At 71.9% G+C, this 54607-nt stretch carries 54 protein-coding genes, 1 pseudogene and 1 riboswitch (2 of these 56 running past the window's edge); of the genes and pseudogenes, 30 read left to right on the top strand and 25 right to left on the bottom strand.

Annotated elements, in window-relative coordinates; all coding sequences use genetic code 11:
• The 3 genes in view from AFM16_RS18215 to AFM16_RS18205 are tightly spaced (at most 40 nt apart) and all read left to right on the top strand, a layout consistent with a single transcriptional unit that may run on beyond the window.
• A protein-coding gene (locus AFM16_RS18215; protein WP_167797209.1) for an HEXXH motif domain-containing protein crosses the window boundary here: on the top strand, window positions 1–1225 show its 3' portion. The gene continues 479 nt to the left of window position 1, outside the view; only the last 1225 of its 1704 coding nucleotides appear in the window; the start codon falls outside the window, past its left edge; the stop codon is at window positions 1223–1225.
• Between the two features lie 40 nt (window positions 1226–1265).
• Complete coding sequence (locus AFM16_RS18210) at window positions 1266–1928, top strand: rhomboid-like protein (RefSeq protein ID WP_245177727.1); 663 nt, start codon at window positions 1266–1268, stop codon at window positions 1926–1928.
• A gap of 9 nt (window positions 1929–1937) precedes the next feature.
• Complete coding sequence (locus AFM16_RS18205) at window positions 1938–3341, top strand: NAD(P)/FAD-dependent oxidoreductase (protein ID WP_078633952.1); 1404 nt, start codon at window positions 1938–1940, stop codon at window positions 3339–3341.
• Window positions 3342–3358: 17 nt separating this feature from the next.
• Here AFM16_RS18205 and AFM16_RS18200 read toward each other — a convergent pair whose 3' ends face one another.
• Both AFM16_RS18200 and AFM16_RS18195 read right to left on the bottom strand, forming a co-directional pair.
• A complete protein-coding gene (locus AFM16_RS18200) occupies window positions 3359–4861 on the bottom strand; it encodes an MFS transporter (RefSeq protein ID WP_030785552.1) in 1503 nt (500 codons plus the stop codon).
• 54 nt (window positions 4862–4915) lie between these two features.
• Complete coding sequence (locus tag AFM16_RS18195) at window positions 4916–5890, bottom strand: zinc-binding dehydrogenase (RefSeq protein WP_078633951.1); 975 nt, start codon at window positions 5888–5890, stop codon at window positions 4916–4918.
• A 129-nt stretch (window positions 5891–6019) separates the two neighbouring features.
• Between AFM16_RS18195 and AFM16_RS18190 the strand changes: the two genes are divergently transcribed.
• From AFM16_RS18190 to AFM16_RS18180, 3 genes are all read left to right on the top strand, one after another.
• On the top strand, window positions 6020–6736 hold the full coding sequence (locus AFM16_RS18190; protein WP_078633950.1) for a pentapeptide repeat-containing protein: 717 nt from the start codon (window positions 6020–6022) through the stop codon (window positions 6734–6736).
• Between the two features lie 62 nt (window positions 6737–6798).
• The gene (locus tag AFM16_RS18185; RefSeq protein WP_030785543.1) at window positions 6799–7872 is read left to right on the top strand and encodes an NAD(P)H-dependent amine dehydrogenase family protein; all 1074 of its coding nucleotides are present in this window, start codon (window positions 6799–6801) and stop codon (window positions 7870–7872) included.
• Window positions 7873–7937: 65 nt separating this feature from the next.
• The gene (locus AFM16_RS18180; protein ID WP_078633949.1) at window positions 7938–8417 is read left to right on the top strand and encodes a carboxymuconolactone decarboxylase family protein; all 480 of its coding nucleotides are present in this window, start codon (window positions 7938–7940) and stop codon (window positions 8415–8417) included.
• A 70-nt stretch (window positions 8418–8487) separates the two neighbouring features.
• Here AFM16_RS18180 and AFM16_RS18175 read toward each other — a convergent pair whose 3' ends face one another.
• Complete coding sequence (locus AFM16_RS18175) at window positions 8488–10092, bottom strand: GMC oxidoreductase (protein ID WP_245177726.1); 1605 nt, start codon at window positions 10090–10092, stop codon at window positions 8488–8490.
• A gap of 128 nt (window positions 10093–10220) precedes the next feature.
• Entirely contained in the window at window positions 10221–10721 is a 501-nt protein-coding gene (locus AFM16_RS18170; protein ID WP_030785534.1) for a hypothetical protein, read from the bottom strand.
• A 70-nt stretch (window positions 10722–10791) separates the two neighbouring features.
• Here AFM16_RS18170 and AFM16_RS18165 point away from each other — a divergent pair, with 70 nt between their 5' ends.
• A complete protein-coding gene (locus AFM16_RS18165; protein ID WP_078633947.1) occupies window positions 10792–12246 on the top strand; it encodes a M1 family metallopeptidase in 1455 nt (484 codons plus the stop codon).
• Between the two features lie 3 nt (window positions 12247–12249).
• Here AFM16_RS18165 and AFM16_RS18160 read toward each other — a convergent pair whose 3' ends face one another.
• Together AFM16_RS18160 and AFM16_RS18155 are read right to left on the bottom strand one after the other, a co-directional pair.
• Window positions 12250–13200, bottom strand: coding sequence for a bifunctional GNAT family N-acetyltransferase/NUDIX hydrolase (locus AFM16_RS18160; RefSeq protein WP_078633946.1), 951 nt, complete (start codon window positions 13198–13200; stop codon window positions 12250–12252).
• A gap of 10 nt (window positions 13201–13210) precedes the next feature.
• Entirely contained in the window at window positions 13211–13648 is a 438-nt protein-coding gene (locus AFM16_RS18155) for an ATP-binding protein (RefSeq protein ID WP_078633945.1), read from the bottom strand.
• Between the two features lie 152 nt (window positions 13649–13800).
• Between AFM16_RS18155 and AFM16_RS18150 the strand changes: the two genes are divergently transcribed.
• The 3 genes and pseudogenes from AFM16_RS18150 to AFM16_RS18140 all read left to right on the top strand — a co-directional run bounded on the left by AFM16_RS18150 (window position 13801) and on the right by AFM16_RS18140 (window position 15762).
• Window positions 13801–14655 carry a helix-turn-helix domain-containing protein gene (locus tag AFM16_RS18150; RefSeq protein ID WP_078633944.1) on the top strand — a complete coding sequence of 285 codons (855 nt, stop codon included), beginning with the start codon at window positions 13801–13803 and terminating at the stop codon, window positions 14653–14655.
• A gap of 11 nt (window positions 14656–14666) precedes the next feature.
• Window positions 14667–14858: a DUF397 domain-containing protein gene (locus tag AFM16_RS18145; protein ID WP_078633943.1), complete on the top strand. Its 192-nt coding sequence runs from the start codon at window positions 14667–14669 to the stop codon at window positions 14856–14858.
• A gap of 29 nt (window positions 14859–14887) precedes the next feature.
• Window positions 14888–15762, top strand: a pseudogene (locus AFM16_RS18140) (PhzF family phenazine biosynthesis protein).
• A 16-nt stretch (window positions 15763–15778) separates the two neighbouring features.
• Here the strand turns inward: AFM16_RS18140 and AFM16_RS18135 are convergent.
• The 3 genes from AFM16_RS18135 to AFM16_RS18125 form a co-directional block, all read right to left on the bottom strand.
• Entirely contained in the window at window positions 15779–16342 is a 564-nt protein-coding gene (locus AFM16_RS18135; protein ID WP_078633942.1) for a hypothetical protein, read from the bottom strand.
• A 62-nt stretch (window positions 16343–16404) separates the two neighbouring features.
• Complete coding sequence (locus tag AFM16_RS18130; protein WP_167797208.1) at window positions 16405–18330, bottom strand: trypsin-like serine peptidase; 1926 nt, start codon at window positions 18328–18330, stop codon at window positions 16405–16407.
• Between the two features lie 947 nt (window positions 18331–19277).
• Window positions 19278–19853: a TerD family protein gene (locus AFM16_RS18125; RefSeq protein WP_030785528.1), complete on the bottom strand. Its 576-nt coding sequence runs from the start codon at window positions 19851–19853 to the stop codon at window positions 19278–19280.
• 199 nt (window positions 19854–20052) lie between these two features.
• Between AFM16_RS18125 and arfB the strand changes: the two genes are divergently transcribed.
• Window positions 20053–20490 (top strand): alternative ribosome rescue aminoacyl-tRNA hydrolase ArfB, encoded by a 438-nt coding sequence (gene arfB / locus AFM16_RS18120; RefSeq protein WP_030785527.1) that lies wholly within the window; start codon window positions 20053–20055, stop codon window positions 20488–20490.
• A 198-nt stretch (window positions 20491–20688) separates the two neighbouring features.
• Here the strand turns inward: arfB and AFM16_RS18115 are convergent, their stop codons facing one another.
• Window positions 20689–21207 (bottom strand): flavin reductase family protein, encoded by a 519-nt coding sequence (locus tag AFM16_RS18115; protein WP_030785525.1) that lies wholly within the window; start codon window positions 21205–21207, stop codon window positions 20689–20691.
• Between the two features lie 505 nt (window positions 21208–21712).
• On the opposite strand from AFM16_RS18115, the gene cdgB reads away from it, so the two are divergent.
• Window positions 21713–23380: a diguanylate cyclase CdgB gene (gene cdgB / locus AFM16_RS18110; RefSeq protein ID WP_030785524.1), complete on the top strand. Its 1668-nt coding sequence runs from the start codon at window positions 21713–21715 to the stop codon at window positions 23378–23380.
• Between the two features lie 189 nt (window positions 23381–23569).
• Complete coding sequence (locus tag AFM16_RS18105) at window positions 23570–24508, top strand: carbohydrate-binding protein (protein WP_030785521.1); 939 nt, start codon at window positions 23570–23572, stop codon at window positions 24506–24508.
• A 13-nt stretch (window positions 24509–24521) separates the two neighbouring features.
• On the opposite strand, the gene AFM16_RS18100 is transcribed toward AFM16_RS18105, so the two are convergent.
• From AFM16_RS18100 to AFM16_RS18090, 3 genes are all read right to left on the bottom strand, one after another.
• Window positions 24522–25442: a 1-phosphofructokinase family hexose kinase gene (locus AFM16_RS18100; RefSeq protein ID WP_078633940.1), complete on the bottom strand. Its 921-nt coding sequence runs from the start codon at window positions 25440–25442 to the stop codon at window positions 24522–24524.
• 113 nt (window positions 25443–25555) lie between these two features.
• Complete coding sequence (nagA, locus tag AFM16_RS18095; protein WP_078633939.1) at window positions 25556–26764, bottom strand: N-acetylglucosamine-6-phosphate deacetylase; 1209 nt, start codon at window positions 26762–26764, stop codon at window positions 25556–25558.
• A complete protein-coding gene (locus tag AFM16_RS18090; protein ID WP_256861322.1) occupies window positions 26764–27807 on the bottom strand; it encodes an ROK family protein in 1044 nt (347 codons plus the stop codon). The genes nagA and AFM16_RS18090 overlap by 1 nt, the downstream gene beginning before the upstream one ends.
• A gap of 243 nt (window positions 27808–28050) precedes the next feature.
• On the opposite strand from AFM16_RS18090, the gene AFM16_RS18085 reads away from it, so the two are divergent.
• The 3 genes from AFM16_RS18085 to otsB are packed head-to-tail and all read left to right on the top strand — an operon-like array spanning window position 28051 to window position 30454.
• Window positions 28051–29274: an ABC transporter substrate-binding protein gene (locus AFM16_RS18085; RefSeq protein WP_051780392.1), complete on the top strand. Its 1224-nt coding sequence runs from the start codon at window positions 28051–28053 to the stop codon at window positions 29272–29274.
• A 56-nt stretch (window positions 29275–29330) separates the two neighbouring features.
• Window positions 29331–29561 (top strand): DUF3263 domain-containing protein, encoded by a 231-nt coding sequence (locus AFM16_RS18080; protein WP_030785507.1) that lies wholly within the window; start codon window positions 29331–29333, stop codon window positions 29559–29561.
• A 20-nt stretch (window positions 29562–29581) separates the two neighbouring features.
• The gene (otsB, locus tag AFM16_RS18075) at window positions 29582–30454 is read left to right on the top strand and encodes a trehalose-phosphatase (protein ID WP_078633938.1); all 873 of its coding nucleotides are present in this window, start codon (window positions 29582–29584) and stop codon (window positions 30452–30454) included.
• On the opposite strand, the gene AFM16_RS18070 is transcribed toward otsB, so the two are convergent.
• Both AFM16_RS18070 and AFM16_RS18065 read right to left on the bottom strand, forming a co-directional pair.
• Entirely contained in the window at window positions 30442–31860 is a 1419-nt protein-coding gene (locus AFM16_RS18070) for an alpha,alpha-trehalose-phosphate synthase (UDP-forming) (RefSeq protein ID WP_078633937.1), read from the bottom strand. The genes otsB and AFM16_RS18070 overlap by 13 nt on opposite strands.
• A gap of 177 nt (window positions 31861–32037) precedes the next feature.
• A complete protein-coding gene (locus tag AFM16_RS18065) occupies window positions 32038–32982 on the bottom strand; it encodes a glucosyl-3-phosphoglycerate synthase (protein WP_030785498.1) in 945 nt (314 codons plus the stop codon).
• 169 nt (window positions 32983–33151) lie between these two features.
• Window positions 33152–33297: riboswitch (SAM riboswitch) on the top strand.
• Between the two features lie 18 nt (window positions 33298–33315).
• Between AFM16_RS18065 and thrC the strand changes: the two genes are divergently transcribed.
• The 5 genes from thrC to AFM16_RS18040 all read left to right on the top strand — a co-directional run bounded on the left by thrC (window position 33316) and on the right by AFM16_RS18040 (window position 38240).
• Window positions 33316–34599 (top strand): threonine synthase, encoded by a 1284-nt coding sequence (thrC, locus tag AFM16_RS18060; RefSeq protein ID WP_078633936.1) that lies wholly within the window; start codon window positions 33316–33318, stop codon window positions 34597–34599.
• A complete protein-coding gene (locus tag AFM16_RS18055; RefSeq protein WP_030785492.1) occupies window positions 34596–34871 on the top strand; it encodes a ubiquitin-like small modifier protein 1 in 276 nt (91 codons plus the stop codon). The genes thrC and AFM16_RS18055 overlap by 4 nt, the downstream gene beginning before the upstream one ends.
• Before the next feature lie 463 nt (window positions 34872–35334).
• Window positions 35335–35541 carry a cold-shock protein gene (locus tag AFM16_RS18050; RefSeq protein ID WP_007493268.1) on the top strand — a complete coding sequence of 69 codons (207 nt, stop codon included), beginning with the start codon at window positions 35335–35337 and terminating at the stop codon, window positions 35539–35541.
• A 334-nt stretch (window positions 35542–35875) separates the two neighbouring features.
• Window positions 35876–37498: a chaperonin GroEL gene (gene groL / locus AFM16_RS18045; RefSeq protein ID WP_030785488.1), complete on the top strand. Its 1623-nt coding sequence runs from the start codon at window positions 35876–35878 to the stop codon at window positions 37496–37498.
• Window positions 37499–37718: 220 nt separating this feature from the next.
• Entirely contained in the window at window positions 37719–38240 is a 522-nt protein-coding gene (locus AFM16_RS18040) for a hypothetical protein (RefSeq protein WP_078633935.1), read from the top strand.
• A 126-nt stretch (window positions 38241–38366) separates the two neighbouring features.
• On the opposite strand, the gene AFM16_RS18035 is transcribed toward AFM16_RS18040, so the two are convergent.
• Entirely contained in the window at window positions 38367–39263 is an 897-nt protein-coding gene (locus tag AFM16_RS18035; RefSeq protein ID WP_078633934.1) for a glycerophosphodiester phosphodiesterase, read from the bottom strand.
• Window positions 39264–39556: 293 nt separating this feature from the next.
• Between AFM16_RS18035 and AFM16_RS18030 the strand changes: the two genes are divergently transcribed.
• Window positions 39557–40684, top strand: coding sequence for an NADH:flavin oxidoreductase (locus AFM16_RS18030; RefSeq protein WP_030785478.1), 1128 nt, complete (start codon window positions 39557–39559; stop codon window positions 40682–40684).
• A gap of 15 nt (window positions 40685–40699) precedes the next feature.
• Here AFM16_RS18030 and AFM16_RS18025 read toward each other — a convergent pair whose 3' ends face one another.
• On the bottom strand, window positions 40700–40897 hold the full coding sequence (locus tag AFM16_RS18025; RefSeq protein WP_030785476.1) for a DUF397 domain-containing protein: 198 nt from the start codon (window positions 40895–40897) through the stop codon (window positions 40700–40702).
• A complete protein-coding gene (locus AFM16_RS18020; protein WP_078637006.1) occupies window positions 40881–41720 on the bottom strand; it encodes a helix-turn-helix domain-containing protein in 840 nt (279 codons plus the stop codon). Before AFM16_RS18020 ends, AFM16_RS18025 begins: the two co-directional genes overlap by 17 nt.
• Window positions 41721–41834: 114 nt before the next feature.
• On the opposite strand from AFM16_RS18020, the gene AFM16_RS18015 reads away from it, so the two are divergent.
• Both AFM16_RS18015 and AFM16_RS18010 read left to right on the top strand, forming a co-directional pair.
• Window positions 41835–42068 (top strand): hypothetical protein, encoded by a 234-nt coding sequence (locus tag AFM16_RS18015; protein WP_030785472.1) that lies wholly within the window; start codon window positions 41835–41837, stop codon window positions 42066–42068.
• Entirely contained in the window at window positions 42052–42273 is a 222-nt protein-coding gene (locus AFM16_RS18010) for a hypothetical protein (protein WP_030785469.1), read from the top strand. The genes AFM16_RS18015 and AFM16_RS18010 overlap by 17 nt, the downstream gene beginning before the upstream one ends.
• A gap of 16 nt (window positions 42274–42289) precedes the next feature.
• Here the strand turns inward: AFM16_RS18010 and AFM16_RS18005 are convergent, their stop codons facing one another.
• From AFM16_RS18005 to murQ, 3 genes are all read right to left on the bottom strand, one after another.
• Window positions 42290–42859, bottom strand: a complete 570-nt coding sequence (locus AFM16_RS18005; RefSeq protein WP_030785465.1) for a hypothetical protein — start codon at window positions 42857–42859, stop codon at window positions 42290–42292.
• Window positions 42860–43148: 289 nt separating this feature from the next.
• Window positions 43149–44522, bottom strand: coding sequence for a PTS transporter subunit EIIC (locus AFM16_RS18000; RefSeq protein WP_245177725.1), 1374 nt, complete (start codon window positions 44520–44522; stop codon window positions 43149–43151).
• 16 nt (window positions 44523–44538) lie between these two features.
• Window positions 44539–45483, bottom strand: a complete 945-nt coding sequence (gene murQ / locus AFM16_RS17995; RefSeq protein ID WP_078633933.1) for an N-acetylmuramic acid 6-phosphate etherase — start codon at window positions 45481–45483, stop codon at window positions 44539–44541.
• A 106-nt stretch (window positions 45484–45589) separates the two neighbouring features.
• Between murQ and AFM16_RS17990 the strand changes: the two genes are divergently transcribed.
• Window positions 45590–45985 (top strand): DUF8819 family protein, encoded by a 396-nt coding sequence (locus AFM16_RS17990; RefSeq protein ID WP_030785455.1) that lies wholly within the window; start codon window positions 45590–45592, stop codon window positions 45983–45985.
• On the top strand, window positions 45982–46296 hold the full coding sequence (locus AFM16_RS17985; RefSeq protein ID WP_030785452.1) for a DUF4031 domain-containing protein: 315 nt from the start codon (window positions 45982–45984) through the stop codon (window positions 46294–46296). Before AFM16_RS17990 ends, AFM16_RS17985 begins: the two co-directional genes overlap by 4 nt.
• On the opposite strand, the gene AFM16_RS17980 is transcribed toward AFM16_RS17985, so the two are convergent.
• On the bottom strand, window positions 46257–46901 hold the full coding sequence (locus AFM16_RS17980; protein WP_078633932.1) for an HD domain-containing protein: 645 nt from the start codon (window positions 46899–46901) through the stop codon (window positions 46257–46259). The genes AFM16_RS17985 and AFM16_RS17980 overlap by 40 nt on opposite strands.
• Window positions 46902–46997: 96 nt before the next feature.
• Here AFM16_RS17980 and AFM16_RS17975 point away from each other — a divergent pair, with 96 nt between their 5' ends.
• Window positions 46998–47699 carry a copper homeostasis protein CutC gene (locus tag AFM16_RS17975; RefSeq protein WP_078633931.1) on the top strand — a complete coding sequence of 234 codons (702 nt, stop codon included), beginning with the start codon at window positions 46998–47000 and terminating at the stop codon, window positions 47697–47699.
• A gap of 479 nt (window positions 47700–48178) precedes the next feature.
• On the opposite strand, the gene AFM16_RS17970 is transcribed toward AFM16_RS17975, so the two are convergent.
• Window positions 48179–50266 carry a HelD family protein gene (locus AFM16_RS17970; protein ID WP_078633930.1) on the bottom strand — a complete coding sequence of 696 codons (2088 nt, stop codon included), beginning with the start codon at window positions 50264–50266 and terminating at the stop codon, window positions 48179–48181.
• A gap of 269 nt (window positions 50267–50535) precedes the next feature.
• On the opposite strand from AFM16_RS17970, the gene AFM16_RS17965 reads away from it, so the two are divergent.
• Window positions 50536–50715, top strand: a complete 180-nt coding sequence (locus tag AFM16_RS17965; RefSeq protein ID WP_030785439.1) for a hypothetical protein — start codon at window positions 50536–50538, stop codon at window positions 50713–50715.
• Window positions 50716–50785: 70 nt separating this feature from the next.
• Entirely contained in the window at window positions 50786–51235 is a 450-nt protein-coding gene (locus AFM16_RS17960; protein ID WP_245177724.1) for a hypothetical protein, read from the top strand.
• A gap of 10 nt (window positions 51236–51245) precedes the next feature.
• Here the strand turns inward: AFM16_RS17960 and AFM16_RS17955 are convergent, their stop codons facing one another.
• A complete protein-coding gene (locus tag AFM16_RS17955; RefSeq protein ID WP_030785434.1) occupies window positions 51246–52892 on the bottom strand; it encodes a DNA repair helicase XPB in 1647 nt (548 codons plus the stop codon).
• A gap of 145 nt (window positions 52893–53037) precedes the next feature.
• On the opposite strand from AFM16_RS17955, the gene AFM16_RS17950 reads away from it, so the two are divergent.
• Window positions 53038–53577: a hypothetical protein gene (locus AFM16_RS17950; RefSeq protein ID WP_078637004.1), complete on the top strand. Its 540-nt coding sequence runs from the start codon at window positions 53038–53040 to the stop codon at window positions 53575–53577.
• A 19-nt stretch (window positions 53578–53596) separates the two neighbouring features.
• On the opposite strand, the gene AFM16_RS17945 is transcribed toward AFM16_RS17950, so the two are convergent.
• Window positions 53597–54607 carry the 3' portion of a helicase C-terminal domain-containing protein gene (locus tag AFM16_RS17945; RefSeq protein ID WP_078637002.1) on the bottom strand. The gene runs 1551 nt beyond the window's last position, so only the last 1011 of its 2562 coding nucleotides appear in the window; its start codon lies beyond the right edge, outside the window; it ends in the stop codon at window positions 53597–53599.

Genomic DNA, 54607 nt, shown 5'->3' with positions numbered 1-54607 from the left:
TGTCGCCGAGGTGGCCGGTGACGGCGCCGGGCGGGTCACCGTCGCCGGGCGGGACGTCCCCGGGCCCGGCTGGCACACGCCGACCGCCCTGCGCGCCGACGGCTGCGCGCTGCTCCTCGACGACCTCGACCCCTACCGCGCGCTGCGCGGACCCGCCGCGCCCGAGCCGCTCGGCTCCGCCGACGACTGGCGGGAACTGTTCGCCGGGGCCTGGCGGGTGCTGCGCGAGACCGGTGCGGAGGAGGCGGACGCGCTGGCCCGGGGGCTGTCCGTGGTCGTACCCCGGCCGCGCACCGAACGCTTCCGGCCGCACAGCGCCTCCTCCGGCGACGCCTTCGGGGCCGCGCTGGCCTCGGTCCCGGACGACGCCGAACAGTTCGCCTCGACCCTGGTGCACGAGTTCCAGCACAACAAACTCAGCGCGCTCATGCACCTGTTCACCCTCCACGACGACCCCGGCAGCCGGCTGCACTACGCCCCCTGGCGCGACGACCCGCGGCCGCTCGGGGGGCTGTTGCAGGGCGTGTACGCCTTCCATGGGGTCACCGGGTTCTGGCGGCGGCGCGAACACCCGCTGGGGCGTTTCGAGTTCGCCCTGTGGCGGGCGCAGACGGCGTACGCGCTGAGGGCACTTGCGGGGGACGGCGGTCTGACCGATCTAGGGCGGCGTCTCGTCGCCGAGCTGACCGAGCGGCTCACGCCCTGGCTGTCCGAACCGGTCGATCCCCGCGTCCGGGCCGCGGCCGACCTCGCCGCCCGCGACCACCGGGCGACCTGGCGCGCCTACCATCTGCGCCCCGACCCCCGGACGGCCGACGCCGACGCCGGGTCCCTGGAGCGCGGCACGTCACCGCCCGCCCTCGTGCCCGGCCGGCCCACCCGCGGCCTGGACACCCGGGCGGTCCTGCTGCGCCGCCTCCTGGCCGATCCGGAGGGCCTGACCGGGCTGGACGACGACCCGGGCGCCGTCGTCGAAGGGGCCCGGCCCGAGGACGTCGCCCTGGTCACGGGCCGTACGGCGGAGGCGCTGGAGGCGTTCCGGGACCGTATCGTCCGCGGCGACGGCGACCCCGAGAGCTGGACGGGCCTGGCGCTGGCGGCCCACGCCACGGGCGACCCGGCGGGCGAGGCTCTCCTCGCCGCGCCCGAACGCGCCCTCGCCCTGTACGCGCGGCTCGGGAACCAGGGATCGGACCCGCTGGAGCTGGGGCGGCGGCTCGGCTGAGCGCAGGTGACCCGCGGGCGCCCGACGGATACTGGCCCCTGTGAAGGGGCCCCGAATCTCCCAGGCCCGGTCGGCCGTGTGGGCCTATGTCCGCAGTGCCCCCGGGACCTACCTGTGGCTGGGGATCCTGTGCGCCACCACCGTCGCCGTGCATCACATGTCCCCCGCGTTCGAGCACGAGTTCCTGCGGCGGCGGTCCACCAACATCCATGAGCTGTCCACGCACCCCGTACGGGTGCTGGCCGCCAGTGCCATGTGGACCGGCGGCGGGTCCTGGCTGCCGTACGCCGTGCTGTACTCCGTCTTTCACGCGCAGGCGGAGCGTTGGCTGGGGACGGTGCGGTGGCTGGTGGTGTGCGGGGCCGCGCATGTGCTGGCGACGCTGATCAGCGAGGGCGCGCTGGCGTGGGCCATAGCGGACGGGCGCGCCCCCGCGTCGGCGGTCCACACGCTCGACGTCGGTGTCAGCTACGCGCTGGCGGGCGTCGTCGGGGTGCTCACGTACCGGATCCCGACGCCGTGGCGGTACCCGTATCTCGCGGCCGTGCTGCTCCTCTTCGCCTACCCGCTGACCGCCGGGGCGACCTTCACCGACCTCGGTCACTTCGTCGCCGTACTCGTCGGACTCGCCTGTCATCCGCTGGTCGGAGGGCGGCAAAGAGTACGGAATCCGAAGGAGACAGGGGCCGTCGGGCCGGGTTAGCGTCCGATCATGAGCAGCTCGGCGCATGAGGTCGTGAACGGCGGGGTCTCCTTCTGGTACGCGGACGACGGGCTTCCGGCGGTGCGGGAACCGCTCGCCGGGGACGCCGACGCCGACGTCGTGATCGTCGGTGGCGGGTACACGGGACTGTGGACCGCGTACTACCTGAAGAAGGCCGACCCCGGACTGCGGATCACCCTTCTGGAGCAGCGGTTCTGCGGTTACGGCGCGTCCGGGCGCAACGGCGGCTGGCTCTACAACGGCATCGCCGGCCGCGACCGGTACGCCGCGCTGCACGGCCGGGACGCCGCCGTACGGCTCCAGCGGGCCATGAACGACACCGTCGGCGAGGTCGTACGGGTCACGGAGGCCGAGGGCATCGACGCCGACGTCCACCGGGGCGGCGTGCTGGAGGTCGCCCGGACGCCCGCGCAGCTCGCCCGGCTCAAGGACTTCCACGCGCACGAACTGGCCTACGGGGAGCAGGACCGCGAGCTGTACGGCGCCCGGGAGACGGCCGGGCGGGTGCGGGTCGCGGGTGCCGTCGGGTCGAGCTGGACGCCGCACGGCGCCCGGGTGCATCCGGTGAAGCTGGTGAAGGGGCTCGCGGCCGTGGTCGAGGCGCTCGGCGTGGAGATCCGGGAGTCGACGCCGGTGACGGAGATCCACGCGGGGCGGGCCGTCACGCCGTACGGGACCGTGCGGGCGCCGTACGTGCTGCGCTGCACCGAGGGGTTCACCGCCGCGCTGAAGGGCGAGAAGCGGACCTGGCTGCCCATGAACTCCTCGATGATCGCCACCGAACCGCTCACCGACGCCCAGTGGGCGTCGGTCGGCTGGGACGGACGGGAGACGCTGGGCGACATGGCGCACGCCTACATGTACGCCCAGCGCACCGCCGACGGGCGGATCGCGCTCGGCGGGCGCGGGGTGCCGTACCGCTACGGCTCGCGCACGGACCACGACGGGCGGACGCAGCCCGCGACGGTCGAGGCGCTGCGGGAGATCCTCGTCCGGTTCTTCCCCGCGCTCGCCGGGGTCCGGATCGCGCACGCCTGGTCGGGGGTGCTGGGCGTGCCCCGCGACTGGTGCGCGACCGTCACCCTGGACCGGTCCCGCGGCCTCGGCTGGGCGGGCGGGTACGTCGGTTCCGGCGTCGCCACCGCCAACCTCGCCGGACGCACCCTGTGCGACCTGGTCCGGCTGGACTCCGGCGCGGCCGGGCCCACCGAGCTGACCGGACTGCCGTGGGTCGGGCACAAGGTGCGCCGCTGGGAACCGGAGCCGCTGCGCTGGCTGGGCGTGCAGGGCATGTACGCCACCTACCGGGCCGCCGACCGCCGGGAGACCGAACGCCACAGCGCCGGGTCGTCGCGGCTGGCCCGGATCGCGGACCGGGTGGCGGGGCGGTAGGAGCCGAGAAGGAGGCGTCAGGCGACCGACTCCGGGACCGAGGAGCGGGCCGCCACGCCGTGCTGCGGGGGGCGGGTGGTGACCATCAGGCCCGCCACCAGACCGGCCAGCAGCATGATCCCGGCGGCCCACCACAGGGCGACCGTGTAGCCGTGCACGATCCCCTCGCGGGTGACCAGGTCGCGGCCGCCCGGGTCGGTGAGATGGGCCGCGATGTACGCGGTGCCGCTGGTGGTGGCGATCGTGTTGAGCAGCGCCGTGCCGATCGAACCGCCCACCTGCTGCGAGGTGTTGACGGTGGCCGAGGTGACGCCCGCGTCCTGCGGGGCGACCCCCGCGGTGGCCGTGGCGAACACCGGCATGAAGGTCAGGCCCATGCCGAGGCCCATCAGCAGCAGCGCGGGCAGGATCTCGCTCGTGTACGCGGAGTCGACGGTCATCTGCGTGAGGATCACCATGCCGCCGGAGGCCAGCAGCATGCCCGGGACCATCAGCATGCGCGGCGGGACACGGTTGATCAGCCGGGCGGAGATCTGCGTGGAGCCGACGATGATCGCGACGGTCAGCGGCAGGAAGGCCAGGCCCGTCTTCACGGGCGAGTAGCGCAGGATGACCTGGAGGTAGTAGGTCATGAACAGGAACACACCGAACATGCCGATGACCGCCAGGCCCATGGTCAGGAAGCAGCCCGCGCGATTGCGGTCCTTGACGATGTGCAGGGGCAGCAGCGGCACCGGCGCCCGCCGCTGCCACCACACGAACGCCACGAGCAGCGCGATCCCGGCCGCGAACAGGGCCAGCACCAGCGGGTCGGTCCAGCCGCGCGGCTCGGCCTCGCTGACGCCGTAGACGATCGCCACCAGGCCGCCGCAGCCCAGCACCACACCGGGCACGTCGAGGCGGGCGGGGTGTCCGGGGCTGTCGTGCAGCAGGGTGAGCGCGCCGAGGACGGCGACGATCGCGATCGGCACGTTCACATACAGGCACCAGCGCCAGTTCAGGTACTCGGTGAGCAGTCCGCCGACGATGAACCCGATCGCCGCGCCGCTGCCCGCCAGCGCGCCGTAGATGCCGAACGCCTTGCCGCGCTCCCTGGGGTCGGTGAACGTCGTCGTCAGCAGGCTGAGCGCGGACGGCGCGAGGACGGCGGCGAAGGCGCCCTGGAGGGCGCGGGCGGCGAACAGCATCCCCGCGGTGGTGGCCGCGCCGCCGAACGCGGACGCGGCGGCGAAGCCGATCAGCCCGAACACGAACGTCCGTTTACGGCCCACCAGGTCGGCGACCCGGCCGCCGAGCAGCAGCAGTCCGCCGAAGGAGAGCGTGTAGGCGGTGATGACCCACTGGCGGTTGCCGTCGGAGATCCCCAGGGCCCGCTGTGCGGACGGCAGGGCGATGTTCACGATCGTCGCGTCGAGGACGACCATGAGCTGGGCCAGGGCGATGATCACCAGACCCCACCAGCGGCGGGGATCGGGGTCCGCCGCCGGACCCGCGCGTTCACCTGTCCGGGGGACACTCATTGGGCCAGAAGACCATGAAACGGGGCGTATCGCATCCTCGTGCGGGGCCCGTGCTCAGGGCTCCAGCACCACCTTGCCCGTCGTCGCCCGGCTCTCCAGGGCGCGGTGCGCGGCGGCCGCCTCGGCGAGCGGGAAGCGGTGCACGGCCGGGGTGAGCCGGCCCTCGGCGGCCTCGGCGAGGGCGCGCACCTCCAGCGCGCGCAGACCGCCGGACCGCTCCAGCATCGCCGGGCCGAGCGCCGACTCGGAGACGCCCTCGACGAACACGTCCTGTCCGGCGCCGAGCCCCTGCGACGACCAGCCGAAGACGAGGTGCCGCCCGCCCGGCCCGAGCAGGCCGACCGCCTCGCGGGCCACGTCCCCGCCGACCCCGTCGAAGACGACGGTGGCGGCCCGGCCGCCGAGGAAGGCGCGCACCTTGTCCGGCCAGCCGGGGTCCTGGTAGTCGACGGCGAGGTCGGCGCCGTTCGCCGCGACCAGCGCCGTCTTCTCCGGGCCGCCGGCCAGCCCGACGACCGTCGCGCCGGCGCCGCGGGCGTACTGCACGATCAGGGTGCCGATGCCGCCGGCCGCCGCGGGCACCACGGCGACGGTGTCCGGGCCGGGCTCGGCGAGCCGGAGGATGCCGAGGGCCGTCCGGCCGGTGCCGATCATGGCGACGGCGTGGGCCGCGTCCAGGTGCGGCGGGATCTCGTGCAGCCGGGCGGTGTCGGTGACGGCCAGTTCGGCGTACCCGCCGGGGACGAAGCCGAGGTGGGCGACGACCCGCTTGCCGAGCCAGGACCGGTCGGTCCCCTCGCCGAGCGCGTCGACCACACCGGCGACCTCGCGGCCGGGGATCGTCGGCAGCGGCGCAGGCTCGGGCGCGGGGCCGCCCTTGACGCCCTCGCGCAGGGCGGCGTCGAGCAGATGCACACCGGCCGCCTCCACGGCGATCCTGACCTGGCCCGGGGCGGGTTCGGGGTCCTCGACCGGCTCGTAGGCGAGGTTCTCGGGCGGGCCGTAGGTGTGCAGACGGATGGCGTGCATGGGGGTCCCCCTTGTGGGTGTGGTCCGGCAGCGGCGGGTGTGCTCTGAAGGGTTTCCACTCTTCAACCTCGACCTTGGTTGAGGTCAAGCACGTCCGGCGTTGTCAGTGGCGGGGTGCAGCATGGGGGCATGGCGAGGACACGGGCAGGCGGGACCGGCGGGGCGGGCAGGGCGGCCGGGGTGAAGAGGGCGCGGCGGCCCGAGGTGCGGCTGCCCGCGCTGGAGCCGTTCGAGGGCGGCGGGCTCGAACCCGACGGGGACTACGACGGGGTGGAGTTCGGCGGGACGGACCTGGCCGGGCAGGACGGCGGGGGCGCCCGTTTCATGGACTGCGCGCTGACCGGCTGCGCGCTGGACGAGACCCGGCTCGACCACGCCCGGCTGCTCGACACGGTCCTCACCGGCATCCGGGGCGTCGGCACCCGGCTGGCGGAGGCGACCCTGCGGGACGTCGAGCTGGTGGACGCCCGGCTCGGCGGCACCCAGCTCCACGGCGCCGTGCTGGAGCGGGTGGTGGTCCGCGGCGGCAAGATCGACTACCTGAATCTGCGGCAGGCGCGGCTGCGGGATGTCGTCTTCGAGTCCTGTGTGCTGGTCGAGCCGGACTTCGGCGGGGCCCGGCTGGAGCGGGTCGAGTTCGTGGACTGCGCCCTGAGGTCCGCCGACCTCACCGGCGTCACCCTGACGGACGTGGATCTGCGCGGCGCGACGGAACTCACCCTGGCGGCGGGGGCGGACCGGCTCGCGGGGGCGGTGATCAGCGCCGGTCAGCTCTTCGACCTGGCGCCGGTGCTGGCGGCGCGGCTGGGGATCAGGGTGGAGGGGATGGAGGGGACGGAGAGCTGAGGGGGCGCACAAGGAAGCGCAGCACTATGGAAACTGACGGACCGTCAGGTTAAGCTCCGCGCATGATTCCCACGGTGGTCTGGGGTACCGGCAATGTCGGCCGCGCGGCGATCCGCGCGGTCGAGGCGCACCCGGCGCTCGATCTCGTGGCCGTGCTCGTCCACACCCCCGGGAAGGTCGGCCGGGACGCGGGCGAACTCGGCGGCCTCGGAAGGAGGTTGGGCCTCCCGGCGACCGACGACACCGACGCCGTACTGGCCGCCCGTCCCCGGGCCGTGGTCTACGCGGCGTCGGGCGACATCCGGCCCGACGGGGCGCTGGCCGACATCGGCGCCGCGATCCGCGCCGGTGCCGTGGTCGTCACACCGTCGCTGTATCCGCTCTACGACCAGCGCAACGCACCGCCCGAGTTCCGGGACCCGGTGCTCGCCGCGATAGCCGACGGCGGCGGCTCGCTGTTCGTGTCCGGCGTCGACCCGGGCTGGGGCAACGACGTCCTGCCGCTGCTGATGAGCGGCCTGGGCACGGTCGTGGACGCCGTCCGCTGCCAGGAGATCTTCGACTACTCCACGTACGAGCAGGAGGAGTCGGTGCGGTTCCTGGTCGGGATGGGCCAACCGCTGGACTACGAGCCGCTGATGCTCGCCCCGACGGTCCCGACCATGGTGTGGGGCGGGCAGATCCGGCTGATGGCCAGGGCGCTCGGGGTCGAACTCGACGAGATCCGCGAGACCGTACGGCGCCGCGCGCTGGACGCGACGGTGAGCACCCGCACCATGGGCGTGTTCGAGGCGGGCACGCAGGGCGCGGTGCGCTTCGAGGTGCAGGGGATCGTGGACGGCGAACCCCGTCTCGTCATCGAGCACATCACCCGGATCCACCCGTCCTGCGCCCCGGAGTGGCCGTCCCCGCCCCACGGCGACGGGGCGCACCGGGTGATCATCGAGGGCCGTCCGCGCATCGAGGTCACCGTCGAGGCGACCGACGAGGGCGAGAACCGGTCCGCGGGCGGGAACGCCACCGCGGTCGGCCGGCTGGTCGGCGCGATCGACTGGCTGGTGGCGGCGGAACCCGGACTGTACGACGCGCTCGACGTCCCGCTGCGGCCGGCGGTCGGACGGCTCGGCGGAAAGTGACACCGGCGTCCCCGTCGGCCGACGTGTGTACGGGCCGACGGGTGTACTGGAGGAGGGAGTTCCGGATGAACCTCGACATCCCCGAGGGCAAGCACCCGATCGAGCACGTCTGGGGCGACATGGTCCCCGGCATCGGTCCCGCCGCGGCGAACTTCTCGCTGGCCGTCTACGCCCATACGACCCTGGGGCTGCGGGAGTTCGAGGCCGCGCGGCTGCGGATCGCGCAGATCAACGGCTGTCTGTTCTGCCTGGACTGGCGGACCGAGCGGGACGGTCTGAAGGTCGAGGAGGAGTTCGCCGGCGCGGTGGCCGAGTGGCGGACGACCGACGCCTTCGACGAGCGCACCCGGCTGGCCGCCGAGTACGCGGAGCGGTACGCCCTGGACCACCACAACCTGGACGAGGAGTTCTGGGACCGGATGAGCGCCCGCTACAGCCAGTCCGAGATCGTGGAGCTGACCATGAGCCTCGGCTCGTGGCTGGCGTTCGGGCGGCTCAACCGGGTGCTGGGGCTCGACGCGATGTGCGTGCTGCCGGGGCACTGAGCGGGTCGCTCCCCGGGGTCCGGTCAGCACGCACAGGTGCGCACGCACAGGTGGGTGCAAGCGGGTCGCGCTAGAGATCCGCGGCGATGATCGCCTCGATGTTGCGTTCGGCGAGGGCGGTGATGGTGACGAAGGGGTTGACGCTGGTGTTGCCCGGGATCAGAGCGCCGTCGATGACGTACAGGCCCGGATGCCCGTGCAGACGGCCGTAGTTGTCGGTCGCCCGGTTCAGCACGGCGCCGCCGAGCGGATGGTACGTGAGGTGGTCGCCCCAGATCTTGTAGATGCCGAACAGATCGGTGCGGTAGATCGTCCCCTCCTTGGCGTTGATCTTGTCGAAGATGGTCCTGGCCATGTCGATGGACGGCTGCTTCCACGCCGTCTGCCAGTCGAGGTCGACCCGGCCGGCCGCCGCGTTCCAGGTGAACCGGGCGCGGTGGGGGTTCTTCGTGATGGACAGATAGAACGAGGCGTAGGTCTCGATGCCGGTGGGCAGCGGCGCCACCTCGGCGAAGGCGCCGCCCGCGGCCCAGTTGTCGATGCCGGAGCAGGGGATGGACGACTGGAGGGACCCGGTGGGGTCCCACAGGTGGTTGGCGCGGCCGCACATCACATTGCCGTTGTCGCCCCAGCCCCTGCCCACCTCGCCGTTGAGGCCCGGCAGCGCGCCGGTCGCCTTCAGCTTGACCAGGAGCTTGCTGGTGCCGACGCTGCCGGCCGCGAAGAACACCCGGTCCGCGGTGACGGTCTTGACGGCGACGGCGTTGCCGCCGGTGTCGAGCTGCTCGACCACGACCGTGTAGCCGCCGCCGCTCGCCGGGGCGACCGACGTGACCTTGTGGAGCGGCGAGACGGTGACCCGCCCGGTCGCCCTCGCCCGCGCGAGATAGGTCTGCTGGAGGGACTTCTTGCCGTGGTTGTTGCCGTAGAGGATCTCGCCCGCGAGCGCGGATCTGGTGACCGTGCCGGCGGCCTCCTGCTTCATGTAGTCCCAGTCGTACACGTCGGGTACGAAGACGAACGGGAAGCCCGACCGCTGGGCGTGCTTCCGGCCGACCCGGGCGTACTGGTAGCAGTCGGCGGTCTCGAACCAGGCCGGGTCGACCGTGCCGACCCCCAGGGCCGTGTTGGCGCGCGGGTAGTAGACGGAGTACATCTCGTCGGCGTCCACCGACGGCAGGACGGCGCCGAAGTTCTCCCGTTTCGGGGTGACGGCCATCCCGCCGTTGACCAGTGAGCCGCCGCCGACGCCCCGGCCCTGGTAGACGATGATGCCGCCCATCTCCTCGGCGTCCAGGATTCCGGTGTAGCGCGGGACGTTCTTGTCGAGGGGGAAACCGAGGAAGTTGCTCAGCGGCTGCTTGGTCCGGGTGCGCAGCCAGTACGACCGGTGGTCGGGGCTCGTGGTGTTGGCGAAGATCTTGCCGTCCGGGCCGGGGGTGTCCCAGGCCATGCCCATCTCGACCATGTGCACATCGACCCCGGCCTGGGCCAGGCGCAGGGCGGCCACGGAACCGCCGTACCCGGTACCGACGACGAGGACGGGGACATGGGCGCCGGGGTCGATCACCGCGGTGGGGGTCGCGGTGGCGGCGTGCGCCGGGAGCGGATGGCCGGCCAGCGCGGCCGACCCGAGAAGAGAACCAGTTCCAGCGATGAATCCGCGACGAGACACGCCTCTCTGACGTGTCTCACGTGGGGAATTGTCGTTCACACGCGGCTCCTCACTCTCTATGGAGTGAAACGGGTTCTACTGCCGCTATCGTGAGAAGTCACGCCATACCGTCAGGTAACTTCGAGGGTTCAGGCGATGCGCGGGAAGCGGGCCTGGAGCGTCCAGATCGCCGGGTTCTCGCCCAGGTCCTCGTGCAGGTCGACCAGATCGGCGATCAGATCGTGGAGGAAGTCGCGGGCCTCGCGGCGCAGCGCGCCGTGGGAGAAGGTGAGCGGGGGCTCCTCGGCCGGCATCCAGTCGGCCTCGATGTCCACCCAGCCGAAGCGGCGCTCGAAGAGCATGCGGTCGGTGGACTCGGTGAAGTCCAGCTCGGCGTACTGGGGGCGGGAGGCCCGGGAGCCCGCCGGGTCCCGGTCGATCCGCTCCACGATGTCGCACAGCGCCCACGCGAAGTCCAGCACCGGCACCCATCCCCAGGCTGTGGACACCTCGCGGTCGGCCTTGGTGTCGGCGAGGTAGACGTCCCCGCAGAACAGGTCGTGGCGCAGGGTGTGGACGTCCGCGCGGCGGTAGTCCGTCTGCGGGGGGTCCGGGAAGCGGTTGGAGAGGGCGTAGCCGATGTCGAGCACGTAGGGATGGTGTCACGCCGCTGGGGCCGCGCCCGCCGTCCGGACCCGTGGGCCCTTTAGGATCTCTGACATGTCCCGATCCTTACACCTTGTCCCGGCCGCCGTGCTCCTGACCACCGCACTCACCCTGAGCGTGAGCGGATGCGACGGCGGATCGGAGGGCGGCTCGGGTGGCTCGGGCGGCGGCTCGGCGCGGGGTGCGGCCGGTGTGGGCGACCCGTACTTCCCGAAGGCGGGCAACGGCGGCTACGACGTCACGCACTACGGCCTGACACTGGCCTGGGAGCCCGATGACAGCGACGACGAGGATGCCGCTTCCGGCCGGCTGACCGGCAAGGCCGTGATCACGGCCCGCGCCACCCAGGACCTCGACGCGTTCGACCTGGACCTCACCGGACTGGACGTCTCCAAGGTCGTGGTCGGAGGCCGGGAGGCCGCCACCGGCCGCGAGGGCCAGGAGCTGACCGTCCGCCCGCGCGAGCGGATCGGCGAGGGCGAGACCTTCGAGGTGACGGTGGAGTACTCCGGCCGCCCCCGGACGGTCACCGACCCGGACGGCTCCGAGGAGGGCTGGCTGCCCACCGCGGACGGCGCGCTGGCGCTCGGCGAACCGACCGGCACCATGGCCTGGTTCCCCGGCAGCCACCACCCCTCCGACAAGGCGTCCTACGACCTCGCCGTCACCGTCCCCAAGGGCCTGACGGCCGTGTCCAACGGGGAGTTGAGGAGCGAGCGGACCGACGGCGGGCGCACCACGTTCGTCTGGCGCACCGCCGAGCCGATGGCGAGCCATGCCGCCACCCTCGCGATCGGCCGCTACGAGGTGACCCGGTCCACGACCCCGGACGGACTGCCGGTGTACGTCGCCGTCGACCCGGCGCAGGCCGCGAAGAGCCGGGCGGTGCTGGCCCGGCTGCCCGAGGTGCTGGAGTGGGCGGAGTACAACTTCGGGCCGTACTCCTTCTCCTCAACGGGCGCGATCGTCGACCGGCCGGAGGACTCCGACTACGCCCTGGAGACCCAGAACCGGCCGGTCTTCCCCGGCGCGCCCGACACCGCGACCTTCGTCCACGAGATCGCCCACCAGTGGTTCGGGGACTCCGTCACCCCGAAGACCTGGCAGGACATGTGGCTCAACGAGGGCTTCGCGACCTACGCCGAGTGGCTGTGGCAGGAGGACGAGGGCGGCAAGTCCGCCGAGGAGACCTTCACCGAGCTGTACGAGCACGGCGAGGGCAGGTACGAGGACCTCTGGGACTACCCGCCCGGCAAGCCGTCCGGCGCCGACACGATCTCCGACACCCCGGTCTACCAGCGCGGCGCGATGGTCGTCCATCTGATCCGGAAGGCGGTGGGCGACGACGCGTTCTACGACATCGTCCAGGGCTGGGCCGCCGAGCACCGCCACGGCAACGCGTCCACGTCCGACTTCACGGCCTACGTGGAACGCCAGGCGCCGGACACGGACTTCGACGAGATCTGGGACGACTGGCTGTACGGCGAGGGCAAGCCGGAACTGCCCTAGGGCCTAGGTGGTTCCGTCCCGCCGGTCGAGCAGCCGGGCGAGATCGGGCGGCCACACCGGCTCGGGGGCGTTCCGCAGCTCCTCCCGGGTCCACCAGCGCCAGGTGAGGATGCCGTCCGTGGCGTGCGCCGCGGCGAGGTGGGGGCCGGTGGGCTCCCGGCGCGGGCCCTCGGTGACGTAGACGTGCTCGTGCTGGTGGACGGGGACGCCGGAGTGGGTGAAGTCGTGCTCCCAGGTGCACAGGAGGGGGCCGGGGGCCAGGTCGGTCCAGCCGGTCTCCTCGCGCAGTTCGCGCAGGGCGCCCTCCTGCGGTGACTCGCCGGGCTCAAGTCCGCCGCCGGGCAGCGCCCAGTGGACGCCGACCTCGACGTTGTCGTACCGGAAGAGGAAGACGGCGCCCTCGGGGTCCACGACGGCGATCCGGGCGGCGGCGCGGGGCGTGCGCAGGCGTTTGCGCAGGACGGTGCAGGGGCGGCCGTGCTGGAGGTCGGGGCGGTGGGCGATCACCTCGTAGCCGAGGGCGGTCCAGAAGGCGAGCCCCTTGGGGTTGGCGTCGAGGACGGCTAGACGTACGGCGGTACGGCCGGCCTGCCGGAACCGCGCCTCCACCCGCTCGGCGATCCGGCGCCCGTGCCCCTGCCCCTGGACGGCGGCGTCCACGATCAGCAGCCCGATCCACGGGTCGGGGTCGGCCGGGTCGGGATGCCGGGCGAGGGTGATCACCACCCCGACGAGCCGCCCCGCGCTCCGGGCGAGCAGCACCTCGGCGTCCGGATGCGCCAACTCCTCGGCGAGCGCGGCCGCGACCTGCTCCGGCCGGATGTCGCCCGGCTCGGGGAAGTCCCCACTGAGTGCCTGAAAGGCGTGATCGGAGGCGTAGAGAGCGGTCAGCTCGGTGAGCAGGGGGCCGGGGATGTCGTGATCCGGGGTGAGGGCCAGCGGCGTGAGGAGCATGGGGCGCAGGCTAGCGGGGAGAGGCGGGGGCGGTCGGATCACGGAGTTCGAACCAGACGCGTTTGCCGTATCCGAAAGGCGCCTGACCGGCGTGTCCGGCTCCCCAGTCGTGCGCGAGCGCTTGGACGAGACGCAGCCCGCGCCCGCCCTCGCCGTCGGTTGCGGTCACGGGGGTCATAGGCGCCCTGGCGGGGACGTCGTCGTAGACGGAGACCCGTACGCCGTCGGCGGTGACCGAGGTCTGCAGGTGCAGTGTCGGGGTCGCGGTGTGCACGACGGCGTTGGTGACGACCTCGGATACGAGGATGCGGGCGGTGTCGGCCAGGTTGGCGGTGTGGCCGTTGGCGGCGAGCAGGAGGGCCACTGTGTCCCGGCAGATGCGGGGCGCGATGAGCGATGCGGGGGCGGTGAGGTGGTAGTTCTGCGGGACGGCGGGCTTGGCGTGCATGGACTTCAACCTCCTTGAGGCAGGGGTGCGTTGACGGTTCGAAGGTAGGGGCAACCTTGCTCCGGAGCAAGGTTGCCCCTGATGATTCACTCGGGCGAGTGGACCGGTCCGGCCCGGCACGGCAGACTCGGTTGCCGAGAGGAACGGAATCCATGCCACTGAGAGACAATCCCTCCGCCCGCCAGGTCCGACTGGGCTCGGAACTGAGGAAGTTGAGGGAATCCGCCGGGAGGACGGCTCGCGAGGCCGCCGGCCTGCTGTCGACCGATCAGGCGAAGATCAGCCATATCGAGGCGGGGCGCCTGGGGATCAGTGAGGAGCGGGTCCGGCGGCTGGCGGTGTTCTACTCGTGCGACGACACGGCCCTGATTGACGCCCTGTGCGCGATCACCCGTGAGTCACGAGGACAGGGCTGGTGGGAGGCGTACCGGGGTGTCCTGGCCCCCGGTTTTCTCGATGTGGCCGAACTTGAGCATCACGCGACGTCGTTGCGGGCGCTCCAGCCGATGACGCTTCCCGGTGTCTTCCAGACCGAGGACTACACGCGTGCCGTCTACGGCGGCCATATCCCCGTGCTCCCCGCCGAAGAAGTGGACGTACGAGTCGAGTTCAGACAGAAGCGCCGCCAGATCTTCGAACGCGACGTGCCACCGCCCTTCGTCATGGTCATCCACGAGGCGGCCCTCAGGATGCGGGTCGGTGGCCGAAAGGTGGCGCGGGCCCAACTGGTCCATCTGCTGGAGGTATCCGAGCGCCCGGCGGTCACCTTGCGGGTGATCCCTTTCACCAGCGAGGAGTTCGTGGAGGCCACTCAGCCTGTCCTGTACGCCGGCGGGGTCGTCCCTCGGCTGGACACCGTCCAGGTGGACAGCGTGGTGGGCGGGATTCTCCTCGATGGAGGCGTCCAGCTCAAGAAGTACGGCACACTGCTCGACCTCGCTGAGCGAGCCGCGCTCGATGAGGAGGGCTCGCGCCGATTCGTCCACGACATCACACGAGAACTGTGAGAGGTCACACTATGTCCGTGCAGTGGCAGAAGTCGTCGTTCTCCGGAGCCGGGGGAGAGAACTGCGTCGAGCTTGCCGACGTCGAGTCCCACATCCTCCTTCGCGAGGGCGAATCGCCCGCGACGGAGCTGGTCGGGTCCCCCGTCGGGCTGCTGGGGCTGATACGGGAGATCAAGAGCGCCGCGCGGCACGAGCCGGAATAGCCGCAGGCTCACCTCACGTTGGCATCGCCATGACGACGAACGTGCCCCGGCCCGAGGTGTTGCGTTACACCGCCTTCTCCAGCGATCCGGACGGGGGGAATCCCGCCGGTGTCGTGCTGGACGCCGCCGGGCTGGGCGACGCCGACATGCTGGGCATCGCCGCCGACCTCGGGTACTCGGAGTCCGCGTTCCTCACCCCGCCCCCGGAGGGGCTCGGTGGGCCGGAGGGGCGGGTGTACGGCATCCGGTACTTCAGTCCGAAGGCCGAGGTGCCGTTCTGCGGGCATGCCACCGTCGCCACGGCGATCGCGCTGGCCGAGCGGATCGGGCCGGGGGAGCTGGTGTTCGCGACGCGCGCCGGGACCGTGCCGGTGGAGGTGCGGGAGGAGAGCGGCGTGCTCAGGGCCACGCTCACCAGCGTCGAGCCGCATGTCACCGGGATCGACGACGCCGACCTCACGGAGGCGCTGGCCGCGCTGCGCTGGCCGGCCGCCGATCTCGACCCGGCCTTTCCGCCCCGGATCGCGTTCGCCGGTGCCCGCCATCTCGTCCTGGCGGCGGCCACACGCGAGCGGCTCGCGGACCTGGCGTACGACTTCGCCCGCTCGAAGCGCTGATGCACCGGCTGGATCTGACCACGGTTCAGCTCGTGTGGCGGGAGTCGGACACCGTGTTCCATATCCGTGACCCGTTCCCCGTCGGCGGGGTCGTCGAGGACCCGGCGACCGGTGCGGCGGCGGCCGCGTTCGGCGCGTACACCCGTGAACTCGGCCTGGTCCCCGAGGACGCCGTCCTCACCCTCCACCAGGGCCACGACCTCGGCCGCCCCGGCGAACTGACGGTCACTCTGCGCGCGGGCGACCCCAGGATCCGCGTCAGCGGCACGGGGGCGTGCATCGGCTGAGAAGACGGGACCTCCGTCAGTTCTCGCACCCCGTGATGTCGTCCACACAGTCCTCCACGTCCTCAAGAGCGACAGTATTGAGCCGCCACAGGACGAGACCGTCCACGACCGGCTTCGCCGGTGCGACCGCCGCGGTGAAGGGGGCCCCGGCGGGGACGTTGAACTGGTCCGCCTCGCGGTCGCCGCACTCCACCTCCCACTCGCTCTCCGCGTCACCGCGTACGAGGGTGAGGACGACGGTGTGCGGCGCTGCGGCCTGGCAGGCGATGTCGAAGGTGTAGGGGCGGTCTCCGCGTGCCGCGAAGGTGCGGTCCAGCCCGTCCGCCAGAGTCGCCGTGCCCGAGTCCTCGCGCGCGGCGCTGTCGGGTTCGACGGCGTTCAGCGCGCGCGTGGCCCTCTTCATCGCCGCTTCTTGGTCTCCCTTGCCCTCCCATGCAGGGGGCTGCGTCACGGACGGCGTTCCACCGTCCGGTGTCTCCTTCGGCCTTCGCGCCTCCTCCGTGCAGCCGGCGGCCAGGGCCGTGAAGGCGAGGGTGAGGGCGATGGCGATACTGCGGGCGAGAGTGCGGTGTGCGTGCATGCGGTTCCCGTCGTGAGTACGGACGTGGCGCCGCCGAGGAAGCGGCGCCACGTGCTGGGCGTCTATCGGGTACTGCGGCGGTACAGCTCGGGACCACAGACCTGGGCGCACGGATCGCTCGACTGTGCAGCCCTCGGGGCGGCGAAGCCGTTCGGCGGCGGAACCAGTTGGTACTCGCGGCCGAGCGCGTCGGCCTGAGTATTGCCGTACATGGACACTTCGCCGTCCGACCAGCGGACGAACAGGTCGTCCTCCCAGTTGTTGGCGCCGAACTCGCCTGCTGCGATGACACGGGCATGGGGCCAGGTGCTGTTCGCCGCGAGCACTGTGGACTTGCCGCCCAGACCTCGGGTGCCGACATCCTGATAGATGGTCAGGCTGCCGTCGGACCACTTCACGAAGAGGTCGTAGTTCGGGTTGGTGTCGCTGGTGTCGCCGTCGAAGTCGCCCCCGGTGATGAGGATGGAGTCGCTGGCCCAGAGACTGTTCTTGGCGAGCAGTTGAGTCTCCGCGTGGAGGCCGGCGCCATCGACGTTGGTGTACTTGGTGACCTCGCCGTCGACCCAGCGGACGATGAGGTCGTCAGGCCACTTGTTGCCGCCGTACTTTCCCGTCGCGATGCCCCTGGCGTGCTTCCAGACGGAGCCCGCTTGGGCGATCTTGATCTCGTTCGCCGGGTGCTGGCTCGACGAGGTGGGGAGCTTGCTTTTCTGGTCGATGTCCTTGTAGATCGTCACTTCACCGTCCGACCACTTCACCAGCAGGTCGTAAGCGTTGGATCCGGTGTAGTCGCCTGCGGTGACGACGTCGGCGTACTTGCTCCAGAGATCGTTGGGCTTGGCCAACTGCACCTCGCAGGGCTGCCCGGCCTTGCACCCGGTGTAGAAGCCCTGGTTCTGGTCTCCGGGGTAGAGCGTCACCTCACCGTCGCTCCATTTGACGATCAGGTCGGAGTCGCCGTACTTCTGCGACTCGGTGTGAAACGTGCCGGGGGTCGCGGCCATGGCGTGTCGCCATAGCTTGGCGTCTCCCATGCCCTCGGCGCCCTTCGGAGTGTCCGGCGCGTAGTCGTTGACTGCCTGGTTGTAGAGACGGACCACGTCAGCGTCGAACTGGGAGGAGTACGAGACATCGTCCCGTGTCCCACCCGTCTTGTAGCCGCCGATGACGCCGATGATGTCGCCCCGTTTGCCGTCGAAGTTCCGCAGGAAGGGACCACCAGAGACGCCTGGAGCGAAGCCGTCGCAAGCGATTTCGAGGAACCTGCCCTCGAATCCCTTGGTGGTGGAAGAAGGACAGACGAGCGGTGCTTTCGACCCGCCCGGGAATCCGATGAGGGCGACATTGCGCTGGGCAAGCTGCGAGGAATGCAGGGTGGTCAGCTCGTTTCCCATGCCGGTTGCATTCTCCAGGAATTCACCCTTCGAGTTCGGTCCGGCCCTGAGGATGGCGAAGTCCAAGTCGTCGGCTTTGGCCGGCCCCTGGGCCAGATAGCGTCCGTCGATCCAGACTTTCCCCTTCTTGATGGGGAAGATTCCGTAGGGGGCAATCCCACGGCCCCTGTGCGCCGGGTCCGGCTTCCAGCCCGGTGCGAAGGCCAGGGACTTGAAACGGTCGTTGTCGTTGAGACAGTGCGCTGCGGTGATGATGAGCGACTTCGTCGGGGAGGCGACGGAGGAGGCCGAACAGAACTGATCCCGGCTTCCGGGGTCAGGCTGTGGGTCGTCATCGTCGGCGATGAGGAAGACACCGGCGGTCGCCACACCCCTCTTGTCGAACGCAGAGGCCGCGTCCGACTTCTGCCCGAGTGATGGAGCCTTCTCGGCGTCCTTCTCTCCGCCTTCGTCTGCTTCCAGCTCCACAGGTACGGCGTCGGCGATGCGTTCGGGCGTCCAGTAGCTCTCTGCGGCCTCTGCTTCGGCGATCTCCTCGGGCGTCGCCTTCAACACCTGCCCCGGAGGCAGCGGAACGTCCGTCGGCACGGTCACTGACGCCTGCCCCGGGGACGACTCGCTCTCGTGTGTCGGCTCCGAGGAGGCAGAGGCACTGGCACCGGTCGACAATGGAGAGGGCGTGGTTGTGTCGGCCCGAGGCGGTGTCGGGGACGCCGTTGAGGCGCCGGTTCCGGCCTGGGGTGGTGGCGTCGGTAAGGCCGCCGCGGCGGGGGCGGCCAGCAGAATTGCCGCAGTCACCAGGCCGAGCCCGCCGAATTTCCACCTCGGGCGTATCGCGTACTTGCTCACAGATGGGATTACCTTTCACGGTTGGTCAGGCCGTCAGGTGGCGTCCGCGCATTCGCCATGCGCTTGGGCGCACGACGACATGACGCTGTTTCAGGGAACCGCACTCAAACGTATGCCTGTGCGGCTCGCTCGGCTGAACCATATGCGAATCTCACGAATCATCCGATCGCTTTTCTGTGAGCTCGAGTCGGACCGGATGGAACGCGCCATGAAGGGAATTCTTCATTCCGCGCGAGTTTGCCCATGAATCAGCCCTTGCGCGTTCCCTCCGCTCCCAAGAACGCAAATGTAATTTGGCGACTATTCGCCCCAGGTGAGGGGAGCGACGAGGCCGTCGGCCAGGGGGAGGCCAGATCTCGGGGGCGTCCGGGCGGGCGAGTTACCGGGAGCCTTTGGGCCGCCGGAAGGCCGACGGCGCAAGTGCCGAGACAGCACTTGGGGCCTGGGCGGGCCGCTCGGCCTCTCGGTTGAGCAGCCCGGCGCCGGTCGAGGAAGCCACGTCGCGCCCGCACCAGGGGCCGGCAGACCGGGACCCGCCTGAGCACGGCTTGGCTGCGATGGAGGGGCGGGGGCAGGGAAGTCCCGCGCCGGTTCCTTCTCGAGCACCCCTCGTATCTGTCCGCGGGCACACGAAACCCCTGGTGCCGCCCGAGAGCGGGACCAGGGGCTCCGTGCAAGGAATCCGGGTCAGGTCAGACGTTGACGCCGAAGTCCTGGGCGATGCCCGCCAGGCCCGAGGCGTAGCCCTGGCCGACCGCGCGGAACTTCCACTCCGCGCCGTTGCGGTACAGCTCGCCGAAGACCATCGCGGTCTCCGTCGCCGCGTCCTCGCTCAGGTCGTAGCGGGCGATCTCGGCGCCGCCGGCCTGGTTGACGATGCGGATGTAGGCGTTGCGGACCTGGCCGAAGTTCTGCGAGCGGTTCTCCGCGTCGTAGATCGAGACCGGGAAGACGATCTTGTCGACGTCGGCCGGGAGACCGGCCAGGTTGACGTTGATCGCCTCGTCGTCGCCCGCGCCCTCACCGGTGCGGTTGTCGCCGGTGTGGACGATGGTCTGGTCCGGGGTCTGCTTGTTGTTGAAGAACACGAAGTGTCCGTCGGAGTAGACCTTGCCCTGCGGGTTGACCGCGATCGCCGAGGCGTCGAGGTCGAAGTCCGTGCCGGTGGTGGTGCGGACGTCCCAGCCGAGGCCCACGGTGACGGCGGTCAGGCCCGGAGCCTCCTTGGTGAGCGAGACGTTGCCACCCTTGGACAGGCTTACAGCCATGGTTGGGAGTCCTTTCCCTCGTTGCGTAGAGGCTTCGCGGCACGAAGCTACAGCTATCCCTATGAACGCGAGCAAGGGGCCCGAAGGTTCCCCGTGTCTTTACTTTCTTTACCAACTGTCCCTCCACCGGACCCACCGGACCCACCGGCCGCTCCCCTCGGCGATATTGGGGTGACGCGGACCCGGCCGGGCGGGGACCATGGACGGCATGTCCGGTCCCTATCTCATCCGCGGCTCCGTCGCCCTGCCCGAGGCGGAGCTGGTCTGGCGGTTCTCGCGGTCCTCGGGCCCGGGCGGCCAGCACGTCAACACCAGCGACTCCCAGGTGGAGCTGCGCTTCGACCTGGCCCGCACCGAGGCCCTGCCCGAGGTGTGGAAGGCGCGGGCGCTGGAGCGCCTCGCCGGGCGGCTCGTCGACGGCGTCGTCGCCGTCCGTTCCTCCGAGCACCGCTCCCAGTGGCGCAACCGCGAGACCGCCGCCGTACGCCTCGCCGCGCTGCTCGCGGAGGCCACCGCGCCGCCGCCGAAGCCGCGCCGGGCGACCCGCATCCCGCGCGGGATCAACGAACGCCGGCTGCGGGAGAAGAAACAGCGCGCGGAGACCAAGCGGGGGCGCACCGGACGCGACTGGAGCTGATTGCGCGGCACAGCGAACGTGTACGAACGTGAAGGCGAACTGTGATTCCGGGAAGTCCCGGGAACAGTCGTCAGCAAGGTCAAGGAAGCGGAAAGGGCGCTCAGTTCGGGATGCGCCCGAATTCCTGACGGGGCGTCGGTGTTCGCGCCTGTGACTAATCCGGACCGGACGAAATTCCCGTTCAGTTGTTTCGCCGGGTCACCCCAACTGCCGGTACCTGCCCCGGAAATACAGCAGCGGCCCGCCCTCCGCGCTCGGCATCCGCGCGCCCAGCACCCGGCCGATCACCAGCGTGTGGTCCCCCGCCGTCACCCGCTGTTCGGTACGGCACTCCAGGGTGCCCAGGGCGCCGCCCACGAGGGGCGCTCCGGTGAGGGCGCCGGGGGTGTACGGGATGTCCTCGAAGAGCAGCCGGTCGCTGAGCCGGCCCTTCATCGCGAACCGGCCGGCGATGTGCCGCTGGCTCTCGGCGAGCACCGACACCGCCCACAGCGGCTGTTCGTCGAGCAGGTCGTCCATCCGGGAGCCGGTGCGCAGGCTGACCAGGACCAGCGGGGGATCCAGGGAGACCGAGAGGAAGGCGGTGGCCGTCATCCCGGCGTACTCGCCCTGCGGCGCGCCGGGGTCGTCCGGGTCCAGCGGCGGCTCCTGCGCGGTCACCAGGACCACCCCGCCCGCCAGCCGGGACATCACCGCGCGGAACTCGTCGTTGCTCACCCCCACAGCATGCCCGGGGGCCGCGGCGGGGGCGGGGACAGGGGGAGTCTTCAGCACGTCGGGAGGCAGCACGTCCGGCACGCTAGTGTCCGCCCCGCGGGGCCCGCATCGGGCTTGCGTCCGAGCCCGGCCGCCCCCATGGTCGTAGGACCCCCGACGGATCCCGTGGCACTTCCTTCGGCAGATCTCGGCGCGGTCACCGATCTCCCGGTGGCGGGGCGATTCCGCGGAGCTTCCCGTACGCTCGGCCGTGTGTCGTCATACGCTCAGTAAACACACAGGGAAAACGCAGAAACTCCACTCAATTGTTCACGTTTATATGTGACTTGAGTCACAAGGGGCATTAATTGTTGACCCTGTGTACCGAGTGGGCAGCGCGCTGTGATTCAGTGGCGGAGGCGTCACGGCGTCACCAGGACACCCACACCGACGGACAGCACCAGAAACGACGTCACGCCGAAGACAACCCTTGATTCGCTGCGAAGTCTCGGGGGGAGGGCGAAGCATGGAGACCGAGTCGGAACCGTACGTCCGTCTTGCGTCCCTGCGACAGCTGCACCAGGTCATGGCCGACATGAACACGGCCCGCAGCCTGGCCGACACCTTGCAGACCGTCGCCGACGGCGTCGTCACCGCACTCGGCTACGAGCTGGCGTGCGTCAACCTCGTCCGCGCCGACGGCGATCTCGTGGTCGCCGCCCTGGCCGGGAACCCCGCCGCCGAGGCCCTGATCACCGGCCGGGTCGGCTCGCGCGAGTCCTGGGAGCGCCGCCTCAGCATGGGCGAGACCTGGGGCGACCTGGTCTTCATACCCCACACCGAGGGCTGGATCCTCGACGACGACGACGTACCGCAGTGGTACACCGACGGGCCCGCGCCCCGCTTCGAGAACGAGTGGCACCCCTCCGACCGGCTCTTCGCGCCGATGTTCACACCCCCCACGCCCGGCACCGGGCCCGGCGGCGAACTCATCGGCGTCCTGTCCGTGGACCGGCCGCGCAACGGCCGGCTGCCCGGCGCCTGGGGCCGCGAAGCGCTCCAGATGTACGCGTTCCAGGCAGCCATCGCCATCAGCAACGCACGTCTACGCGCGAATATGCAGCGGGCACTGGTCCGGCTCGAACGCGAACAGCAGGCCCTGCGCGCCAGCGAGGAGTCCTTCCGGCAGGCGTTCGAATACGCCCCCTCCGGCATGGCCATCGCCGAGATGGGCGGCGACCAGCACGGGCGGATCCTGCGGACCAACGACGCCCTGTGCCGCCTCCTGGGCCGGCCCGCCGCCGCGATGCGCCGCTACTCCTTCTCCGACCTCGTCCACCCCGAGGACATAGGCACCCTGCTCCGCACCTCCGCCGAGGGCGGCCGCGCCGAACTCCGCCTCGGCCGCCGGGACGGCACCTACGTCTGGGTCAGCCTCCGCAACTCCGTCGTCGCCGACGCCGCCGACGGGCCCCGCTTCCTCCTCACCCACGTCGAGGACATAGAGGAGCGCAAGCGCCGCGAGCTCCAGCTCGCCCACCGCGCCTCGCACGACTCCCTCACCGGACTGCCGAACTCCGCCGAGCTGCGCTCGCGCCTGTCCGCCCGGATCTGCCAGCGCCCCCAGTCCACCCACCCGGCCGTCGTCGACGCCATGGACCAGGCGTACGGCCACCCCGCCTTCGACGCCAACGGCCACGGCTTCGACTACCGGCCCGGCGGCGCGCAGAGCTTCGACGCCTTCGACCACCATGTGCACACCGCCGCCCCCGAGGAGGACGGCCGCGACGACGGCACCAAGGGGCTCGCGGTGCTCTTCTGCGACCTCGACGGCTTCAAGTCGATCAACGACCGGTTCGGGCACAACGCGGGTGACGCGGTTCTCATCGAGGTCGCGCGGCGGCTGTCGCAGTGCGTCCGCGACGGCGACACCGTCGCCCGGCTCGGGGGTGACGAATTCGTCATCCTCGCCGACGGTCTCGGCCGCGCCGACGCCCAGGACCTCGCCGTCCGGCTGCGCAACGAGATCATCCAGCCGATCCGCGCCGAGGGCCGGGCCGTCCGGGTCGGCGCCAGCTTCGGCATCGGGTGGGCGCACTGCGGGATGACCGCGGACGAAGTGCTGAAGTCCGCCGACGAGCGGATGTACGTCGAGAAACGATCTCGTCCCAAACAGCACAGACGGGCGGGATGAGTCCCGGATCGCAGTCCCGGATCGGCCCAGGCAGGGCCGGGTGGGCGTCTTCGTGGCCGAGTCGATGCGATCCGAGTCACCCGTTCGGGTCACCCGGAGCGGGTAGGCTCGCCCTTCTCACCCTTGAATCGCATTGCATCGCATCAACCCCGCACCTGTTGACCCGCACCTGTTGAGGAGTACGAAGGGATGACGCCCGGCAACAACGGCGCGAGCACGCCCGAGGACGACGACCCGTTCGGCTACCTCTACGCCGACGGTCAGGCCAACGGAGCCCAGCCGCCCTCCAGTGGTTACGGCTACCCGAACTCGGTCAGCCGGGTGCGCGCGGTAGGCGAGCGCCAGTACGGACAGCCGCAGCAGCAGACGGCTCAGTACGGGCAGCCGACGGTCCCCCAGCAGGGCGCGTACGGCCAGCCGAACGCGAACTACGCCGCACCCGAGACCTTCCCCGGCGGCCCGGGCGGCCCGACCGGCCGTCAGCAGCCCGTACCGGGCGGTGGCGGCCGTGGCCGCGGCCCCAACACCAAGGGCCTGCTGATCGGCGCGGTCGCGGTGGTCGCCGCGGTCGTCGTCGGCATCGCCATCGCGATGACGGGCGGGGACGACGGCACCGGCGACAACGCCGGCGACCAGCCCTCCACCACCCCCTCCACCTCCGCGAGCGCCTCCCCGAGCGAGTCCTCCACCAGCGAGGCCACGGAGGAGAAGCTGCCGACGATCGAGGCGAAGGCACTGAAGCTGGAGGGCGGCGCCACCACGTCCAACCAGTACAAGGGCGCCAAGTCGGACGGCGGGATCTACGTCACGGGCTTCAACCAGGTCGGCGCCAAGGTCTCCTGGACGGTCAACGGCATCCCCAAGGCGGGCGGCTACCGGCTGTACGTGCAGTACGGCATCCCCGGCGTCGACGCCGACGCGACGCTGGTGGTCAACGGCATCCCCCAGACCCGTGCGCTGAACATGAAGAACTTCAGCAATTCTCCCCAGGGCGACTGGGAAAAGGGCTGGCAGAACACCTGGGCCAGCGTGAACCTGACCAAGGGCACGAACACCATCGACGTCACCTGCGCCGACGGCAACAAGTGCGACGTGAACCTCGACCAGCTCTGGCTCACCAAGGGCTGAGCGCGGGCCTTCGTCAGGCCGCGGTGACCTCCGTGGTCACCCCGACCCGGCCCAGCAGTTCCTCGTAGGACGTGCGGTCGAAGTCGCCTGCCGTGGGGGACAGGACCGTTGCCGTCGCCAGGGCTACCGCTCGGGTCAGGCGGGCGGGCCAGGGGAGGCCCTCGGCGAGGGCGGAGAGCAGGCCGGCGGAGGCGGAGTCGCCCGCGCCCGTCGGGTTGCCGCGGAGCCGGGCCGGCGGGGCGGCGCGCCAGCGGCCCTCGTCGGTCGCCGCCACCAGGCCCTCGGCGCCGAGCGAGGCGACCACGGCCCGGGCGCCGCGGCGCCGGGCGTCCTGGGTCGCCTTCAAGGGCTCGTGGGAGCCCGTGAGTTCGGCCAGTTCGTCGGAGTTCGGCTTGATGATGTCCGGGCGGGCGGCGACGCCCCGGCGCAGCGGCTCCCCGCTGGTGTCCAGCAGGACCGGCACCCCGGCCGCCCGTGCCGTACGGACCAGGCCCGCATACGCCCCCACCGGCACCCCCGGCGGCAGGCTGCCGCACAGCGCCACCGCCTCGGCGCCGGCCACCAGCTCCCCGTACACCCCCAGGAACGCGGCCCACTCGGCCGCGGTGACCAGCGGGCCGGGTTCGTTGAGCTGGGTGGTGTCGCCGGTGCGGGCGTCGACCACGGCGACCGTACGGCGGGACGGGCCCGCGACCGGCACCAGCGCGTCCTCGACCCCGGTGAGCCGCTCGCGTATCAGACGGCCGGTGCCGCCGCCCACGAACCCGGTGACCGTCACGTCGTGCCCGAGCGCGGCCAGCACCCGGCCCACGTTCAGCCCCTTGCCGCCGGGCCGCTCCGTCACGTCCGTCACCCGGTGCGCGGCGTGCGGCCGCAACGCCGGTACGCGGTAGGTGATGTCGAGAGCGGCGTTCAGCGTGACCGTGAGGATCACCCGCGACCTCCCCCGATTGTCCCTGCCCCGTGCCCGTCGGCCCTGATCATGCCAAAAGGACGGCGACCGGCCCAGCCCTCGGGTCGGCCACCGTCCTGTTCCGGGGGGACGATTCAGGCCAGTTGGGGATCCACCACCCAAGCGCCCTTGCGCATCACGCCCTTGAGGTCGAAGTTCTCGTCCAGGAGGACCAGGTCGGCGTCCTTGCCGGGGGCGAGGGAGCCGATCGTGTCGGAGAGGCCGAGGAGGCGGGCCGGGTTGGTGGAGAGCGCGGCGACGACGTCCTCGACGGGGAGGCGGTCGACGGTCACCGCCCGCTTGAACGCGCGGTCCTGGGTGAGGGTGGAGCCCGCGATCGAGCCGCCCTCGACCAGCCGGGCCACGCCCTCGCTGACCTCGACCTCCAGCGGGCCGAGCATGTAGCGGCCGTCGCCGATGCCGGCTGCGTCCATCGCGTCGGTGATGAACGCGACCCGGTCCGCGCCCGCGTGACGGAACGCCAGTTCCAGGGCGGCCGGGTGGAGATGGGTGCCGTCGTTGATGAGTTCCACGGTGACCCGCTCGTCCTCCAGGAGCGCAGCGATCGGGCCGGGCGCGCGGTGGCCGAGGGCGGGCATGGCGTTGAACAGATGCGTGGCGACGGTCGCCCCGGCGTCGATGGCCTTGACCGTCTGCTCGTAGGTGGCGTCGGTGTGGCCCACCGCCGCGATCACCCCGTGCTCGGCGAGCAGCCGTACGGAGTCCAGGCCGCCGGGGAGTTCGGTGGCCAGGGTGACCATCCGGGCCTGGCCGCGGGCCGCGTCGATCAGCTTGCGGACCTCCGCCGGGTCCGGGTCGCGCAGCAGTTCCTCGGAGTGCGCGCCCTTGCGGCAGGGCGAGATGAACGGCCCCTCGAAGTGGATCCCGGCGAGATCGCCCTGTTCGGTGAACTCGGAGAGCAGCCCCGCCTGCCGGACCAGGAAGTCCATGTCGTCGGTGACGGTGGAGGCGACCAGGGTGGTGGTGCCGTGCCGGCGGTGGGTGTCGACGGCCCGCCGGATGTCCTCGGGCGTCCCGGAGAAGGACGCGCCGCCGCCGCCGTGGTTGTGGATGTCGACGAAGCCGGGGACCAGCCAGTGCCCGCGGGCGTCGACCACCCGGGCGTGCTCGGACGCCGTGGCGGCGATACGGGAGCCCTCGACGGTCACCTGGCCGCCCCGGACCGTTCCGGAGGGCAGGACCACATGGGCGCCGGACAGGGTCAGGGGCGCCGGGCCGGCCGCGGGCCGCGGGTCGTGGGTGGCTCGGCGCGCGTCGTCCCGCGCCCCTAGGGGGGTGACCATCAGGGTGTTACCTCCATACCGTCAGTCGTGGCCGTGCCGTCAGTCGCATCCGTGCCGTCTGTCGCGTCCGTGCCATGTGTTGCGTCCGAGCCGTCTGTCGCGTCCGTGCCGTCATCCGTGCCGTCCGTCGTGCCGAGGAGATCCCAGGCCAGGAGTCCGGCGCCCAGACAGCCCGCCGTGTCGCCCAGTGCCGCCGGCACGATCGTCGGCAGTTTCTGGAAGGTGACCCGCCGCCGGACGGCGTCCCGCAGTGGTGTGAACAAGGTTTCCCCCGCCTCGGCGAGCCCGCCACCGATGATGAGCGTGCGCGGGTCCAGCAGGGTGAGCGCGGTGACCAGGCCGTCGGCGAGGGCGTCCACGGCCCCCTGCCAGATCCGGACGGCGTTCGGCTCCCCGGACGTGACGGCCTTGGCGCAGTCGGCGGCGTCCGCCTCCGGGTCCCCGCAGGCCGCCGCCCATGCCTCGCTGACCGCGGCGGCGGAGGCGAACCGCTCCAGACAGCCGTGCTGGCCGCAGGGACAGGGGGTTCCGCCGGGCCGTACGACGATATGGCCGATCTCGCCCGCGAAGCCGTGCGCGCCCGCCTCCACCCGGCCGTCGACCCCGATGGCGCCGGCGATGCCGGTGCCCAGCGCGACGAACAGGAAGCGGTCGGCGCCCCGGCCGGCGCCCACCCGGCCCTCGGCGAGCCCGCCGGTGCGTACGTCGTGGCCGAGGGCGACGGGACAGTCGAGCCACCGGGTGAGCAGGTCGCGCAGCGGGACGTCGCGCCAGCCCAGGTTGGCGGCGTAGGCGGCGATGCCCCGGGTCTCGTCGACGATGCCGGGTACGGCGACACCGGCCGCGACCGCGGGCTCGCCGAACCGTTCGACCCCGTGCGCGCGCAGGTCGGCGGCGAAGTCGAGGATGCCGGCGATCACCGCGTCGGGGCCGCGCTCGCGGCCGGTGGCCCGGCGGTCCTCGTGCAGCAGGGTGCCGTCGGCCCCGACCAGGGCGGCCTTCATCCCGGTGCCGCCCACGTCGAGGGCGATGACATGTCTCACGGGAACAGTGTGGACCGAGTACCCGCAAGAGGTCTAGTCCACTTCGCGGGTTCGCGGTACCGTGCCGCCCCAAAGGCCCCGAAAGAGGTCTAGTCCACGCAGGTGGTGTAGACCTTAATCCGGATAGCGGTCCATTGGTAGGAGCAATTATCTGTGAGCAGTCGGGAGAACAGACCAGTGCAGCGGCGGACAGGAAAGCCGGGAACGATCGCCGGGACGGTCGCGGGGGTGTCCGCGCTGGGCATGGCCGCGGTCCTCGCCGGCTGCGGACTCACGTCGGGCTCCGACCACGTCACGCTCCACCTGGTCGCGGCCGACTACGGCGACTCCGCGGCCAACAGCTCCGAGAAGTACTGGGACGCCATCGTCACGGCGTACGAGAAGCAGCACCCGGACGTCACCGTCGAGGTGACCGTCTACTCCTGGAACGACGTCGACGCCAAGGTCAAGGAACGCGTCGCCGCGGGTGACCCCCCGGACCTGGCACAGATCGGCGCCTACGCCGACTATGTGGCCGCCGACCAGCTCTACAAGGCCGGCGAGCTGCTCTCCATCCCCGTCCAGGCCGACTTCGTGAGCCAGCTCGCCGACGCGGGCAAGGTGCGCGGCGTGCAGTACGGCATGCCGTTCGCCTCCTCCACCCGGCTGCTCTTCTACAACAAGACCCTCTTCGCGAAGGCCGGCCTCACCCCGCCGACCACCTGGGAGGAGCTCGCCGCGGACGCCGCCGCCCTCAAGCAGAACGGCGTGAAGTACCCCTACGCCCTGCCGCTCGGCCCCGAGGAGGCCCAGGCCGAGACGCTCCAGTGGCTGCTCAGCGGCAACGGCGGCTACAACCAGAACGTCAGCAGCTACAGCATCGACTCCACCGAGAACGTCGACACCTTCGGCTGGCTGAAGAACGAGCTGGTCGGCAAGGGCCTCACCGGCCCGGTGGCGCCCGGTGAGCTGAACCGCGCCGACGCCTTCGCCGCCTTCACCGACGGCGAGGTCGGCATGCTCAACGGCCACCCGTCCCTGATGAAGGCGGCCGCGAAGAAGGGCGTGAAGTTCGGCATGGTGCCGATGCCCGGTCTGGACGGTCCCGCCAAGATCTCCATGGGCGTCGCCGACTGGATGATGGCCTTCCGCAAGAACGGCCACGCCCGGCAGGCCGGCGACTTCCTCAACTTCGTCTACAGCAAGGAGAACGTGCTCGCCTTCTCCCGCGAGTACGACCTGCTGCCGGTCACCAACTCCGCCTCCCAGGTCATGAGCACCGCCGAGGAGGACGCCGACCTGCGGCCCTTCCTCAAGGAACTCGCGCTCTCCGAGACCTACCCGGTCGGCCGGACCTCGTGGGCCCAGGTCAGCGCGGAGATCAAGAAGGAGATAGGCCGCGCGGTCACCCCGAACGGCTCCCCGGCCACGGTCCTGGGCGACCTCCAGGAGACGGCCTCACGGGCGGAGAACGAAGCCGGGGAGTGAGCGAGCCGGGCGGGCCGGCGGGCCGGATGTCGGTGGCCGGGGATACCGTGCGGGGCATGGAAGCGGAGCTGGAGGAACGCGAGCGTGCCGTCCTCGCCCTGGAGCGGCGCGGTTTCCCCGGGCCCGGCGCGAAGGAACGGGCCATCCGTGAGGAGCTGGACCTCTCCCCGGTCCGCTACTACCAGCTCCTCAACGCCCTCCTGGACGATCCCCGGGCACTGGCCCACGACCCCGTCACGGTGAACCGGCTGCGCCGCGTCAGGGAGGCCCGGCGAGCCGAGCGCTGACCTCCCGATATCGTCGCCGTATGGGCATCCACGAGACGCACTCCAAGGAACCCGCACCCGTCACCCCCACCACCCCCGCCGGCCGGGACGGCCTCGCCGCGATCCTCGCCCGGCCCTCCCGCACCCTCGTCGGACTCGACTTCGACGGCACCCTCGCCCCCATCGTCGAGAACCCCGACGACGCCCGCGCCCACCCCGACACCCTCGCCGCGCTCACCGCGCTGGCCCCGAAGGTCGCCGCCGTCGCCGTCGTCACCGGCCGCCCCGCCGAGGTCGCCGTGCGCAACGGCGGGTTCGCGGGCGTGCCGGGGCTTGAGCACCTCACCGTCCTCGGGCACTACGGCGCCGAACGATGGGACGCCCGCACCGGCGCCCTCACCGCCCCGCCCCCGCACCCGGGTGTCGCCGCCGTCCGCGCCGAACTCCCCGGGATCCTCGCCGCCGCCGGCGACCGGCCGGGCGTCCGGGTCGAGGAGAAGGGCGGCCGGGCCCTCGCCGTCCACACCCGGCGCGCCGACGACCCGCAGGCCGCCTTCGAGGAACTGCGCGCGCCCCTCGGCGACCTCGCCGCCCGGCACGGGCTGATCGTGGAGCCCGGCCGGATGGTCCTCGAACTGCGCCCGCCGGGCATGGACAAGGGCGTCGCCCTGCTCGACCACGTCCGCGAGACCGGCGCCGGGTCGGTCCTCTACGCCGGGGACGACCTCGGCGACCTGCCCGCCTTCGCCGCCGTGGAGAAACTCCGCGCCGACGGCGTCCCCGGCCTGCTGGTGTGCAGTGGCAGCACCGAGGTCACCGAACTCGCGGAGCGCGCGGACCTCGTGGTCGACGGGCCCGCCGGGGTCGTGGCGCTGCTGCGGGAGCTGGCGGCCCGGTCCGGTCAGCCCGGCTGACCCTCCCGCAGCGCCTCCAACTGGTCCAGGAACCAGCGGGCCGGGGGCAGCGCGGTCGCCGCCGCCGCCAGTCGTTTGGTGCGCTCGGCCCGCTCCTCCGGCCCCATCCCCAGCGCCTCGTGCAGGGCACGGGCGGTCTCCAGGACGTCGTACGGGTTGACGACGAGGGCGTCCTCGCCCAGCTCCCAGTAGGCGCCCGCCTCCCGGGACAGCACCAGCGCGCAGCCCTCGTCGGAGACCACCGGGATCTCCTTGGCGACCAGGTTCATCCCGTCCCGGATCGGGTTGACCAGGGCCACGTCCGCGAGGCGGTAGGCGGCCAGGGAGCGGGCGAAGTCGTCCTTGACGTGCAGGACGACCGGGGTCCAGCCGGGGGTGCCGTACGTCTTGTTGATCTCCGTGGCCAGGCGCCGCACCTCGGCCGTGTAGTCGCGGTAGACGGCCAGGTCCTGCCGGGAGGGGTAGGCGAAGGCCACGTGGACGACGCGCTCGCGCCACTCCTCGTGGTCGTCGAGGAGCTGCCGGTAGGCCAGCAGGCCGCGCACGATGTTCTTGGACAGCTCGGTGCGGTCGACGCGCACGATGGTCCTGCGGTCCGTGCCGCCGATCTCCTCGCGGAGGGCGGTGATCCGTTCCTCGACGTCCGGGCGGTGCGCGCGCTCCCGCAGGAAGTCGGCGTCGGCGCCGAGGCCGTGGACGCCCACCCGGGTGCTTCCCGTACCCCCGGCGAACTCCGCCGCGCAGGCGGTGAAGGCGTCCGCCCAGCGCCGGGTGAGGAACCCCAGCCGGTCCGCGCCGAGCATGCCGCGCAGCAACTGCTCGCGGATGTCCGACGGGAGCAGCGCGAAGTAGTCCACCGGGGCCCACGGGGTGTGCGAGAAGTGGCCGATGCGCAGGTCGGGGCGGAGTTCGCGGAGCATCCCCGGCACCAGGCACAGGTGGTAGTCCTGCACCAGGACCGCCGCCCCCGGGGCCGCCTCCTCCGCCAGCGCCTCGGCGAAGGCCCGGTTGTAGATCTCGTACGACGCCCACTGGCGCCGGAACTCCGCGTCGAAGACCGGCTCCAGCGGGGTCTGGTACAGCAGGTGGTGGATGAACCAGAGCACGGAGTTCGCGATGCCGTTGTAGGCGTCGGCGTGCACGTCGGCCGGGACGGGCAGCATCCGCACGCCCTCCTCGCCGACCCCGCGCCGGACGGCCTCGCGGTCGCCGTCGGAGAGCGCGGAGCAGACCCACAGGGCGCCCGCGTCCGGCCCGATCGCCGACAGCCCGGAGACCAGCCCGCCGCCTCCCCGTCTCGCGTCCAGCGAACCGTCCTCACGAACGGTGTAGGAGACCGGCCCGCGATTGGACGCGACCAGCACCTGGGCACCCCGAGCAGCGGCAGCATCGTGCGTGGTAGCCATACGCCTCAACCTAGCCCGCCACGGAAACGCTCAAACGTACGGTCACGACGAGCGGAGGGTCCGTATCAGGCCGTGTCCGGGGCCGTATACGGCGGGCGGGGCGTGTTACGCGGGTGGGGGGACGGTGGGCCTCGCCCGAGGGGTCCGTGGCGGTGGGCCGGTTCCGGGGCCGGGGGGTTACGCGACCTTGCGGGACTGGTACTCCGCCATCTCCGCCATCGGGGGGCGTTCCTCCATGTCGACCGAGTAGGTGTGGGGTTCGAAGCCGGACGGGCCGCGTTCGAACTGGGTGAGGGACGGGCGGATCAGGTGGCCGCGGGCCAAGCGGAGCTGGGCCGTGCGGTAGATCGCCGCCGCCATCCGGCCGAGGGCCTGGCCGTCCTGGTGGCGGTGCTTGCGCACCCCCACGTCGACCTGGGCGAGCGCGTCGAGGCCCACCAGGTGCAGGGCGTCGACCAGCATGCCCAGCTCGACGCCGTAGCCGACGGGGAAGGGGAGCTGTTCCAGCAGGCCGCGGCGGGCCGCGTACTCGCCGCCCAGCGGCTGCACGAACCCGGCGAGCTGCGGCCAGTGCATGTTGAGCAGCGGCCGGGCCATCAGCTCGGTCACCCGGCCGCCCTGGCCCGCGGCACCGGCGAGCGGACGGTCGTACATGCCCTTGACGAGGTCCACGCCCGGGTCGGTGAGCAGGGGGCCCACGATGCCCGAGACGAAGTCGGAGGAGAACTCCCTGAGGTCGGCGTCGATGAAACAGACGATGTCCCCGCTCGTGACGAGCAGGGAGCGCCACAGCACCTCGCCCTTCCCGGGCACGGCGGGGACGCTCGGCAGGATGGTGTCCCGGTGGACGACCCGGGCGCCCGCCGCGGCCGCCACCTGGGCGGTGCGGTCGGTCGACCCCGAGTCGACGACGACTATCTCGTCGACCAGCGGGACCTGCTGCATGAGGTCGTGACGGATGATCGCGACGATGTCGCCGACCGTCTCCTCCTCGTTCAGCGCGGGCAGGACCACGGAGACCGACTGACCCGTGGCCCGCTTCGCGGCCATGATCCGGTGCAGCGGGCGATCGGCCAGGGACCAGGAGCGGGTGGTCAGCCAGCGCTCGACTTCTTCCAGCACGGTCTGCGGCTCCTCACTGTCGTGATCACACCGGGTGCACGGGGGGTGACCGTGTGATCCATCTCGCGGTTCGGACGACTATCTCAACTGTCCTGGCCTTCGGTTACAGTCTTGAACAACGCGGGTGACCATCGCATGTCCGGGGTCGCCGGCGTTCACAACTGAATACCGCTCATCCAGAGGGGCAGAGGGATACGGCCCGATGAAGCCCCGGCAACCCACCTAGACCGGTCTCGTTCACCACACGCGAGGCTCCCGGCGAGGGAAGGTGCCAAATCCGTCTCACGGCGAGATGCGTCGTGAGGAAGATGAGGAGAAAGGGCCTCGCCTCACATGGCTGCGCAGACTGTTGCAAGCACCACGAATCCCACGGTCGACCTGGGCCCCGCCGCCGCGCTGAGCTGCCGCGAGTGCGGCCACCGCGTGCCCCTCGGCCCGCTCTTCGCCTGCGAGGAGTGTTTCGGCCCGCTCGAGATCGCGTACGACTTCTCCTCCTACGACACCGAGGAGCTGCGCAAGCGCATCGAGGCGGGACCCGCGAACATCTGGCGCTACGCCCCGCTGCTGCCCGTCCCGGCCGACGTGGCGGACAAGCCGAACCTCAACCCCGGCTGGACCCACCTCGTCAAGGCCGACAACCTGGCCCGCGAACTCGGCGTCACCGGCGGCCTGTACGTGAAGGACGACTCCGGCAACCCGACGCACTCCTTCAAGGACCGCGTCGTCGCGCAGGCCATCGAGGCCGCGCGCGCCTTCGGCTTCACCACCCTGTCCTGCTCCTCCACCGGCAACCTCGCGGGCGCGGTCGGCGCCGCCGCGGCCCGCGCCGGTTTCCGCTCCTGCGTGTTCATCCCGCACGACCTGGAGCAGGGCAAGGTCGTCATGGCCGCGGTCTACGGCGGTGAACTCGTCGGCATCGAGGGCAACTACGACGACGTGAACCGCTTCTGCTCCGAGCTGATCGGCGACACCGCCGGCGAGGGCTGGGGCTTCGTCAACGTCAACCTGCGGCCGTACTACGCCGAGGGCTCCAAGACGCTGGCGTACGAGATCTGCGAGCAGCTCGGCTGGCGGCTGCCCGACCAGCTCGTGGTGCCGATCGCCTCCGGCTCCCAGCTCACGAAGATCGACAAGGGCCTCCAGGAGCTGATCAAGCTGGGGCTCGTCGAGGACAGGCCGTACAAGATCTTCGGCGCGCAGGCCGAGGGCTGCTCGCCGGTGTCCGTGGCCTACAAGGCCGGCCATGACGTCGTACGGCCGCAGAAGCCGGACACCATCGCCAAGTCGCTCGCCATCGGCAACCCGGCGGACGGCCCGTACGTCCTCGACATCGCCCGGCGCACCGGCGGCGCGGTGGAGGACGTGACCGACGAGCAGATCGTGGACGCGATCAAGCTGCTGGCGCGGACCGAGGGGATCTTCGCGGAGACGGCGGGCGGGGTCACCGTCGGCGTCACCCGCAAGCTCATCGAGAACGGCCTGCTGGACCCGGCGAAGACCACGGTCGTCCTGAACACGGGCGACGGCCTCAAGACCCTCGACGCGGTGGCCGGCACCGGCCTCACCGCCACCATCCGTCCGAACCTCGACTCCTTCCGAGAGGCTGGCCTCGCATGAGCGTGACCGTTCGCATCCCCACCATCCTGCGCACCTACACCGGTGGGCAGGCCGAGGTGTCCGCCGACGGGGCGACCCTCGGGGAGGTCATCTCCGACCTGGAGAAGAACCACACCGGGATCGCCGCCCGCGTCCTGGACGACCAGGGCAAGCTGCGCCGGTTCGTCAACGTGTACGTCAACGACGACGACGTCCGCTTCGAGCAGGGCCTGGAGACGGCGACCCCGGACGGTGCCGGCGTCTCGATCATCCCGGCCGTCGCCGGCGGCTGACCGGTGGTTGACCGGCGTTCAGTACCCGCCGGTAGTAACCGTCGGTAACAGCGATTACCGAGCGTTCATCGAATTGCCCCCTCCGTAAGAGAAGCGGAGGGGGCAATTCTGTGTGATTGAGCGCGGTACAGTTGGGGAACCGGGTCGCGAAACCCTGATCCGGAGTCTTTCTTCGCTGCCGCGCGTCCGACAAGAAGTAGCCAAAGTGCGTGCCTCTTGCGTGGCATTTGCGGCATTTGCCGGGCCCGACTTGCCCTGAATTCTGGCGAATTCTCGCCACATTCCGGATCGGGTGCGTCCGGAATTCTCGTCCGACTGACCTGTTGCAGACGGCAGTTGGACAGATACATTCAGCCGCGGTCGACGCGTTCCGGCGCACGCCCCCAACCAACTGGGGGGTGAGGTCTGACCCGGATCCGCGAAGTGTGGATCTGTGCAAGGGCCAGTAATAGGGGAGTTAGGCATGGCTCAGGGCACCGTCAAGTGGTTCAACGCGGAGAAGGGGTACGGCTTCATCGCGGTCGACGGTGGTGCGGATGTTTTCGTCCACTACAGCGCGATCCAGATGGACGGATACCGCACCCTGGAAGAGGGTCAGCGGGTCGATTTCGAGATCTCGCAGGGCCAGAAGGGGCCGCAGGCGGACATGGTCCGACTGGCGACCGGCTGAAGCACGCGCCGACTGACAGCGTCGTTCTTCTGTTTCATCTTCTGTTTCATCTTCGAAGGGCTCGCGCCTCCAGGGGTGCGGGCCCTTCGGCATGCCCGCGGACCCTCCGCCCTCCGGCGACGGGCCGGGCCCGTCCGTGAGAGGCGCTTGCACTCGACCATGCCGAGTGCTAATCATTGGCGTTAGCACTCTGAAGGTGAGAGTGACAACGAAGGACCGGGTCGGTGAGGCCCGCAGGCCAAGTGGGGCAAGGAACCACGGGTCGGCGAGCCGTCCGTCGCGGGCGCGGGCGCGGTCCGAAGAATCACCCCCAGTCCTGGAGGGACCACTTCACATGGCCAAGATCATCGCGTTCGACGAGGAGGCGCGGCGCGGCCTCGAGCGCGGCATGAACCAGCTCGCGGACGCCGTGAAGGTGACGCTCGGCCCCAAGGGCCGCAACGTCGTCCTCGAGAAGAAGTGGGGCGCCCCCACGATCACCAACGATGGTGTGTCCATCGCCAAGGAGATCGAGCTCGAGGACCCGTACGAGAAGATCGGCGCCGAGCTGGTCAAGGAAGTCGCCAAGAAGACGGACGACGTCGCCGGTGACGGTACGACCACCGCGACCGTCCTGGCCCAGGCCCTGGTGCGCGAGGGTCTGCGCAACGTGGCCGCCGGCGCCAACCCGATGGCCCTCAAGCGCGGTATCGAGAAGGCCGTCGAGGCCGTCTCCGGTGCCCTCCTCGAGCAGGCGAAGGATGTCGAGACCAAGGAGCAGATCGCTTCGACGGCCTCCATCTCCGCCGCCGACACCCAGATCGGCGAGCTGATCGCCGAGGCCATGGACAAGGTCGGCAAGGAAGGCGTCATCACCGTCGAGGAGTCCCAGACCTTCGGTCTGGAGCTGGAGCTCACCGAGGGTATGCGCTTCGACAAGGGCTACATCTCGGCGTACTTCGCCACCGACATGGAGCGTATGGAGGCCGTCCTCGACGACCCGTACATCCTGATCGCGAACTCCAAGATCGCCAACGTCAAGGACCTGCTCCCGCTCCTGGAGAAGGTCATGCAGTCGGGCAAGCCGCTGCTGATCATCGCCGAGGACGTCGAGGGCGAGGCCCTGTCGACCCTGGTCGTCAACAAGATCCGCGGCACCTTCAAGTCCGTCGCGGTCAAGGCCCCGGGCTTCGGCGACCGCCGCAAGGCGATGCTGAACGACATCGCCATCCTCACCGGCGGCGAGGTCATCTCCGAGGAGGTCGGTCTCAAGCTCGAGAACACGACCGTCGACCTGCTGGGCAAGGCCCGCAAGGTCGTCATCACCAAGGACGAGACCACCATCGTCGACGGCGCCGGCTCCTCGGAGCAGGTCGCGGGCCGCGTGAACCAGATCCGCGCCGAGATCGAGAACAGCGACTCGGACTACGACCGCGAGAAGCTCCAGGAGCGCCTGGCGAAGCTCGCGGGCGGCGTGGCCGTCATCAAGGCCGGTGCCGCCACCGAGGTGGAGCTCAAGGAGCGCAAGCACCGCATCGAGGACGCCGTCCGCAACGCGAAGGCCGCCGTCGAGGAGGGCATCGTCGCCGGTGGTGGCGTGGCGCTCATCCAGGCGTCCTCCGTCTTCGAGAAGCTGGACCTCGAGGGTGACGAGGCGACCGGCGCCAACGCCGTGCGCATCGCGCTGGAGGCCCCGCTCAAGCAGATCGCCGTCAACGCCGGCCTCGAGGGCGGTGTCGTGGTGGAGAAGGTGCGCAACCTGACCCCGGGCCACGGTCTGAACGCCGCGACCGGCGAGTACGTCGACCTGGTCAAGGAAGGCATCATCGACCCGGCCAAGGTGACGCGCTCCGCGCTCCAGAACGCCGCGTCGATCGCCGCGCTGTTCCTCACCACCGAGGCCGTCATCGCCGACAAGCCGGAGAAGGCCGCGGCCCCGGCCGGCGGCGGCATGCCGGGCGGTGACATGGACTTCTGATCGACCGGTTCCGGTTGATCGACGTCTGACCGAGGGCGGTACCCCTGTGACACGGGGGTACCGCCCTCGGGCGTTCCCCCTGGCGGGGCGGGTTCCGGCAGCCACCTCAGATCTTGATCAAAAACGTGGTGGCCGGGGCCCGCCGGTGGCTAGTTTCTGGGGGACCGCACCGGCACCGACCAGGCCGGGGCAGCACAACAGAACAACAGGGGGAAACACCATGCGCACTTCCACGCGCAAGTTCGTCACGGCCACCGCCGCCTCGGCCGTGTTCGCCGGTGGGCTGATGGGGCTGTCGGCGTCGCCGGCCGCCGCGCACCCGGACTGCGACGACGTCTACAAGCGCAAGTACACGGAGATCTCGTCCACCTGGCACAAGGTGGTGGCGTCGGGGACCATCGACAACCGCCGCAGCAGCGCCTCGGTGCGCGAGAGCATCAGCGCGGAGGTCAGCGCCAGCCTGAAGGGCACCGTCAGCGGGGAGATCGGCGGCAAGATCGACATCGCCGTGGCGGAGATCAACAGCAAGATGGGTGTGTCGGTCGAGGCGGGCGTGTCCATCGCCAAGGGCAAGACGACCATGATCGTCGTGCCCGCCCGCAAGCGGGTCTCCTACAAGATCGGCATCAAGAAGCGGGTCTACCAGGTGGCCGTCTCGCACCAGTTCCGTAGCTGCGCCGTCTCCAACTCCTACGCCAAGGTGACGGTCGCGGACTCGTACACCGAGACCAAGAACACCTGACACGGCTTCCGGCCGAGGGCCGAGGGCCAAGGGTTGAGGGCCAAGGGTTGAGGGCCGCGGGCCCGGCGCGCGCGAGAGCGGGTGCCGGGCCCGCGGCCTGTGTCCGTCCTCCGGGTCCGTGCGGTGTCAGCCCCGGCCGACGGCGCGGCCGATCGTGCCGGGGACGTCGGTGGTGATGCCGTCCACGCCCCAGGCGGCGAGGGTGCGGGCCGGTGCCGCGGTGTTCACCGTCCACGGCCACAGTTTCAGCGGCCGTCCGTGGGTGCCCTTGAGGGCGTGTGCCCGGTCGACGTACGTCCGGGTCAGGCCGCGTTGATCCGGGTTGACGACGTCGACGAAGCGGGCGTACGACGCCAGCTCGCCGGTCGTCGGGGTCTCGTCGCAGATGCCGAGCCGGACGGCGGGCCGCCGCCGGTGCACGTCCTTCAGGGCGGCGGCCTGGAAGCTGATCACGTAGAGGCGTTTGTCGATGTGGTGGGTGTCCAGCCAGCCCTTCCGGTCGAGGGTCCTCAGGATGTCCTGGGTGACGCCGGGGAAGTTGCCCGGCCATTTGACCTCCAGGAGCAGCCCCTGGCCGTTGCGGTCGAGCCGGTCGAGGAGCTGCCCCAGGGTGGGGATGCGGGCGGACGCGTAGCCGGTGCCCTTCCACGCGGGGGAGGCTCCCGCGCGCAGCCGGCTCAGTTCGGCGTAGGTGAAGTCGCCGACCTTCCAGGGGGCGCGGCCGGGGAAGACCGTGCGGGCGTCGGTGGTGCGGACGAGGTCCTGGTCGTGCATGAGGACGAGGACGCCGTCCTTGCTGCGCTGCACGTCCACCTCGACCCAGTCCACCCCCGCGCGGTCGGCGCGGTCGACGGCCTCCAGGGTGTTCTCGGGGGCGAGTCCGGCCGCCCCGCGGTGGCCGATGATCAGCGGCGTGGCCGGGGCCGCCGCGGCGGTCGCGGGGGAGGGGCCGGCGGTGAGGAGGAGGGCGGCGGACGCCAGGGCCAGGGCGGCGGACGTCGTCGCGAAGCGGTGTATGGGCATGAGGGGGCGCCTTTCGGATCGTGCGGCTCGGGTGCAGCACGAGTCTTGGCGGGGTCCGGACGGTGTGCCCAGCGGAGTTGGACCATGCGGGAAGCGGTGCGAACTACGCTGAACAGCGGGCGAATTGTCGGCAAATAGGCAGCCAATGGCGGCGTCCGGAGCGGGCGTGTGGGGGATCACAGGGAGCGCGGCGGGCAGAACCGGAATGCTCCGCCCGCCGGGCTGGTTGACGTACGCGCAGCACTTGATGCATGTGCACATACCACCTGGTCACCCGTACGAGGAGCCCCCACGTGAGCGTCACCCAGCCCAGCACCACCCGTGCCGCCGAGATCCTGTCCCGGCCGGTGTCGATCAACGGCCTGACCGTCCCGAACCGCATCGCGATGGCGCCGATGACGCGCATGTTCTCCCCGGGCGGCATCCCCGGCGCGGACGTGGCGTCGTACTACTCCCGCCGCGCCGCCGCCGGGGTCGGTCTGATCGTCACCGAGGGGACCTACGTCGGGCACGACTCCGCCGGGCAGAGCGACCGGGTGCCCCGCTTCCACGGCGAGGAGCAGCTCGCGGGCTGGGCGAAGGTCGCCGAGGACGTCCACGCGGCGGGCGGCACGATCGTGCCGCAGCTCTGGCACATCGGCATGGTGCGCAAGCAGGGCGACCCGCCGGTCGCGGACGCGCCCGCCGTCGGCCCCTCCGGCATCCGGGTGGACGGCACCGAGGGCACCGGCCGCGTCATGACCCAGCGCGATCTGGACGACGTCATCGGCGCGTTCGCCGAGGCCGCGGCCGCCGCCGAGCGCATCGGCTTCGACGGCGTCGAGATCCACGGCGCCCACGGCTACCTCGTCGACCAGTTCCTGTGGGCCGGCACCAACCGCCGCACCGACGCCTACGGCGGTGACGCGGTCGCCCGCACCAAGTTCGCCGCCGAGATCGTGGCCGCCGTCCGTGAGACGGTCTCGCCCGAGTTCCCCGTCCTCTTCCGCTACTCCCAGTGGAAGCAGGAGGCGTACGACGCCCGGCTCGCCGAGACCCCGGAGGAGCTGGAGGCCATCCTGACCCCGCTCGCCGCCGCCGGTGTCGACGCCTTCCACGCCTCCACGCGCCGCTACTGGGTCCCGGAGTTCGACGGCTCCGACCTCAACCTCGCGGGCTGGACCAAGAAGCTCACCGGCAAGCCGGTCATCAGCGTCGGCTCGGTCGGCCTCGACGGCGAGTTCCTGCGGGCGTTCGTCGGCGAGGGCTCCGGCACGCGCGGCCTGGACGACCTCCTGGACCGCCTGGAGGCCGACGAGTTCGACCTCGTCGCCGTCGGCCGCGCGCTGCTCCAGGACCCGGAATGGGCCGCCAAGGTCCTCGCGGGCCGCCTGGACGAACTGGCCCCGTACGACGCGGCGGCGCTGCGCACGCTGAGCTGAATCGCGTGACCTGCGTCAGCCCTTCTTGAGGCCCTCGACAAAGGCGGACCATGCCTCGGCCCGGAACAGGAGTTTCGGGCCGAGGGGGGTTTTGGAGTCGCGGACGGGGGTGAAGGGGGCGTGTCCGTCGGCGACTTCGAGGCAGTCGTCGCCGCCGCCCCCGCTGTACGTCGACTTGCGCCAGGCGGCCGTGCGGTCAGGGATGTTCCTCATGCGCGTAATCCTGCGCCAGCATCTCGAGCATGGCCAGCGACTTCGACGGCGGAAGTGCGGAGGCGGTGAGAAGTTCGTAGGTGAACCTGGCCTGGGCGACCGTGGCGGGGTCGTCCTCCAGCCGTCCGGTGCGGACCCCTTCGAAGTAGACCACCGGAGGGGCGTCCTCGAAGTCCATGAGTTTCAGCGAGCCTTGCATCGCCGTGTGCGCCCCCGCGTCGAACGGGAGCACCTGCATGATCACCCGATGTCGGCGGACGAGGTCCGCGACGTGATGCAGGGCCTCCGCCATCACGGCTCGGCCGCCGGTCACCCGGCGCAGTGCCGCTTCGTCAAGGACCACCCACAACAAGGGCTTTGTTGGATCGTCGAGCAGCCGGGTCCGTGCCATCCGGCCGTCCACCCACTCCTCGACCGTGTCCTCGTGCGCGGTGGGGTCGTAGGCGCGGTTCACGGCGCGTGCGTACGCGGCTGTCTGGAGCAGCCCAGGGATCAGCATGGGCGCGTACTCGCGAATGGCCGCGGCCATGGCTTCCGCGTCGGCCGCCTCGGCGAAGTGCTCCGGGTACCGGGACTTGGCCGCGGCCGCGCAGTTCCGCGAGAAGAAGTCGTCCGTCCCCAACGCCTCGTCCAGCAGCCGTGCGTACTCCGGTTGCATCCGTCTCGTCCCGGCCTCCAGTTGGCCGATGAACGAGCCGCTCACGAACAGCCGTTGGCCCAGTTCCTCCTGGCTGAGGCCGGACTTCTCGCGGGCGTGGCGGAGTTCGGCGCCGAGCAGGGCGCGGGGGGACGACGACGGGTCGAGGTCCTTCGGTCCGGGCATGGCAGCAACTCCTCGTCGCACAACCACCGTTGTTGGGGCGCCGTATCTGGCCAGGTTAGAGGCGCCGTAGCCACGCTGTGTGGTGAAAAGGAAACTCAGCGTGGAGGGAACGGCGTGGTCGAGAGAGCGGTCGGTGAGCGGATCGGGTCCACGGAGGAGGCGGTGGAGCGGCTGCGCGAGGCGTTGCGCGGCGTCGGTGTCGTCCTGCCGTCGCTGCGGGTCGACCCGGTGACCGAGGCGGGTGCGCAGCCCTTCGCGCTCGTGGACCTCGGCCGGTGTCACCCGCTGGTCGCGGCGCGGCTGGCCGGCGTACTGCGGGAGGCGGCCGGTGATGACGGACGGCCGTGAGCGACCGCGGCGCCCGTACGCGGTGGACGTGCGGGACGGGCGGATCGGTGAGGTGATGGGGAACGAGGGCGGTTACGTCCAGTTGCGCCCCATCGGCGGCGGCCGCGAGTGGGACTGCCCACCGGAGTCCCTCCGGGAGGCGCCCCCGGGGGAGGTGCTCAGGGCACGGGTACGGCGCCTGAACCGGGAGGGGCGGTTGCCCTGAGGCGCCGGAAACGGTCCTACAGGTTGCCCAGGGGTTCGATGTCGACCCGGCGGGGCTCGCCCCAGATGCGGAGTACCTCGTAGTCGGTGAACTCGTGCACCAGCCGGTAGGCCATCGCGGGGCGCGAGCCGCGGCGCAGGGCGGCGAGGTACAGCTCGGCCTCGCGGCGGTCGCGGCGCGGGGTTCCGCAGAGCTGCCACTCCTGGCCGTTCCACAGTTCCGGCAGCCAGCGCTGCTGGGGCTGCGGGCGGTCGGCGCTGGTGCCGTACCGGGAGGGGGCGGCCTGGGTGTGCGCGGGCTGCGGTGCGGGGCCGTTGAACTCGGCGCGGCGGGCCGCGCGGCGGCGGGTCTCGCAGAGCAGGCACAGGTCGGGGGCGGCCTCGTCCACGGGGCCGTTCGGGTGCTCGGCGCAGCGGGTGGTGGGGGCGGCGGCGCCGACGCTCTCGTCCAGCAGCTCCAGGGCGCGCCGCAGGTCGGTCCTGAACTCGTGCAGCCGGGCGTCGGGGGTGTCGGAGGTCAGGGCGTCACCGTGCTCCCCGAGCAGCCGGAGGGCACGGCCCAGGGCGGTGAGCTGGGCGTGGTTCATGGCACCAAGGGTAGGGGGCGGCTCCGAGGGCGGGGGCGGCGGTGGGAAGCCGCCTCAGGAACCGGGCGCCGTGCGGGCCGCAGCCGCCCTCGCCCCGCCGTAGCGCCGTGCGTGTCGCGACCGCTGCCCTCACCCCGCCGAAACGCCGGCGTGGGGGAGAGCCGCCTCGGAAACCGGGCGCCGTGCGGGCCGCGGCCGCCCGCCCTCACCCCGCCGCAGGCACCGTACGCGTATCGCGACCGCCGCCCTCACCCCGTCGAAGGCACCGTACGTCGCGCGACCGCCGCCCTCACCCCGCCGCAGGCACCCCGCGTGCCGCCGCCGCTCTCACCCCGCCGAAGGCGTACGTCGCGGCGAAGCCGACTGCGTAGCCCGTGGCCAGGCCGCCCGCGTAGATGGCGGTGGTGATGCCCAGGCCGCGGTTGCCGGAGAGGAGGGGGAACAGGGCCCAGCCCGACGGGCCGATCGCCGTCGCGCCGACGCGGTCGCCGAGCATGGCGAAGAAGCCCACGAACGCCCCGCCCGCCGCGCCGCCCGCGCAGGCGGTGAGGAAGGGGCGGCCGAGGGGGAGCGAGACGCCGTAGATGAGCGGCTCGCCGACGCCCAGCAGGCCCGCCGGGAGGGCCGAGCGGATCGTCGTCCGCAGCGTGGTGCCGAGGGGCGCGTCGTGTCGCAGCCGGACGTACACCGCCACCGCCGCGCCGACCTGCCCCGCGCCCGCCATCGCCAGCACCGGCAGCAGGACGGTGTAGCCCTGCTGGTCGATGAGGGTGGTGTGGATGGGGATGAGGGCCTGGTGCAGGCCGAGCATCACCAGCGGCAGGAACAGCCCGCCGAGGACCAGCCCGGCGAACGCACCGGTCGTCGCCAGCAGCCAGTTCGCCGCCGTGCCGATCGCCGAGGACACCGCGCCGGCCGCCCACATGATCCCGTACAGCGTGCCCAGGCCCGCGACGAGGACCGTCACCGCCGGGGTCAGCAGCACGTCCAGCGCGTCGGGGACCCGGCCCCGGCACCGCTTCTCGACCCACGTCGCGAGGAGCGCGGCGGCCAGCGCGCCCAGGACCCCGCCCTGGCCCGGGGAGAGCGTCACCCCGAACGCCGTCACCTTCGCCACCCCGGGGTAGACGACGATCGCCGCGACCGCGCCGCCCAGCACCGGCGTGCCGCCGAACTCCTTCGCCGTGTTGTAGCCGACGAACACCGCGATCAGCGCCATGAACGCGGCGGCTACGGCGGCCAGGGCGGGGGTGAGGCCCGGCAGCAGCCCGGCGTTGACCAGCAGGCCGTTCAGCCCGGCCAGGATCCCGCAGCCGATCAGCGCCGGGATCAGCGGGACGAACACCCCGGCGAGGCGTCGTAGCACCCCCTTCAGCGGCCCCCCACGAGCGGCGCCGACGGGTGGGGCCGTGACCACCAGGCGTTCGAACTCGGCCGTCACCCGGGTGACGACCCCTGGGCCCAGCACCACCTGGCAGGTGTCGTCGGACCGGACGAGGCCGAGCACGCCGGGCAGGGCCCGCAGCGCGGCGTCGTCCACCAGGTCGGGGTCGGCCAGGGCCAGCCGCAGCCGGGTCATGCAGTGGGTGACGGAGGTGACGTTCGCGGGGCCGCCGACGAGCGGCAGGATCGCGCTGGCGGTGGTGGAGGCGTCGATAGGCACCTCCCGAGCGTGCGGGTCAGCCGCCCGACGCGCCGAGCGCGGCGCGCAGATGACCGCCGGACTCCTCCAGAAGGCGGGCGGCGGACGGACCGTCCACCCCGGCCAGCAGCACCAGGACCGCGTCCTTCACCTCACCGCCGGTGGCCGTGAGCGCCGCCTCGATCTCCGCGTCCGGCGCGCCCGTGGCGAGCGCGACGATCCGCCGGGAGCGGGCGCGCAGCTTGTCGTTGGAGGCGCGGACGTCGACCATCAGGTTCCCGTACGTCTTGCCCAGCCGGATCATCGTGATCGTCGAGATCATGTTGAGCACCAGCTTCTGGGCCGTGCCCGCCTTCAGCCGAGTGGAGCCGGTGAGCAGCTCGGGGCCGACCACCACCTCGACACGGTGCTCGGCGGCCGCGGCCAGCGCGCTGTCCGGGTTGCAGGCCAGCCCGACGGTCAGCGCGCCTTGGGCCCGCGCGTGCTCCACGGCGCCGATCGCGTACGGGGTGCGGCCCGAGGCGGAGACGCCGATCACCGTGTCGTCCGAGGTCAGCCGGAGTGCGGTGAGGTCCTCGGCGGCCAGCTCCCGGGAGTCCTCCGCGCCCTCCACCGACGTCACCAGCGCGGCGGGGCCGCCCGCGAGGACGCCGACGACCTGACCGGGGGCGGTGTTGAAGGTCGGCGGGCACTCGGACGCGTCGAGCACCCCGAGCCGTCCTGCCGTCCCGGCCCCGGCGTAGACCAGCCGGCCGCCCCGGGCCATCCGCTCGGCGACGGCGTCGATCACGGCGGCGATCCGGGGGAGCTGGGTCGCGACGGCGGCGGGTACGGCGCTGTCCTCGCCGTTCATCAGCCGGGCGATGTCGAGGGTGGACATCCGGTCGATCTCGGCGAGGTCCGGCCGGAACGCCTCGGTGGGCAGGGAGTCCAGCTCGGCGCGGAGACCGTCGGGGGCGTCGGAGGGGGTGAGGGAGGTCATTCCTGAAATGTATTTCCTTCGCCTTCCTTCGCCTTCCTTCGCCTTCCTTCGCCTTCGTTTCGCCTCCGTTCTTCGGGGAGCGGTCGAGACCGCGCACAATGGGGACATGGATCCCTCCGCCGACCTGCCGAGCCCCCTGGAGCGGACGCTGCACGCCGCGCGCGCCCTCGTCCTGGCCGATCTGGCCGCGCACCAGGTCGCCGCGCCGGACGTGGTGTCCATGGTCGAGGACTCGGTGGTGCAGCGGCGCTGGTGGGTGGAGCAGTGGCCGGACGGCATGCCCTATGTGGCCGGGCTGGTCGCGCAGGACGTGCAGGACGCGCTGCTGGAGCGGTACGGGCGCTGGCCGCTGTGCCCGGTGTGCGGCTCGGGCGACCCGCACGCGCTGGACGTGGAGCCGGAGCTGGGCCCCGATCCGCACTGGGTGTGCCACCAGGCGGGCGTGAAGGTCGCGGCGGTGGGCGCGCTGGGCGCGGCCCTCGGCGGATCGTCCCCGTCGTGACGGTCTACATCGACCCGCCGGACTGGCCGGGGCACGGGCGGATGTGGTCCCACCTGGTCAGCGACGTCTCCTACGACGAACTGCACGCGTTCGCCGAGGAGTCGGGCGTGCCCCGGCGCGCCTTCGAGCGGGACCACTACGACATCCCCTCCCACCGGTACGCCGAACTGGTCGCTGCCGGTGCGGTGGAGGTGGGCAGCCGTGAGGTGGTGCGGCTGCTGCACGCGGCGGGGCTGCGGCGGCGCAAGGGCGGTGGCGGCCGGGGCCGGGGTCAGGAGGCCAGCAGGTCCAGTTCGCCGCGCAGGTTGTAGCGGGCCGTCGGCTCCCACTCGGCGGCGCCGTACGGGGTGTGGAACAGCCGTGGCAGGTCGAGGAGTCGGCGCAGGATCGCGGAGCGGCCGGCGCGGAAGGCGTCGTTCGGCACGAAGTGGTACTCCTCGCGCACGGCGGCGGTGTAGGCGGCGTACGCGGACGGCGGCGCGGCGAGGATCGCGAGGTCGGCGTCGCACAGGACCTGGCCGTCGCGGTCGTCGTCGGCGGGGTCGTGGGTGACGGTGAGCCGGACCAGCCGGGCGACCTCGGCCGTTCGGGCGTCGGAGACGCCGGCCTCCGGCAGGGCGCGCTCGGCGAGCCGGGCGGAGCGTTCCTCGTTCTCGGAGCGGTCGGGCAGGTACACGGCGTCGTGGAACCACGCGGCCAGCCGGACGGCGGCCGGGTCGGTGGCGTACGCCTCCAGCGTGTCCACGTGGTCGAGGACCGCGGTGAGGTGGGTGAGCGTGTGGTAGTGGCGCTGCGGCTCCTGCCAGCGGGTCAGGAGACGGTCGGCGTAGGGCTCCGGGCCGGGGCCCTCGCGGTGGTCGCGGGCTGCCTGGAGGGTGTCGGCGAAACGGGCGCGCAGCGCGTCTAGATCGGCCATGGCCTCATTGTCGCGCGGACGGGGATACCCTTGAATTGGTTTAGACCTATCGTGCGGGTGTCCGATGCCGTAGCCGACGTCGATGAATGGGGTTCCATGAGCGAGCGTGCAGTTCTGGAGGTGATCGCCCTCGACGCCGAGGACGCCGTCGCCGCGCAGGCGGGAGGCGCGGACCGGCTGGAGCTGGTCACCGACATGGCCGCGGACGGACTCACCCCGCCCGTCGAGGTCTTCGCCGCGATCAGGGCCGCCGTCGGCATCCCGCTGCGGGTGATGCTGCGGCTGGCGGACGGCTTCGCGGCGGGGGACGTCGACCGGCTCGCGCGCGCCGCGCGTGACCTGCGGTCGGCCGGTGCCGAGGAGTTCGTGCTCGGCTTCCTCGACGCCGACGGCGGGCCCGACCTGGCCGCGCTGGAGCGGATCGTCGCCGAACTGGACGGCAGCCCCTGGACCTTCCACCGGGCCCTGGACCACGCCGCCGACCGCGACACCCTGCGCAAGCAGGTGGACGGCCTGCCCGGCCTCGACACCTACCTGACCGCCGGCGCGGCGACCGGCGTCGACGAGGGCCTCCCGACCCTCCTCGCCGAAGCGGCCCGCACCGGCGAACAGGGCTACGAGCAGCACCTCCTCGTCGGCGGCGGCCTCCACCTCTCCCACGTCCCCACCCTCCGCACGGCGGGCATCACCGCCTTCCACATCGGCGGCGCGGCCCGCCCCGACGGCTGGACGGGGCCGGTCTCGTCGGAGGCGGTACGGGAATGGCGTACGGCCCTGGACACCCCGCCGACGCCGTAGCCGGGTCCGGCCGGGACGCCTCCGACAGGGCGGCCACGTGATGCGACGCGGGGGCCGACAGGTCGGGCGGGACACCGGGCGCCCTGGCGGGGCTCAGCCGCCGGGGTGTTCGGCGGGGTCGCGGGACGTGGTGCGCGGGGTTCCCCGTGGTACCGCGCACCGGGCCCCCGTGGCGCAGTGTGTCGCCCCCCCCGGAGCGGCAGCCTTCTGGCTGCTTCTGGCTGTGTCGGCGGGGCCGCCTGGAGGGGCGTGCGGGCCGACGTGGCGCGCAGCCCGCGCGTTGTGTCGGCGGAGCCGTCAAGTGCCGTGCCTCGGACGCGAGTTGTTCCGGCGGGCCGGTGCGTGCGGTGTATGGGGTGCTGTCACGGCTCGACCTGTCGGGCACCCTGTGGCACCCGGCCGGCACCGTCCCGCCCGGGCACCTCGTCGGGCAGCGCACCTGACGCCCCCGTCGGGCAGCGCGCCGGGCGTCCCGTCGTTCAGACCCCGAGCTGGTCCGGCAACGGGGACGTGTGGGTCACCGTAAGCCCCGAGACCGCTCGGGTCAGGGTGACGTACAGGCGGCGCAGGCCCGTGCGTTCGTCGGGTTCCGCGGTGACGATGGCCCGGGGGTCGTCCAGGACCACGTAGTCGTACTCCAGGCCCTTGGCCAGGGACGCCGGGACCAGGGTGAGGCGGGTGTCGTGGGTGGTCTCCTCGCCGGGGGACAGCGCGGGGATGCCCGCCGCCGCGAGGGCCTCGGCGAGGACCGGGATCCGGGTGTCGGCCGCGATCAGTCCGGTCGAGCCCTCGTGGCGCAGCAGCTCCTCGCAGGCGGCGACGACCTCGGCGGGGTCCGAGACCGGCCGCAGCTCGAAGAAGCCCGGGTTCTCCCGGACCGAGGCGACCGGGGTGAGACCGGGCGCGATGTGGGGCAGCAGGCGGGAGGCGTACGTGATGACGTCCGTCGGGACGCGGAAACCGGCCGTCAGCTCCTCGATCACCGCATCCGGCTTGCCGAGATGGCCCAGCGCCTCCGCCCAGCCGCGCGTCGCCCACGGCGTCGTGCCCTGCGCCAGGTCGCCGAGGACCGTCGCGCTGCCGGTGGTGCAGCGGCGGCCCACGGCCCGGTACTGCATGGGGGAGAGGTCCTGCGCCTCGTCCAGGACGACATGCCCCAGCGAGGGCGTGCGCTCGACGACGTCCGTCGCCTCGTCGATCAGCACCGCGTCCGCGGCCGACCACCGCGCCGACTTCACCGACCGCACCGGCTTCGCCCACCGGATCGTCTTCTGCTCCTCCTCGGTGAGGATCCCCGCCGCGTGCTCCGCGAGGAACTCCGTGTCCGTGAGCAGCCGCAGCACCAGCTTCGCCGGATCGACCGGCGGCCAGACCGCCTTCACCGCCGCCTTCACCGCGCTGTTGCGCGCGACCGCGTCCTGCACCCGGTCGTCCGGCGCCTCACCGGAACGTTCCATCTGCACCAGCACCGCGTGCGCGATCCGCTGCGGAAGCGCCTCCCGGGCGGCGCCGTACCGGATGTCCCGGTCGAGCAACTCGCGGACCATCTCCTCCAGTTCGTACGCCGGCACCCGCCACCGCCGGGATCCGCGCACCACCACGACCGGCTCGGTGGGCAGCGTGACGTGCGCGTAGACGGCCCGCCGGACCACCTCCGCCATCCGCGCGTCGCCCTTCACGACCGCCGCGTCCGCGTCGTCCGCGCCCCGCACCTCCACATGGGCCACCAGATCGTCGACCGTCGCCTGCCGCACCGACAGCTCGCCCAGCGCGGGCAGCACCTGCTCGATGTAGTGCAGGAAGGACCGGTTCGGCCCGATGACCAGTGTGCCGGTGCGGGCCAGCCGCTCCCGGTGCGCGTACAGCAGATAGGCGACCCGGTGCAGGCCGACCGCCGTCTTCCCGGTCCCCGGCCCGCCCTGCACGCACACGGTCCCGCCCAGCCCGGAACGGACGATCTCGTCCTGCTCCGGCTGGATCGTCGCGACGATGTCCCGCATCGGACCGACACGCGGCCGCTCGATCTCCTGCTGGAGCAGTCGGCTGGTGCGGGCGCCCTCCTCCGGGTCGGAGAGGTGCTCGTCCTCGTACGCGGTCAGGTCACCGCCGGTGTAGCCGAAGCGGCGCCGCAGCCCGACGTCCATCGGGTCCTTCTTCGAGGCCCGGTAGAACGGCTGCGACACCGGCGCGCGCCAGTCGATGACCATCGGGTCGCCGTCCTCGTCGTGCACATGCCGACGCCCGATGTACAGCTTCTGATCAGCGGCCTCCGGCCGCGGGCGCTCCCCCTCCGCGCCCTCGGCCCGCTCGGCGCCGGGCGCGTGCAGATAGTCGAGCCGGCCGAAGAACAGCGGGGCGTCACTGAGGTCGGCGAGCGCCCTGATGCGGTCCTCGATCTGGCGGCCCAGGATCTGCGCGTTGACCCAGTTCGCCGTGACGTCGCTGATGTCGAGCGACTCGACGTCCTCCCGCATGGCCCGCAGGGCGGCCCGGGAGGACGAGAGATGGGCGCGTTCCCGGCCGAGAGGGTCGTCGTCGATGGGCGTGGGCGTGGACGGCGTGGACAAGGGGGTGCCTCCGGGCCGGGCTGAGAACGGGCTGGGCTACGGCGATGCCGTCCGGTTTCCGTCCGGACGACGGCACTCCGACGGGAGGCGGGCAAGAGCGGAGATTCTAGGTGAGCGGCGAGATGCGCGCCAACGCATTTCCCGGCACCCCGAGAGGCCGGCCCTACGACCCGTAGGGGAGAACGGCCCCACGGCCGTACCCAGGTAGTACGCCAAGTGGGGACCTTCGACCGATGCCCGCTTTATGCCCGTGCGCGCACCATGGAGACATGAGTGCAGCGACCATCACCCCGGCCCCCGGTCGCCCGTCCGGTGCGACACCCCTCACCCACGCCCACCGGCACCCCCTCGGTGACGCCCTGCGCGCGATCAGAGTCTTCGCGGGCGCCGCCTTCGACGTGATCATCCTCGGCGAGTACGGCGAGGAGGCGGGCGTCCGCCGCCGCTGAGTATGTACACGCGCCGGTCTGAGTATCCGCGCCGGTGCGGGGGGCGGGGCTGCGCGGCTTCACTGGCCGTATGAGCCCACAGCCCTTCGCCGGTCGCCCCCCGGCGGCCCCGCAGCCGCACCCGGCCTACTTCGCCCCCGCGGCCCACCCCGCCTACGCGGTGGCGGCCGTACCCGTCGCCCCGCGCGACCACCGCGACCCGATGGCGTGGATCGCCCCGACGGTCGCCACCGTGCTGCTGGCCCTGCTGTGCCCGACCGCGCTGCTGCTCGGCGGACTCTCCGCCATGGCGACCGACGGCTGCGGCCCCGACCACTGCTCCGAGGCCCTGACGACGTCCCTGTCCCTGATCTACGGCACCCTGTTCTTCGGCGGCTTCCTCACCCTGGGGGCCTGGGTCACCGCTTGGGCGCTGCCCTGGACCCGCCGCTGGTCGGTCACCCGGATCTGGCTGTCCGCCGTCTCGCTGCTGCCGCCGCTCTTCGTGCTCCTGCTGGTCTTCACCCTGCCGGCGCCGTGAACGAGGTCCCTCAGCTCTCCTCCGCCAGCAGTTCGTCCGCGTCCATGATCCGGTACGCGTACCCCTGCTCCGCCAGGAAGCGCTGCCGGTGGGCCGCGAAGTCCTGGTCGATGGTGTCCCGGGCGACCACCGAGTAGAAGTGGGCCTGGTGGCCGTCCGCCTTGGGCCGCAGCACCCGGCCGAGGCGCTGCGCCTCCTCCTGGCGGGAGCCGAAGGTGCCCGACACCTGGACGGCGACCGTCGCCTCCGGCAGGTCGATGGAGAAGTTCGCGACCTTCGACACCACCAGCACGCTGATCTCGCCCTCCCGGAAGGCGTCGAAGAGCCGCTCGCGCTGCGCGTTGGACGTCTCGCCCTTGATCACGGGCGCGTTCAGATGCTCGCCGAGTTCATCGAGCTGGTCGATGTACTGCCCGATGACGAGGATCTGCTGCCCGGCGAACCGGCGCACGATCGCCTCCGTCACCTTCCGCTTCGTCGCCGTCGTCGCACAGAAGCGGTACTTCTCCTCCGCCTCGGCGGTCGCGTACGCCAGCCGCTCGGAGTCGGTGAGGTTGACCCGGACCTCGACGCAGTCGGCGGGCGCGATGTACCCCTGCGCCTCGATCTCCTTCCACGGCGCGTCGAACCGCTTCGGCCCGATGAGGGAGAAGACGTCGGACTCACGGCCGTCCTCCCGCACCAGGGTCGCCGTCAGGCCGAGGCGCCGCCGCGCCTGGAGGTCGGCGGTGAACTTGAAGACCGGCGCGGGCAGCAGATGCACCTCGTCGTAGACGATCAGGCCCCAGTCCCGGGAGTCGAACAGCTCAAGGTGCGGGTAGACGCCCTTCCGCCTGGTCGTCAGCACCTGGTAGGTGGCGATGGTGACCGGGCGGATCTCCTTCTTCGTACCGCTGTACTCGCCGATCTCGTCCTCGGTGAGCGAGGTCCGCTTCACCAGCTCGTGCTTCCACTGCCGCGCCGAGACCGTGTTGGTGACGAGGATCAGCGTGGTCGACTTCGCCTGGGCCATCGACCCGGCGCCGACCAGCGTCTTGCCCGCGCCGCAGGGCAGCACCACGACACCGCTGCCGCCGTGCCAGAAGTTCTCCACCGCCTGCTTCTGGTACGGCCGGAGCGCCCAGCCGTCCTCGGCCAGTTCGATCGGGTGCGCCTCGCCGTCCACGTACCCGGCGAGGTCCTCGGCCGGCCAGCCCAGCTTCAGCAGCGTCTGCTTGATCTGCCCGCGCTCGGACGGGTGCACGGCCACGGTGTCCGGGTCGATCCGGGCGCCGACCAGCGGGGCGACCCGCTTCGAGCGCAGGATCTCCTCCAGCACCGGCCGGTCGGTGGTCGTCAGGACCAGTCCGTGCGCGGGGTGCTTGGACAGCGTCAGCCGGCCGTAGCGGTCCATCGTCTCCGCGATGTCCACGAGCAGCGCGTGCGGCACCGGATAGCGGCTGTACTCGACGAGCGCGTCCACCACCTGCTCCGCGTCGTGCCCGGCGGCCCGCGCGTTCCACAGCCCCAGCGGCGTCACCCGGTAGGTGTGGATGTGCTCCGGCGCCCGCTCCAGCTCGGCGAACGGCGCGATGGCCCGACGGCAGTCGTCGGCCCGCTCGTGGTCGACCTCCAGCAGCAGGGTCTTGTCCGACTGCACGATCAGCGGTCCGTTCACGTCGTACGCACATCCTTTCCGCACGGCCAAACGTCCAGTGTGCCCCATGGGCGTGTCGGAGTACGCCCGATGCAACCCCGGACCCCTTTCGGCGGTCTTCTCAGGGGAAGCCGTGCAGTGCGTGTGGCTCGGGGAGGGGCTTGTGGTGAGTTCCGTGCGCGTCTGGGGGCCCGGTGTCGGGGCCGTGGTGGTGCTGGTGGCGACCGGGGCGTGGGCGCGCGGGACGACCGGGGACACCGGCCTGTGGGACGCGGTGCGGCCCGCGATCGAGGCGCGGCTGGTCGCCGACGCGCGGTGGGACGTTCCCGACGCGGAGCTGTCCGAGCTGCGGGCGCGCTGGTTCTGCCAGGCGCGGGAGGTGTTCCTGCGCGAGGACGGCAACCGGGTGCGGGCCGGTGTCGACACCCTGTGCATGGAGTACGGCGTCCGCGACGGCGCCCTCCAGGAGTGCGGCGGCGCGCAGGTGCCGAAGGTGATCCGCCTGGAGCGGGACACGGCGGGCTCCTACCGGGTCGTCTCCCTGGAGGAGCCCCCGGACGGCGCGGGCCACGGCGCCTGGGAGAAGGCCCACTTCGGCGCCCTCGCGGCGTCCCGCCTGGACGGCGACGCGGACACGGACGCCCTGGAGACGGCCGCCCGCGATCACTTCGAGCTGTCCGCGGACGCGCCGGTCGGGGACTGCTAGGGCCAGGTCCCGCGCCCCGTCAGTCGTCCGCCAGTTCCGCCACGCCCGTGATCCTGTGCAGGGGGTACGTCCTGACCTCGTCCGCCGTGTGGTCGTACGCCGTGACGAAACCGCCCTCCACCCGCACCGGGGCGACGACCCGCTGGCTGGCGGCGCCCTCGGCGTTGACGTAGCCGATCCACAGGGCCTCGCCGGTGAGGACGGCGGCCTGCATGGTGGCGAGGGTCTCCGCGGAACTGGTGCGCGGCAGTTCGCCCGGGGCCGGTGGCGGTGCCGCCGGGTCGGCCGGCCGGCGCGGGGCCGTGGACGCCAGGTCGCCCGCCCGGATCGCGCGGACCGCCGCCGACAGGAGGGTGGCGTCGGGCATCGGCGGGCCGTCCGGGACGGGCTCGGGCGGGGTGCGCGGCGGGGTGCGGTGGGCGTCGGCCCGGGTGATCAGGACATCGCCGTCCGCGGACTCGGCGGCCGGCGCGTACCCCATCGCGCGCAGCCCGTCGAGCAGCGCCGCCGGGTCCGCCTGGGACGCCAGCACGGTCGGCGCGAGCAGCCGCAGCCGCAGCGGGACGGCCCGCTTGTCGGCGAGGATCTCGTTGAGGACCGTGTCGTCGTCGCAGCGCAGATACGCAGAGGCCGCGCCCACCCGCAGCCGGCCGTGCCGGCGGGCCACGTCGTCGATCAGATACGCCAGCGGCTGCGGCACCGGGGTGCGCGCGTGCGCGGCGAGGAAGGCGTGCAGATCGGCCGCGGTCCGGCCGGCGTCCAGCGCCCGGCGCACGGAGGCGGGCGTGAACCGGTAGACGGTCGCCCCGCCCTTCGACTCCACGTCCGCGAGGACACCGAGGACGGCGGCGAGCGGCCGCTGCAACGGGCCCGGGGCGACCGCCGTCAGATCGGCCTGGAGCAGCACGTGGTCCAGCGGTTCGGGCAGCAACGGGGCGAGCAGCCGGGCGGCGGCCGCGGCGGCCACGGCCTGCTCGGCGGGGGAGAGGGGCTCCAGGGCGCCCGGCGCGCGGTGGTGGTGGAAGGGCAG

It is taken from the genome of Streptomyces antibioticus (assembly GCF_002019855.1).
In the GTDB taxonomy this organism is placed as follows: Bacteria; Actinomycetota; Actinomycetes; order Streptomycetales; family Streptomycetaceae; genus Streptomyces; species Streptomyces antibioticus_B.
The sequence above is the reverse complement of the archived record's forward strand: the minus strand, read 5'-3'. Positions and strand labels throughout refer to the sequence as shown.

What these genes read in the sequence shown, in the direction of transcription:
- arfB (WP_030785527.1), top strand. Translation starts at nt 20,053, where the DNA reads ATGGACGGCATGTCCGGTCCCTATCTCATCCGCGGCTCCGTCGCCCTG.
- AFM16_RS17990 (WP_030785455.1), top strand. Translation starts at nt 45,590, where the DNA reads ATGGATCCCTCCGCCGACCTGCCGAGCCCCCTGGAGCGGACGCTGCAC.
- AFM16_RS18150 (WP_078633944.1), top strand. Translation starts at nt 13,801, where the DNA reads ATGCCACTGAGAGACAATCCCTCCGCCCGCCAGGTCCGACTGGGCTCG.
- AFM16_RS17980 (WP_078633932.1), bottom strand. Translation starts at nt 46,901, where the DNA reads ATGGCCGATCTAGACGCGCTGCGCGCCCGTTTCGCCGACACCCTCCAG.
- AFM16_RS18080 (WP_030785507.1), top strand. Translation starts at nt 29,331, where the DNA reads ATGGAAGCGGAGCTGGAGGAACGCGAGCGTGCCGTCCTCGCCCTGGAG.
- nagA (WP_078633939.1), bottom strand. Translation starts at nt 26,764, where the DNA reads ATGGTCACCCCCCTAGGGGCGCGGGACGACGCGCGCCGAGCCACCCAC.
- AFM16_RS18010 (WP_030785469.1), top strand. Translation starts at nt 42,052, where the DNA reads ATGACGGACGGCCGTGAGCGACCGCGGCGCCCGTACGCGGTGGACGTG.
- AFM16_RS18055 (WP_030785492.1), top strand. Translation starts at nt 34,596, where the DNA reads ATGAGCGTGACCGTTCGCATCCCCACCATCCTGCGCACCTACACCGGT.
- AFM16_RS18205 (WP_078633952.1), top strand. Translation starts at nt 1,938, where the DNA reads ATGAGCAGCTCGGCGCATGAGGTCGTGAACGGCGGGGTCTCCTTCTGG.
- AFM16_RS18165 (WP_078633947.1), top strand. Translation starts at nt 10,792, where the DNA reads ATGTCCCGATCCTTACACCTTGTCCCGGCCGCCGTGCTCCTGACCACC.
- AFM16_RS18160 (WP_078633946.1), bottom strand. Translation starts at nt 13,200, where the DNA reads ATGCTCCTCACGCCGCTGGCCCTCACCCCGGATCACGACATCCCCGGC.
- AFM16_RS18180 (WP_078633949.1), top strand. Translation starts at nt 7,938, where the DNA reads ATGAACCTCGACATCCCCGAGGGCAAGCACCCGATCGAGCACGTCTGG.
- AFM16_RS18025 (WP_030785476.1), bottom strand. Translation starts at nt 40,897, where the DNA reads ATGAGGAACATCCCTGACCGCACGGCCGCCTGGCGCAAGTCGACGTAC.
- AFM16_RS18195 (WP_078633951.1), bottom strand. Translation starts at nt 5,890, where the DNA reads ATGCACGCCATCCGTCTGCACACCTACGGCCCGCCCGAGAACCTCGCC.
- AFM16_RS18050 (WP_007493268.1), top strand. Translation starts at nt 35,335, where the DNA reads ATGGCTCAGGGCACCGTCAAGTGGTTCAACGCGGAGAAGGGGTACGGC.
- thrC (WP_078633936.1), top strand. Translation starts at nt 33,316, where the DNA reads ATGGCTGCGCAGACTGTTGCAAGCACCACGAATCCCACGGTCGACCTG.
- AFM16_RS18035 (WP_078633934.1), bottom strand. Translation starts at nt 39,263, where the DNA reads ATGCCCATACACCGCTTCGCGACGACGTCCGCCGCCCTGGCCCTGGCG.
- AFM16_RS18200 (WP_030785552.1), bottom strand. Translation starts at nt 4,861, where the DNA reads ATGAGTGTCCCCCGGACAGGTGAACGCGCGGGTCCGGCGGCGGACCCC.
- groL (WP_030785488.1), top strand. Translation starts at nt 35,876, where the DNA reads ATGGCCAAGATCATCGCGTTCGACGAGGAGGCGCGGCGCGGCCTCGAG.
- AFM16_RS17975 (WP_078633931.1), top strand. Translation starts at nt 46,998, where the DNA reads ATGAGCGAGCGTGCAGTTCTGGAGGTGATCGCCCTCGACGCCGAGGAC.
- murQ (WP_078633933.1), bottom strand. Translation starts at nt 45,483, where the DNA reads ATGACCTCCCTCACCCCCTCCGACGCCCCCGACGGTCTCCGCGCCGAG.
- AFM16_RS18070 (WP_078633937.1), bottom strand. Translation starts at nt 31,860, where the DNA reads ATGGCTACCACGCACGATGCTGCCGCTGCTCGGGGTGCCCAGGTGCTG.
- AFM16_RS18135 (WP_078633942.1), bottom strand. Translation starts at nt 16,342, where the DNA reads ATGCACGCACACCGCACTCTCGCCCGCAGTATCGCCATCGCCCTCACC.
- AFM16_RS18085 (WP_051780392.1), top strand. Translation starts at nt 28,051, where the DNA reads ATGGCCGCGGTCCTCGCCGGCTGCGGACTCACGTCGGGCTCCGACCAC.
- AFM16_RS18105 (WP_030785521.1), top strand. Translation starts at nt 23,570, where the DNA reads ATGACGCCCGGCAACAACGGCGCGAGCACGCCCGAGGACGACGACCCG.
- AFM16_RS18005 (WP_030785465.1), bottom strand. Translation starts at nt 42,859, where the DNA reads ATGAACCACGCCCAGCTCACCGCCCTGGGCCGTGCCCTCCGGCTGCTC.
- AFM16_RS17960 (WP_245177724.1), top strand. Translation starts at nt 50,786, where the DNA reads ATGAGCCCACAGCCCTTCGCCGGTCGCCCCCCGGCGGCCCCGCAGCCG.
- AFM16_RS18185 (WP_030785543.1), top strand. Translation starts at nt 6,799, where the DNA reads ATGATTCCCACGGTGGTCTGGGGTACCGGCAATGTCGGCCGCGCGGCG.
- AFM16_RS17965 (WP_030785439.1), top strand. Translation starts at nt 50,536, where the DNA reads ATGAGTGCAGCGACCATCACCCCGGCCCCCGGTCGCCCGTCCGGTGCG.
- AFM16_RS18145 (WP_078633943.1), top strand. Translation starts at nt 14,667, where the DNA reads ATGTCCGTGCAGTGGCAGAAGTCGTCGTTCTCCGGAGCCGGGGGAGAG.
- AFM16_RS18155 (WP_078633945.1), bottom strand. Translation starts at nt 13,648, where the DNA reads ATGCACGCCAAGCCCGCCGTCCCGCAGAACTACCACCTCACCGCCCCC.
- AFM16_RS18020 (WP_078637006.1), bottom strand. Translation starts at nt 41,720, where the DNA reads ATGCCCGGACCGAAGGACCTCGACCCGTCGTCGTCCCCCCGCGCCCTG.
- cdgB (WP_030785524.1), top strand. Translation starts at nt 21,713, where the DNA reads ATGGAGACCGAGTCGGAACCGTACGTCCGTCTTGCGTCCCTGCGACAG.
- otsB (WP_078633938.1), top strand. Translation starts at nt 29,582, where the DNA reads ATGGGCATCCACGAGACGCACTCCAAGGAACCCGCACCCGTCACCCCC.
- AFM16_RS18040 (WP_078633935.1), top strand. Translation starts at nt 37,719, where the DNA reads ATGCGCACTTCCACGCGCAAGTTCGTCACGGCCACCGCCGCCTCGGCC.
- AFM16_RS18190 (WP_078633950.1), top strand. Translation starts at nt 6,020, where the DNA reads ATGGCGAGGACACGGGCAGGCGGGACCGGCGGGGCGGGCAGGGCGGCC.
- AFM16_RS18125 (WP_030785528.1), bottom strand. Translation starts at nt 19,853, where the DNA reads ATGGCTGTAAGCCTGTCCAAGGGTGGCAACGTCTCGCTCACCAAGGAG.